Source organism: Verrucomicrobiota bacterium (assembly GCA_038744685.1).
Taxonomy (GTDB): Bacteria; Verrucomicrobiota; Verrucomicrobiia; order Opitutales; family Puniceicoccaceae; genus Puniceicoccus.
On the sequence record JBCDMB010000009.1, the window covers coordinates 1 to 57357 of the forward strand.

55 protein-coding genes and 2 tRNA genes (1 of these 57 only partly in view) are annotated in these 57357 nt (G+C 51.5%); 27 read left to right on the plus strand and 30 right to left on the minus strand.

Annotated elements, in window-relative coordinates; translation table 11 throughout:
* Positions 1–178: 178 nt before the first annotated feature.
* Positions 179–673, minus strand: a complete 495-nt coding sequence (locus AAGJ81_07035; GenBank protein MEM0965884.1) for a hypothetical protein — start codon at positions 671–673, stop codon at positions 179–181.
* Positions 674–724: 51 nt separating this feature from the next.
* On the opposite strand from AAGJ81_07035, the gene pyrE reads away from it, so the two are divergent.
* From pyrE to AAGJ81_07060, 5 genes are all read left to right on the plus strand, one after another.
* Positions 725–1294, plus strand: a complete 570-nt coding sequence (gene pyrE / locus AAGJ81_07040; protein MEM0965885.1) for an orotate phosphoribosyltransferase — start codon at positions 725–727, stop codon at positions 1292–1294.
* 107 nt (positions 1295–1401) lie between these two features.
* Positions 1402–2418: a polyprenyl synthetase family protein gene (locus tag AAGJ81_07045; GenBank protein ID MEM0965886.1), complete on the plus strand. Its 1017-nt coding sequence runs from the start codon at positions 1402–1404 to the stop codon at positions 2416–2418.
* Between the two features lie 165 nt (positions 2419–2583).
* Positions 2584–3210 (plus strand): sigma-70 family RNA polymerase sigma factor, encoded by a 627-nt coding sequence (locus tag AAGJ81_07050; GenBank protein MEM0965887.1) that lies wholly within the window; start codon positions 2584–2586, stop codon positions 3208–3210.
* 9 nt (positions 3211–3219) lie between these two features.
* Complete coding sequence (locus AAGJ81_07055) at positions 3220–3744, plus strand: hypothetical protein (protein ID MEM0965888.1); 525 nt, start codon at positions 3220–3222, stop codon at positions 3742–3744.
* Positions 3745–3758: 14 nt separating this feature from the next.
* Complete coding sequence (locus AAGJ81_07060; GenBank protein MEM0965889.1) at positions 3759–4742, plus strand: trypsin-like peptidase domain-containing protein; 984 nt, start codon at positions 3759–3761, stop codon at positions 4740–4742.
* Positions 4743–4764: 22 nt separating this feature from the next.
* On the opposite strand, the gene ade is transcribed toward AAGJ81_07060, so the two are convergent.
* From ade to AAGJ81_07080, 4 genes are all read right to left on the minus strand, one after another.
* Positions 4765–6399, minus strand: coding sequence for an adenine deaminase (gene ade / locus AAGJ81_07065; protein ID MEM0965890.1), 1635 nt, complete (start codon positions 6397–6399; stop codon positions 4765–4767).
* A gap of 9 nt (positions 6400–6408) precedes the next feature.
* On the minus strand, positions 6409–7299 hold the full coding sequence (gene ispH / locus AAGJ81_07070) for a 4-hydroxy-3-methylbut-2-enyl diphosphate reductase (protein ID MEM0965891.1): 891 nt from the start codon (positions 7297–7299) through the stop codon (positions 6409–6411).
* 102 nt (positions 7300–7401) lie between these two features.
* Entirely contained in the window at positions 7402–7551 is a 150-nt protein-coding gene (locus tag AAGJ81_07075) for a hypothetical protein (protein MEM0965892.1), read from the minus strand.
* A 1312-nt stretch (positions 7552–8863) separates the two neighbouring features.
* Positions 8864–8939 (minus strand) — tRNA-Lys (locus tag AAGJ81_07080).
* A 157-nt stretch (positions 8940–9096) separates the two neighbouring features.
* Here AAGJ81_07080 and AAGJ81_07085 point away from each other — a divergent pair.
* Entirely contained in the window at positions 9097–9876 is a 780-nt protein-coding gene (locus tag AAGJ81_07085; protein MEM0965893.1) for a hypothetical protein, read from the plus strand.
* On the opposite strand, the gene AAGJ81_07090 is transcribed toward AAGJ81_07085, so the two are convergent.
* Together AAGJ81_07090 and xylA are read right to left on the minus strand one after the other, a co-directional pair.
* Entirely contained in the window at positions 9845–11368 is a 1524-nt protein-coding gene (locus AAGJ81_07090; protein MEM0965894.1) for an FGGY-family carbohydrate kinase, read from the minus strand. The two genes, AAGJ81_07085 and AAGJ81_07090, sit on opposite strands and share 32 nt — an antisense overlap.
* Positions 11369–11427: 59 nt before the next feature.
* Positions 11428–12738 (minus strand): xylose isomerase, encoded by a 1311-nt coding sequence (gene xylA / locus AAGJ81_07095; protein ID MEM0965895.1) that lies wholly within the window; start codon positions 12736–12738, stop codon positions 11428–11430.
* 79 nt (positions 12739–12817) lie between these two features.
* Between xylA and AAGJ81_07100 the strand changes: the two genes are divergently transcribed.
* Complete coding sequence (locus AAGJ81_07100; protein MEM0965896.1) at positions 12818–13966, plus strand: substrate-binding domain-containing protein; 1149 nt, start codon at positions 12818–12820, stop codon at positions 13964–13966.
* A 10-nt stretch (positions 13967–13976) separates the two neighbouring features.
* Here the strand turns inward: AAGJ81_07100 and AAGJ81_07105 are convergent, their stop codons facing one another.
* From AAGJ81_07105 to AAGJ81_07165, 13 genes are all read right to left on the minus strand, one after another.
* The gene (locus AAGJ81_07105) at positions 13977–15629 is read right to left on the minus strand and encodes an AarF/UbiB family protein (GenBank protein ID MEM0965897.1); all 1653 of its coding nucleotides are present in this window, start codon (positions 15627–15629) and stop codon (positions 13977–13979) included.
* Between the two features lie 135 nt (positions 15630–15764).
* Positions 15765–16103 (minus strand): hypothetical protein, encoded by a 339-nt coding sequence (locus tag AAGJ81_07110; protein MEM0965898.1) that lies wholly within the window; start codon positions 16101–16103, stop codon positions 15765–15767.
* Between the two features lie 112 nt (positions 16104–16215).
* Positions 16216–17199: an undecaprenyl-diphosphate phosphatase gene (locus AAGJ81_07115; GenBank protein ID MEM0965899.1), complete on the minus strand. Its 984-nt coding sequence runs from the start codon at positions 17197–17199 to the stop codon at positions 16216–16218.
* 123 nt (positions 17200–17322) lie between these two features.
* The gene (locus tag AAGJ81_07120) at positions 17323–19344 is read right to left on the minus strand and encodes an alpha-1,4-glucan--maltose-1-phosphate maltosyltransferase (GenBank protein ID MEM0965900.1); all 2022 of its coding nucleotides are present in this window, start codon (positions 19342–19344) and stop codon (positions 17323–17325) included.
* A gap of 6 nt (positions 19345–19350) precedes the next feature.
* Complete coding sequence (gene glgA / locus AAGJ81_07125) at positions 19351–20553, minus strand: glycogen synthase (protein ID MEM0965901.1); 1203 nt, start codon at positions 20551–20553, stop codon at positions 19351–19353.
* A 15-nt stretch (positions 20554–20568) separates the two neighbouring features.
* Entirely contained in the window at positions 20569–21534 is a 966-nt protein-coding gene (locus AAGJ81_07130; GenBank protein ID MEM0965902.1) for an acetyl-CoA carboxylase carboxyltransferase subunit alpha, read from the minus strand.
* A 279-nt stretch (positions 21535–21813) separates the two neighbouring features.
* Positions 21814–23034: a DUF1015 family protein gene (locus AAGJ81_07135; GenBank protein MEM0965903.1), complete on the minus strand. Its 1221-nt coding sequence runs from the start codon at positions 23032–23034 to the stop codon at positions 21814–21816.
* A gap of 48 nt (positions 23035–23082) precedes the next feature.
* Positions 23083–23772, minus strand: a complete 690-nt coding sequence (locus AAGJ81_07140) for a YdcF family protein (GenBank protein MEM0965904.1) — start codon at positions 23770–23772, stop codon at positions 23083–23085.
* A 78-nt stretch (positions 23773–23850) separates the two neighbouring features.
* Complete coding sequence (locus AAGJ81_07145; protein MEM0965905.1) at positions 23851–25281, minus strand: FAD-linked oxidase C-terminal domain-containing protein; 1431 nt, start codon at positions 25279–25281, stop codon at positions 23851–23853.
* Positions 25282–25452: 171 nt separating this feature from the next.
* Positions 25453–26409, minus strand: a complete 957-nt coding sequence (locus AAGJ81_07150) for a DUF481 domain-containing protein (GenBank protein MEM0965906.1) — start codon at positions 26407–26409, stop codon at positions 25453–25455.
* A 123-nt stretch (positions 26410–26532) separates the two neighbouring features.
* On the minus strand, positions 26533–27621 hold the full coding sequence (locus tag AAGJ81_07155; GenBank protein MEM0965907.1) for an alkene reductase: 1089 nt from the start codon (positions 27619–27621) through the stop codon (positions 26533–26535).
* Between the two features lie 37 nt (positions 27622–27658).
* Positions 27659–28414 carry a glucose 1-dehydrogenase gene (locus tag AAGJ81_07160; protein MEM0965908.1) on the minus strand — a complete coding sequence of 252 codons (756 nt, stop codon included), beginning with the start codon at positions 28412–28414 and terminating at the stop codon, positions 27659–27661.
* A 152-nt stretch (positions 28415–28566) separates the two neighbouring features.
* Positions 28567–29184, minus strand: a complete 618-nt coding sequence (locus tag AAGJ81_07165) for a TetR/AcrR family transcriptional regulator (protein MEM0965909.1) — start codon at positions 29182–29184, stop codon at positions 28567–28569.
* Positions 29185–29287: 103 nt separating this feature from the next.
* Between AAGJ81_07165 and AAGJ81_07170 the strand changes: the two genes are divergently transcribed.
* The 6 genes from AAGJ81_07170 (at position 29288) to AAGJ81_07195 (ending at position 35564) form a co-directional block, all read left to right on the plus strand.
* Positions 29288–30517: an ABC transporter permease gene (locus AAGJ81_07170; GenBank protein ID MEM0965910.1), complete on the plus strand. Its 1230-nt coding sequence runs from the start codon at positions 29288–29290 to the stop codon at positions 30515–30517.
* Entirely contained in the window at positions 30510–31202 is a 693-nt protein-coding gene (locus AAGJ81_07175; GenBank protein MEM0965911.1) for an ABC transporter ATP-binding protein, read from the plus strand. The genes AAGJ81_07170 and AAGJ81_07175 overlap by 8 nt, the downstream gene beginning before the upstream one ends.
* A 109-nt stretch (positions 31203–31311) precedes the next feature.
* A complete protein-coding gene (locus AAGJ81_07180) occupies positions 31312–32199 on the plus strand; it encodes a hypothetical protein (protein MEM0965912.1) in 888 nt (295 codons plus the stop codon).
* 12 nt (positions 32200–32211) lie between these two features.
* Positions 32212–33513, plus strand: coding sequence for a UDP-N-acetylglucosamine 1-carboxyvinyltransferase (gene murA, locus AAGJ81_07185; protein MEM0965913.1), 1302 nt, complete (start codon positions 32212–32214; stop codon positions 33511–33513).
* A 48-nt stretch (positions 33514–33561) separates the two neighbouring features.
* Entirely contained in the window at positions 33562–34608 is a 1047-nt protein-coding gene (gene gmd, locus AAGJ81_07190; GenBank protein ID MEM0965914.1) for a GDP-mannose 4,6-dehydratase, read from the plus strand.
* A 5-nt stretch (positions 34609–34613) separates the two neighbouring features.
* Positions 34614–35564: a GDP-L-fucose synthase gene (locus AAGJ81_07195; GenBank protein MEM0965915.1), complete on the plus strand. Its 951-nt coding sequence runs from the start codon at positions 34614–34616 to the stop codon at positions 35562–35564.
* 126 nt (positions 35565–35690) lie between these two features.
* On the opposite strand, the gene AAGJ81_07200 is transcribed toward AAGJ81_07195, so the two are convergent.
* The 4 genes from AAGJ81_07200 to tgt all read right to left on the minus strand — a co-directional run bounded on the left by AAGJ81_07200 (position 35691) and on the right by tgt (position 38329).
* Positions 35691–36098, minus strand: a complete 408-nt coding sequence (locus AAGJ81_07200; protein ID MEM0965916.1) for a putative toxin-antitoxin system toxin component, PIN family — start codon at positions 36096–36098, stop codon at positions 35691–35693.
* Between the two features lie 2 nt (positions 36099–36100).
* The gene (locus tag AAGJ81_07205) at positions 36101–36355 is read right to left on the minus strand and encodes an AbrB/MazE/SpoVT family DNA-binding domain-containing protein (GenBank protein ID MEM0965917.1); all 255 of its coding nucleotides are present in this window, start codon (positions 36353–36355) and stop codon (positions 36101–36103) included.
* A gap of 114 nt (positions 36356–36469) precedes the next feature.
* Complete coding sequence (locus tag AAGJ81_07210) at positions 36470–36979, minus strand: OmpA family protein (protein MEM0965918.1); 510 nt, start codon at positions 36977–36979, stop codon at positions 36470–36472.
* A gap of 165 nt (positions 36980–37144) precedes the next feature.
* Positions 37145–38329, minus strand: a complete 1185-nt coding sequence (gene tgt / locus AAGJ81_07215; GenBank protein ID MEM0965919.1) for a tRNA guanosine(34) transglycosylase Tgt — start codon at positions 38327–38329, stop codon at positions 37145–37147.
* A gap of 198 nt (positions 38330–38527) precedes the next feature.
* Here tgt and ileS point away from each other — a divergent pair, with 198 nt between their 5' ends.
* The 6 genes from ileS to AAGJ81_07245 all read left to right on the plus strand — a co-directional run bounded on the left by ileS (position 38528) and on the right by AAGJ81_07245 (position 45874).
* Positions 38528–41314 carry an isoleucine--tRNA ligase gene (gene ileS / locus AAGJ81_07220; GenBank protein MEM0965920.1) on the plus strand — a complete coding sequence of 929 codons (2787 nt, stop codon included), beginning with the start codon at positions 38528–38530 and terminating at the stop codon, positions 41312–41314.
* A gap of 39 nt (positions 41315–41353) precedes the next feature.
* On the plus strand, positions 41354–42424 hold the full coding sequence (locus tag AAGJ81_07225) for a TraR/DksA C4-type zinc finger protein (protein ID MEM0965921.1): 1071 nt from the start codon (positions 41354–41356) through the stop codon (positions 42422–42424).
* A gap of 106 nt (positions 42425–42530) precedes the next feature.
* Positions 42531–43124, plus strand: coding sequence for a signal peptidase II (gene lspA / locus AAGJ81_07230; protein MEM0965922.1), 594 nt, complete (start codon positions 42531–42533; stop codon positions 43122–43124).
* The gene (locus tag AAGJ81_07235; GenBank protein MEM0965923.1) at positions 43087–43899 is read left to right on the plus strand and encodes an RNA methyltransferase; all 813 of its coding nucleotides are present in this window, start codon (positions 43087–43089) and stop codon (positions 43897–43899) included. The genes lspA and AAGJ81_07235 overlap by 38 nt, the downstream gene beginning before the upstream one ends.
* Positions 43900–43958: 59 nt before the next feature.
* Complete coding sequence (locus AAGJ81_07240; protein MEM0965924.1) at positions 43959–44663, plus strand: C4-type zinc ribbon domain-containing protein; 705 nt, start codon at positions 43959–43961, stop codon at positions 44661–44663.
* A 2-nt stretch (positions 44664–44665) separates the two neighbouring features.
* Positions 44666–45874, plus strand: a complete 1209-nt coding sequence (locus tag AAGJ81_07245; GenBank protein ID MEM0965925.1) for a hypothetical protein — start codon at positions 44666–44668, stop codon at positions 45872–45874.
* Positions 45875–45891: 17 nt separating this feature from the next.
* On the opposite strand, the gene AAGJ81_07250 is transcribed toward AAGJ81_07245, so the two are convergent.
* Positions 45892–46947 (minus strand): ABC transporter permease subunit, encoded by a 1056-nt coding sequence (locus AAGJ81_07250; protein MEM0965926.1) that lies wholly within the window; start codon positions 46945–46947, stop codon positions 45892–45894.
* A gap of 3 nt (positions 46948–46950) precedes the next feature.
* Positions 46951–47973 carry an ABC transporter permease subunit gene (locus AAGJ81_07255; GenBank protein MEM0965927.1) on the minus strand — a complete coding sequence of 341 codons (1023 nt, stop codon included), beginning with the start codon at positions 47971–47973 and terminating at the stop codon, positions 46951–46953.
* Positions 47974–48066: 93 nt separating this feature from the next.
* Between AAGJ81_07255 and AAGJ81_07260 the strand changes: the two genes are divergently transcribed.
* Positions 48067–48651, plus strand: coding sequence for a hypothetical protein (locus AAGJ81_07260; protein MEM0965928.1), 585 nt, complete (start codon positions 48067–48069; stop codon positions 48649–48651).
* 341 nt (positions 48652–48992) lie between these two features.
* Here the strand turns inward: AAGJ81_07260 and AAGJ81_07265 are convergent, their stop codons facing one another.
* The 3 genes from AAGJ81_07265 to pgsA all read right to left on the minus strand — a co-directional run bounded on the left by AAGJ81_07265 (position 48993) and on the right by pgsA (position 50496).
* Entirely contained in the window at positions 48993–49133 is a 141-nt protein-coding gene (locus AAGJ81_07265) for a hypothetical protein (GenBank protein ID MEM0965929.1), read from the minus strand.
* Positions 49134–49271: 138 nt separating this feature from the next.
* Positions 49272–49772 (minus strand): phosphatidylglycerophosphatase A, encoded by a 501-nt coding sequence (locus AAGJ81_07270; protein MEM0965930.1) that lies wholly within the window; start codon positions 49770–49772, stop codon positions 49272–49274.
* A 10-nt stretch (positions 49773–49782) separates the two neighbouring features.
* Positions 49783–50496 (minus strand): CDP-diacylglycerol--glycerol-3-phosphate 3-phosphatidyltransferase, encoded by a 714-nt coding sequence (gene pgsA, locus AAGJ81_07275; protein MEM0965931.1) that lies wholly within the window; start codon positions 50494–50496, stop codon positions 49783–49785.
* A 248-nt stretch (positions 50497–50744) separates the two neighbouring features.
* On the opposite strand from pgsA, the gene AAGJ81_07280 reads away from it, so the two are divergent.
* The 5 genes from AAGJ81_07280 (at position 50745) to AAGJ81_07300 (ending at position 54428) form a co-directional block, all read left to right on the plus strand.
* The gene (locus tag AAGJ81_07280; GenBank protein ID MEM0965932.1) at positions 50745–51398 is read left to right on the plus strand and encodes a PEP-CTERM sorting domain-containing protein; all 654 of its coding nucleotides are present in this window, start codon (positions 50745–50747) and stop codon (positions 51396–51398) included.
* A gap of 270 nt (positions 51399–51668) precedes the next feature.
* On the plus strand, positions 51669–52328 hold the full coding sequence (locus tag AAGJ81_07285; GenBank protein MEM0965933.1) for a PEP-CTERM sorting domain-containing protein: 660 nt from the start codon (positions 51669–51671) through the stop codon (positions 52326–52328).
* A 250-nt stretch (positions 52329–52578) separates the two neighbouring features.
* Positions 52579–53127, plus strand: a complete 549-nt coding sequence (locus AAGJ81_07290; GenBank protein ID MEM0965934.1) for a hypothetical protein — start codon at positions 52579–52581, stop codon at positions 53125–53127.
* Between the two features lie 249 nt (positions 53128–53376).
* Positions 53377–53973 (plus strand): PEP-CTERM sorting domain-containing protein, encoded by a 597-nt coding sequence (locus tag AAGJ81_07295; GenBank protein ID MEM0965935.1) that lies wholly within the window; start codon positions 53377–53379, stop codon positions 53971–53973.
* A gap of 378 nt (positions 53974–54351) precedes the next feature.
* A tRNA-Arg gene (locus tag AAGJ81_07300) sits at positions 54352–54428 on the plus strand.
* A gap of 431 nt (positions 54429–54859) precedes the next feature.
* Here AAGJ81_07300 and AAGJ81_07305 read toward each other — a convergent pair.
* Positions 54860–55495 carry a hypothetical protein gene (locus tag AAGJ81_07305; GenBank protein ID MEM0965936.1) on the minus strand — a complete coding sequence of 212 codons (636 nt, stop codon included), beginning with the start codon at positions 55493–55495 and terminating at the stop codon, positions 54860–54862.
* A 704-nt stretch (positions 55496–56199) separates the two neighbouring features.
* Between AAGJ81_07305 and AAGJ81_07310 the strand changes: the two genes are divergently transcribed.
* The gene (locus AAGJ81_07310) at positions 56200–57060 is read left to right on the plus strand and encodes an ABC transporter ATP-binding protein (protein ID MEM0965937.1); all 861 of its coding nucleotides are present in this window, start codon (positions 56200–56202) and stop codon (positions 57058–57060) included.
* Positions 57057–57357, plus strand: the start of a protein-coding gene (locus AAGJ81_07315) for an ABC transporter permease subunit (protein ID MEM0965938.1). Its footprint extends 497 nt past the window's final position; the window shows 301 of its 798 coding nt (coding positions 1–301); its start codon is at positions 57057–57059; its stop codon lies beyond the right edge, outside the window. The genes AAGJ81_07310 and AAGJ81_07315 overlap by 4 nt, the downstream gene beginning before the upstream one ends.

Consider the following 57357-nt stretch of genomic DNA (forward strand, 5'->3'; position numbering starts at 1 on the left):
AACAAACCCTCCCCATTCACCGTCCGGCTCATCACATGGTAGTAGCCCAACCCTCCCTCCACCAAACGCCTACGCCTTCGTTTCATGACGATGACTCAACGCCAAACTATCAAGCCTGTCAAATAAAATAAACCTGGTTAAAAATAGATCATTCGATAAGTTCACGATGGGAGACTGATCATTCATCGGTGAAGGATTCAAAGCGCCATTCTCCTTCGTCATCCTTGCCCAATCTGATTGAAACCCTGCGGGATTCTTCTCGCTCTCCTTGGTTCGGATGCCAAACGGTGCCTTTTGCGAGAACAGTGACTTGTGCCTCATTTTCGGTAGGGAAAACGACTGACGTAGAAGAAAAACTAAGATCAAAAATGTATCCTTGGCTGTTCGCGCCTAGAAACATACCTGCAAGTTCGTCAGGCGATCGTGCTCCATTGGCTTGCCGCACATTCGTCGTAGAGATTACAAAAGGATCTGCAAGCAGGTCCCGAAATCCCTTGACCACACCCGCTTTCTCAATGAGGCCGGCTGGTGAATCGAGCGAGATAAGCTCTTCAAGTTCATCCAACTTTTTGATGACTCGCTCTTTCTCAGACTCCTTAATAAATACGAACCAAGTACCAAATAGCACGATTCCCATCCCGAGAACCATCAACGTAGTCTTCTTGCTGCTCATTTCATTGATTGCTTGCGTGATCGGGTTTGCTCTGAAATACCGCTCGATAACATGGACCAGAGACAGCAGATTCTCCAGATATTTCGAGATAGTGGAGCTCTTCTAGAAGGACATTTTATTCTGCGATCCGGCTTGCGAAGCAGGCAGTTTTTTCAATGCGCACAGGTATGCCAATACATGGATCGTGTCACGGTTCTCGCCAGGATGTTAGTGGATAAGCTAAGTGATTATTCGTTTGATACCGTTCTCGCTCCTGCGATGGGCGGTTTGGTAATCGGTCAAGAGATCGCCAGACAGACAGATTCTCGTTTCCTCTTCGCCGAGAAAGTTAAGGATAGGTTGGAGCTCCGGAGAAATTTTGCGTTTCCCTCAAGAGGTGAAAAGGTGATGGTGGTTGAGGATGTTGTCACTCGTGGTGGACGGGCCAATGAGGCGATCAGTCTAGCGGATCAGGCCGGAGGGGAAGTCGTCGGTTTAGCCGTGCTAGTCGATAGAAGTAACGGGAATGCGAATTTTCCGGTTCCATTCGTTCCTCTCATCTCAATAGTTGCCGAAACCTTTTCACCCGAAGATCTCCCTGACGATCTTAAATCGATTCCCCCGGTTAAACCAGGCTCTTAAGCGACAATTGGCTTGCAGATTCCTAAACTAACGATGGTTGAGAAAATCTCGATTTCGCAACTGGGACTACTTGCGTTTCAGTGGCTTTGACCTAGGTTCTGGCGAGAATGACGGTCGTTGCGACAGCAAAAAACGGGAAAGTCCCTGCGGACACGTTGCGGGTTTTCGAAGCTGCTGGTCCCTTTTTAGGGGAGCTTGAACAGTTTTTTGAGGATCAGAAGGTCGAGTTCGAGCCTGAGCTCCAAGAGCTCGTTGAGTATGCAATCACCCACAGTGGGAAAAGACTCCGACCGATCGCCCTCTACCTATCGAGTGCGAACTCTGACAGGCAGATTCCCAAGCGTCTAGTGCAGGCAGCAGCCGTGGTCGAGCTTGTTCACTTAGCCACCTTGGTTCATGATGACATCCTAGATCACGCGGATCTTAGACACGAGAGTGAGACGGTCGCCCGGCGGTTTGGAGTGTCGGCAGCGGTCCTTCTTGGAGATGCCCTTTTTGCTCAAGCGCTCCAGTTGGCCAGCCGGTTCGAGACAACTGAAGTTTGCCGGTTGGTTTCGGAAGCAACCCGCAAAATTTGCGCCGGTGAGATCGAGCAGTCTCTTGATGGGCAAGAGCCGAAGGACGAGATTGAACGTTACTTCCGAATCATAGAGAGAAAAACTGCAGTTCTTTTCGAAGCCTCCTGTCGACTGGGTGCTTATCTTGGTTCCCCGGGTGCTGCGCTTGCTCCTATCGCGGGTGATTTTGGTCGGCACATGGGAATTGCCTACCAGATCTACGATGACTTAGTTGACGTCATCGGCTCTGAAGCCAACGTCGGTAAAACTCTTGGCACAGATCTGGCGAGTGGTAAGAGAACATTGCCGCTGATTCTCCTGAAAAGAAAACTCAGTCGCGAAGGCCAACATCCCGATGACCTCGCGAACGCAGAAATCGCAGATTTGATGCTACAGGAAGAGATCGTAAGCGAAGTAGAAGCTTACTTTGCCCGGGAAATGGAAAAGGCCGAATCCGCTGCGGATGTTATTCCCAGCGGCCGGAAGGGATCGAGACTCTCCGACGTTGCAACCTTTTTGAGGGGTCGATTCGACCTGCTTTTAGCCGAAGCAACGGTCCGGCTTTAGCTTTCTGAGCTGAACGTAAGTTTGCTCAGTTGAACGAGGAGGCAGGGTTTTTCTCGATTCGATCCTAGGTGGAAAATCTAGTTTATCAAAAAAGTCCGAATCCAAAGAACTCTGAGCCAATCTTTTCTGTTGCTTCTGTCAGGCGAGGGTGAGACTTTTCGAACGGTGCCAGAACAACGCGGAGATGCTGTGGGGTCTATCAGCTCGACATTGGTGGACAATTTCGATTCTGACTCTCGCCTCATTGAGAGAGTGAAAGCAGGTAATATCGCTGCGTTTGATTTGCTTGTTCATAAATACAAGAAACGAATCTTCGCGATCATTTACAATATGACCTCAAATCGCGAGGATGCGGCCGATCTCACTCAAGAGTGTTTTATCAAGGCATTTCGGTCTCTGAATCGTTTTAAGGGAAGGTCCCAGTTTTTCACCTGGCTGTATCGGATCGCGGTGAACGCTACTCTGAGCCACCTGAAACGTAACCGATATAGAAGATTCTTCAGTTTTGAGTCGCTCAACGAGGATGGGATTAGTCCTGATCTTGCCGCAGCACTTTCCTCAAAAATTCAGACAGAAAGACCACTTTTGCTGAAAGAGCTACAGGAAAAATTGAACGAAGCTCTTCAATCTTTGTCTCCCAAACATAGAACAGTTGTAGTTTTGTTTGAGATTGAAGGTTTGAGTCATGAAGAAATATCCGAGATTGTGCAGACATCTGTGGGAACGGTCCGGTCACGTTTGCACTATGCGAAGCAGCAGCTCCAATCTTCCCTCAACACCTACCTCGGATAGTGGGAGATAATGTTGGTTCCTAAAGAAGAAAAAGAAAAAGTTTCATTGGAGCATCTCCTCCGTCTAAAGAAAAAGGAGATGCCTCCGGAGCTATTTTGGAATCGATTTGACCGCGAGTTGGAGCGGAAAATCGTTCAATCGGTTGTTCGGCGCGAGTCGGTCGTTAGCCGCTACATTCACAGACATTGGAAGATTTCTGGTGTTTTTGCCTGCGCCGTCGTTGCCATGACCATTGCCTTTCAAGGCCACTATTTAGCCCACATTGAAGCACAAACCCCTGTTCTCTCGGATGAGAGTTCTTCAATTGATTCCGAAGAACTTGCCAGCAGATGGGAAGGTGGGACTGCCTCTTCGTTTCGAGACTCTGAGCAGAGTTTTGTGATTGAAATTCTCTCTAGCGGAGCGGGCGTTTCCAGCGGGGCTGGTAGGACGTGGATTGGTTCTTCGTCAGATCAGGATACCGGAGCCTACTACGTAGCGGACCAACTATCTTCCAGCGACTTGGGTTGGTCAGGAGAGCGTCTGCCGTTTTAGTCAGTCAGGCCCTCATGTGGCGTGCTCTTTTTCTTACTGCTCTGGCTGTTTGTTTATTTCAGTCGTTGAACGCATCCGATGCTCTTGGTCTAGAGCGGAGGATGGTGGCAGTTTTCCAAGAGAACCACGAAAGAGTGGTGCGGATCAAAGCGGCCTACGAAGATAAGGAAAACGGAAGTCAAGTTTCCCTCCGTGTTGGGACTGGTTTTTTCGTGAGTTCTGAAGGTCTGATACTTGCCAATACCAGCGTCACTGAAGGAGCGAGAAGGATTTGGATTGAGCGTGGCGATGCGAGTTTGATAGCTGAGGTCATTGGATCAGATGCGGAGACAAATATTGCCCTCCTTAAAGTGGTTGATCCTCCTGAGAGCGGTTTCTCTTTCATTCCGGTCGACAAACAACCTTACCCAGAGGTGGGAACTTTGCTTCTCTCGATTGGCTGTGCCCTCGAATTTGACCCCGCTCCGCGAATGGGGCTTGTTAGCGGACGGGATTCGAATTTTGGGCAGCGTGTGTTCCCTACATCCTACATCCGCACTACCATTCCGGCAAACCCCGGGGAAGGAGGTTCACCTGTGCTTGACCTAAACGGTCGATTATTGGGGATGATCGTCGCGTCGCTTCCGGAGGTTGGGGCATCCTATGTGATCCCTGCCAGCGCAATTGGAAAGGTGCGAGATGATCTGCTTTTGAGCGGCTCAGTGCAGTACGGTTGGATTGGGATGGAAGTAGAGAGTCGATCTTTGTCTGCTGATTCCGATTCACCCCTGGTGATCACCAGCGTTGTGGAAAGTGGTCCAGCTAGCGTCTCGGGCTTGGAGATTGAGGACCGGATAGTATCGATCAATGGGGAGGGAGTATCGGATATAAATACAATGAGACACCTCTTTTTCTCTTCACGTATTGGTCAATTCCTCGATTTCCGGGTGAAACGGGATGGAGAGATTCTCGATTTGGAAGTGCAAGTCTCCGAGAGGCCTTCGGTAACGGATGTTTAGGAGATGAAGTAAGCTTCAAGAGTTACTTTGACTGCCAAGGATCGATCAAGGTAAAGGAATTGACGTCGAAATGCCCTCTATCACCGATTTTAAGGGATGGAATGACAAGCAAGGACATAAAAGACAGCGTCATATATGGGGAGCCCAGTCGGCAACCGTCTTCCTTTGCTAGTGACGTCAGATGAGTGAATTCTCGTGCCGCCTCCGGAGCCTCTTTTTCAGAGATCAAGCCTGCGACTGGCAATGGAAGACAAGCGAGCGTCTCTCTTGATGCGAATGAGAGCCCACCTTTGCAGGTGATGATCGCGTTTATTGCTTTGACTAAAACATGGTCGTCAGCTCCGACAGCAACGATGTTGTGTGAATCGTGAGCTACGCTTCCAGCAATCGCTCCAGTCTTTAGACCGAAATTTCGAATCAAACCGACTGCGGGAGGGGTATTTCCGTAGCGATTGACAACAACAATTTTTAAAAGGTCTCTACTTGGATCAGACACCACAAGGCCCTCCTTTGCGGTTGGGATTACAGAATCCGATCCGGTAATTAACTGCCCGTCTTCTGCTACGATGGTCGCAAACGACTTCCCGGGAACCAAAGGCATTCGAATCGAATCTAAGGAGAGCGGACTTACTTCGAAACGGTTCACGGGTGGGAGCTGAGAAGGCGAAAGGAGCGACAGGCCATCCTCCGCAACCAATTCACCTTTGATCCATGTCCTTTTCGGACGAAAATCCTCTAATTCTTCTACTTCGATAAAATCAGCAGAGTCGCCAGGTCGAAGCAGTCCTACTCCAAGTCCGTAGTGTCTGGCTGGATTTAAGCTGGCGACTTGAATCGCTGTAATCGGGTCTATTCCGTTCCTGACCGCTCGACGAACCAATCCGTCAACATGGGAGACGATGAGATCGTCCGGGTGCTTATCATCGCTGCAGAAAAAACAGGAATCAGGTTCGTCCTTTATAATGGGCCAGAGGGCATCGAAGTTTCTAGCGGCTGAACCCTCGCGAATGGCTACTTTCATCCCAACCGAAATTCGGTCCTTTGCTTCTTCAAGGGTGACACATTCGTGATCCGTTTCTATTCCCGCAGATGCGTATGCCAGCAAATCTTTCCCCGTAACACCAGGTGCATGACCATCGATCGGAAGACATCTCTTCGATGCTTCCTTAATGATTGCCATTAAATCAGGATCCTGAGCGATCACCGCAGGAAAATTCATGACTTCGGCCAAGTAAGAAACCTCAGGCTTGTCCAAAAGACTACCGATTTCTTTGGCACCAAAGTGAGCACCAGCGGTTTCGAAAGGTGTAGCAGGAACGCAGGAAGGAGCTCCGAATGAGATTTGGACAGGTGTCTCGGCAGCTGACCTGATCATCCAGTCAACTCCTTCTATGCCACAGACGTTGGCTATTTCATGAGGATCGCTGACGGTTGCGACGGTCCCATGAACTACCGCAGCGGAGGCAAATGCAGACGGTGACAAGAGAGAGCTTTCTATATGAACGTGGGCGTCGACCAATCCAGGGGAGTAAATCGGACCGCCGTCAATGGTGGGGTCTTCAACTACAGAATCGATTTTTGCCTCTCGGATCGTAATTGTTCCTCCGAAAATCCGTTGATTTTCGACATCGACAATTCGTCCAGAGAAAGAGTCCACCAGCCAGGCTTATGCTGTAGCTACGGTGCTCTCGATTTTCCGCAATCGATCGCAGACAGAATCAATGATAAAGTCGGGAGTGGAAGCACCTGCCGTGACCCCGACCACCTGAAACTGCCTCATTTCGTCTTCATTGATTTGAGCTGCGGTTTCTATGTGAAAAGTTGGACGCTCGTGTTCCTTCGCCAATTTTGCCAGCTTTCGAGTGTTCGCGGAGTGATGGCCGCCTATGACTACAATTGCCTCAGCTCCTTCCTGCACCAGTTTCCGGAGGTCGGTCTGCCTCTCTTTGGTAGCCCCGCAAATGGTATCGTAAATCTCAGCATCTGGATACTTCTTCCGCAAAATCGAAGCCAGACGTTCAAACTCATGGACGAACATCGTCGATTGGGAAACCATTGCCACACCGCCATCGAGTTCCGGGAGAGCCTGAATGTCATCATCATTCTGAACCACGTGTGCACGCCCTCCTGCGTAGCCGACCAGCCCTACTACCTCTGGATGTTTGGGATCTCCAAAGACGATAGTGTGCTTTCCTTTTCGGGCACCCGCTTTGATTCTCCCTGCGATAATTCCTACGTCTGGGCAAGTGGCGTCCTTAAATTCCATTCCGAGATTCTTCAAATACTTGCGGCGTTCGGGAGATATCCCGTGAGCGCGAACCACAAGAACCGACTCATCTTTCTCCTTTTGAGAGAGGACCAAATCCTTTTCGCTCGTATAGTCACCGACCTCGTGGACACCCGACTTCTCGAGTCGTTCCATCATTTGGCTGTTGTGGATGAGGGGTCCATCTGTAAGCACCTTATTGCACCCCTGCGAGGCATAGCCCTCCGCAATCTTGATTGCGCGCTCGACTCCCCAGCAGAAGCCCGCACTCTTGGCCCGAATGACTTTCATCACCTACTACTAAAAACTATGCTCGGAACCGGTCAACTGTGGACGCAGACGTTTACCTTTATGAAAAGTTCTGCGAGAGTCCTCTTCACCCTTGTAGCTCTTTTATCCTCTCTCTCTGCGAAGGAATTCTCCGTTCTCGTCTTCAATGTCGAGAATCTCTTTGACATTGATGGTGTCGCGGAGTTCGAGGATTACCGGCAGGAAGCTTCTTTCGGCAAAGACCAAGTCCCTTATTCTCCTGCTCTTCTTCATGAGAAGTTGAAGTTCATCGTAGACACCTTAGTCGCTGTCGATGATGGAGCGGGCCCCGACATCGTGCTTTTCCAAGAGTTCGAGCGGGATCGGACTCCCCAGTCTTCTGTTTCGGATGATCCGCTTCGCTTTCTTGATGCGGCGAAGAATGTGACGCTTGAAGAGATGCTATCCAATCCTTCCAGAAAAGTGCTCGGGCTTCCGGCCCACGCGTTTGTCGTGAAAGCTCTATCTGAGGCCGGGCTGATCTACCCTTACGTCGCCATGGCAGAGGAAAAGAGACTGTCGGAAGATAGCCCAGCTCACATCAACGTAATCTTTAGCCGGTTTCCCATTGTCGATGTCGATACGTTCCCAACACCTGGTGCAAGAGAGGTCGTCGTCGCAGAGTTGGATGTCGGTGGAAATCCCTTTTTCGTGGTCAACAACCACTGGAAGTCAGGTGCCTCCAACGCGGATACCGAACCAACCCGAGTCGAGAATGCTAAGACTGTCCGGGCCGCATTAGACGATCTCTTGGGTGACGATCCGGCAGCCGATGTTTTGATAGGAGGAGACTTGAACACTTATTACAACCAAAGCCTTCTGTTTCCCGAAATGGAGGTTACGGGGGTGAATACCATTCTTTTGTCTCAAGGTGACGAGCGAGCCGTCGCAGAGGGCGAGAAAGACCTGTATAACCTCTGGTTTGAGCTGCCGCTACCGGAGCGGTACACGGAAGCATGGCGGGATTTCAAGGGAACCCTGATGCAGATGCTCGTAACACCGGGGCTGTATGACAATGAGGGGATACGTTATGTGGATAACTCCTTTGACCGAGTTTTACTACCCGGACGTAATATCGACGAATGGGGTCGTCCTATCCGGTTCAGTTTTGAAGGTGGCGGTCGTGGAGGGAGCGATCACCTGCCGATCCTTGCTCGGTTCGAGGTGGTTGACCGTAGCGATCCTAGATCTTTTCCTCTGACTGATCCGGGACAGGAAGATGATCAGCCGAATCGAGTAATGCTAATCGACTACAATCTTGAAAGAGGGGGCCCGGAGGCGCATTCGCCAAACATTCTAGAGGATTTGGAAGAGAGCGAAATGAGAGAGCATATCGGAAAGTTCTTCGAAGTCGATGGAGTCTGGGAGTCATGGAATCCCCCGACAGTGAGGGTAGCTGATGTTACTTTGCCGTTTTACAGTTCCCAGGATGTGGTGTGGTCCCGGATGGGAGAGGTTGAAACGGGTGATCCCGTCCGGTTTTTTGCCGAATTAGTGAAATGGGATGACGAATATCAGTGGCTCGTTCGCGACCCTTCCTGGCTAATGGTAGGCCGTCGGGGACTCGAACCCCGAACCAATTGATTAAAAGTCAACTGCTCTACCGATTGAGCTAACGACCCTCCTATTCGCAGATGATCGAAGAAAAGTAGGCTTCGGGTCAAGAGAGTCTTTTCAGTCCAAACAGAATGGTTTTTCTAGTGATGGGCCCTGGCACCAGATCCTGATTTGGTTTTGCAATGAAGGCCTCCTTGGCGCATCGTTTTCGGTAGTTGGCAGATGATCGAGCGTCGGTTTAGGGAACTTGTCCATTCATACCTTTCGGGTAGCGTCAGCCCGACTGAACTCTCTTGGGTTGTTGAGGATCTCCATCGCAGAAGGGAAAGAAGGGATCTGTTTTTGGTTTTAGTCGAAGATTTTCTCGAAGCGTCGAAGCAGTCCGACAACGAGAATCAACCCCTCAAGGGTTTACTGCTGAAAGACCTAACCCACATTGAGCAGAGGGACTTGGAGAGGGCAATGCCTAGGCAGGATCCCCTTGTTAGTTCAATGGAGCAAATTCAGGGTAGAGAACCCAAAGAAGATGATGTCGACGAAGGTGAGCTGCACACGAACCGGGTTCGTCTCGAGTCAAAACGGTCAAAACCAGCTAGTCGCCGCGTGGTCGAGGAAGAAAGATCATTTGTTTTGCCAATCATCGGGCTGCTCATCTTGCTCGTTAGTTTGATCTTCATGATCCGATTCTCTTCGTTCGAATCCAGTAGTGGTGGAAAGGATGAGGAGGCGGACTTGTCCGAAGAAATTCCAGACGCCAGTGCTTTTAGGCAGGCCACCGAGTTTCTGGAAGATGGACAATTTGTCCAAGAATCTATCGGGACGTCACTCGAAGAGGTTGGTCCAGAACCAGGTCTTACTGTCTCGAATCAGCCAATATCATTGGTAGACCTCATCGGGAATTCCGAAGGTCTGGATCTTGGTGTTGATGGAATACAAGACTCCGTTATTGGGGATCCAACGGTCGAATCTTTTACCCCAGAATCGCATCCAGATTCGCCTTAAAGGTATCCATCAAATGGTGGTAGGCTGATGAGGTTTCCTTTCGAGGTTGAGTTCGGGAGTTCTTCTGCGGCGAACAAAGTTCTTTTTGAAGAATCTTTACGTCACCGCCGCATGCTGAAGCAGCTCGAATAACGCCGCCAATGGCGACCGAGCCTGAGCTTTTGAGTCGATCAACAGGCGCCTCCATAATGTCAGCAATCGTTTGGGCAATTCCGTCGCTGGCAGAAGCACCGCCAGTCAAGAGTATAGTGTCAGGCGTCTTTCCTATCCATTCCGTCTGGATCCTCATGTTGAGAAACTGGCCCTCAAGACAGGCACGAATGAGCTCAGCTTTCGTAGGATTACTCTTGAAAGCTTCACTGCCGAAACGAACAGGTCGGGCCGCTTCGATCCGAGGTGAAATTTCCGGTCCAAAGAAGGGTAACAATCCGTTTCCGTTGTTGCCTGGCGGAGACTCTTCCAGCCCTCTGGAATCGAATGCCGACCAGTCTACACCCAACGAGTCCTTAATTTTTTCCCTCGCGAGTGAGCCGTTCCGAAAACAAACGAGACTGAGGTAGCCACCCATCGGATTACCGAAGACGTGTCCGTAGCCGATTGGATCCGTGCGGGGCTCGCTCATGGCGGCAAAGAATGTGTCACTTGTCCCTAGACTGACGACGACTTTCCCTGGTTTCTCTGCTCCCATTCCGACCAGGCTACTGGGATTGTCTCCCGTAAAAATGACTACCGAAGCCGAGTTTGAGAACCCATACTTTCGGGAAAAATACGGAGAGACTCTGCCAATAATAGAAGTCGAGCTTTTGATGGGCGGAAGCTTATCGTGTAAGTGGGTAGCTGTCGCGTTAAGAAGATCTTCGTCCCAGTCCTCTGACCTCAGTTCTACAAGGTTCATTCCAAATCCGTCTCCAGGATCAATCGGTGCATCAGTTCCAGTCAGGACGCTTGAAAAAAAAGAGCTCACCAAATGGATTCGATGGGTGGCGGTGTAGGCAGAAGGCTGCGACTTCGCAAACTTGCGGATCTGCGGCCCGCTAAATCTCTCAATTGGGACCGATCCAGATCTTCGACAAACCTCCAAATCTCCACCCAATGCCTGGGCGACCTCCTTGCATTCTTCCGACGTCGATGTGTCCATCCAAATCGGCGACAACCGTCTGGATAAAGCTGGAGTGAAAGCCTCTTTCAACGAGGTCGCAGAGTTCAGACCTTTTAGGCAATTCTCCCATTCTTGGTTGAGGTATACCGTGCCGTGTTGTTGTCCTGCACCGGAAACTCCAACTACGGAGGAGAAACGGACTCCTTTTTGCTGCATTCGTTCTAGACAGAGGTCGAGTGCCTCCAGCCACATGAGCGGGTCGGAAAAAATTTCGCCTTCCAAAGGTCCTTCCACGAAGCCTTGAGGTGCCTGATACTGAGTCAGGTCGCTCCCAAACGAAACCGATTCCTCGGCGACTACTTCACCCTCGCTGGATACCAGGAGGGCAGACACGCTTTGGGTGGACGCGTCAATTCCAAGCCATGTCGTTTCCGGAGACACGGTTACGATCCCTATCGAATTAAGTCATTGAAGAGGTTTTCCAGCATTTCCTGGCGACCGGAGTTTAGAACCGGTTCCTCGCCCGCAAGGGCAATCGCCTCCAACTCTTCAAATGAGGTCGATCTGGATGTAATTTTTTCGCCAAACCCAGAAGAAAACGATGCGTAGCGATCCTTGATGAACTCATCGAGCCGGCCGTCTGCACGGATAGCCGCAGCGATTCTCAATCCTCTTGCAAACGCATCCATTCCCCCAATGTAGGCGTAAATTAAATCGATGGGTTCGTGCGATTCTCGGCGCCTTTTGGAGTCAAAATTGAGACCACCCGTCTTAAAGCCACCCATCTTCAGCAAAACCAACATAACGTGGGTTGTTCCGTAAATGTCAGTAGGAAACTGGTCCGTGTCCCAGCCGAGTAAAGTATCTCCCCGATTCGCGTCGACGCTACCCAACATTCCTGCGTTAGAGGCAACGGTAAGCTCGTGCTCCATAGTGTGCCCCGCAAGGGTAGCATGATTGGTCTCAATGTTGAGCCTGAAGCGGTCTGTCAGCCCGTATTCCCTCAAAAAGTTCAAGCAGGCAGCGGCATCAGAATCGTATTGGTGGGTAGAGGGCTCGCGAGGCTTGGGCTCGATGTAGAAAGGTCCTGAATATCCAATTGAATTCGCATAATCGACGGCCATGTGTAAGAAAGTCGCCAGGTTATCAAGCTCGCGTTTCATATCCGTATTCAGAAGGGAGCCGTATCCTTCACGCCCCCCCCAAAACGTATAGCCGAGACCTCCCAAACGATGAGTGCACTCGATTGCCTTCTTCACCTGTGCCGCCGCATAAGCGTAAACTGCCGCGTTCGGGCTAGTAGCGGCTCCATGGGCGTAGCGGGGATGATTGAAGAGACAGGCTGTGCCCCAGAGCAGTGTTTTCCCATACTCCTTTTGCTTGGCTTCGAGTTTCTCAACAACTGCATCCAGAGCTTCGTTGCTCTTTTTGAGGTCATTGAGCTCTGGAGAAATATCCCGGTCGTGCCAGCAATAAAAATCAATGTCGATCTTCTCGAGAAATTCGAAGAACACATCGACTCGATTGAGCGCGTTTTCCACAGAATCGCTTCGGTCATCCCACGGCATTTGGGCCGTGCCGGCACCGAAAGGATCGCCGAGCTCGTTGCGCATAACGTGCCAGTAAGGGGCTGCAAACCGAAGGTGCTCCCGCATTGATTTCCCTTCGATAATCTCATCGGGGTTGTAGTATTTAAAGGCCAGTAGGTTGTCTGAATCTGGACCCTCGTACCGAATTTTTTGGGTTGGGATATATTCTTTCATTGGAGGATAGGGAACATAACAATTTTTCGGATTCTGTGTAACCGTAAAAAACGTTATAAATTTGTTTATTTCCGACAAAATGAACGCTAAGAGAAGACCAATTCAGCGAATAGCCATCGTGATTTCTGACGTTTTTGTGCGGCGCCTGGCCCCCTCTCTTTCTCCGCTCGTCCGGCAACTGTATGACTTTCGGATCGTCTCCATCCAAAGGTCTTTCGATGAGATCCGCGACATTCTGGATGGAATCAAACCGTCTGGCGTGATCACGGAATGGTTACCCGACAAGACCGAACAGATTCTGGATTTGGAATACCCGTTTGTCGTTCTCGCCACAGATAACGTCTACCCTGACGCCGTTTCTATCGACGTAGATGATATTGCAGTGGGACAAGAGGCAGCGAAGTATTTTCTAAGGTCTGGTGGGACGAGGTTTGGCTACTTGGGAAATGAACTTCCTTACTCCAAACAAAGGCTTGCTGGATTCTCCCGAGAACTACAAGTCAAGGGATTCACAGTTTCTGATTGGGTGGAACCTGACTTTTCTGGTCGCCGTTATTGGGAAGACATTCGAGAGCCAAATGGAGATTTTCTGAATTGGATTCAATCTTTGCCAAAACCAATCTCTTTTTTCGCAGCGCATGACCCATTGGGAAGATTTCTCTGCGAAGCATGCCGAAAGACAAATATCCGCGTTCCAGAAGAAATTTCTGTGGTGGGGGCCAATAATGACCCTTTGGTGGGAGAGCTAAGCTATCCTCCCCTGTCGAGTGTTCGCATTCCGTGGGGCCAAATAGGGAGAAAAGCGGGAGACGCTATGAGCGCCCTGCTGGAAGGGAAAGTCCACGAACCATCTGTCTTGGTGGCTCCTGAAGGAATAGAAGTACGACAATCAAGCGATACGGTCCAAGCTGAAGATCCTGTCATCCGGAAAACTCTTAGGTGGATGAAAATGAATCATCAGGAACCTGTAGGAATTGACGACCTTTGTAGGGACTTGCGGTTAGGACGGCGAATGGTGGAGCGAAGATTCTCAGAACATCTCGGCAGAACCCCTTTCTGGGTCCTTTCCGAGTTTAGGGTTGAGACCGCCAAGACTCTGTTACGGAAAACCGGTGAACCCATGTCGTGGGTAGCGGAGTTGTCCGGACTCAGCGATGCAGAGAGGCTTGCAGTAGTGTTCCGCAGAGTCACAGGGAAAAGACCCTCAGACTTTAGAAAGCAGTTGTAGCGGGAGGCTACTAGTGGCGTCCTCTTCGTAAGATCGAAATGACTAGGTAGAAACCAAGACATCCAGACGCAAGAAACCCGAGCAGTCCGATTGCTGGATAGCCCCAGAGCAAGGGCTGAACACCTGTGGTGATGACAAGGGAGGAGCCGACAATCAAAGCGCCCGTCACTACGCCAACAGTAAGGCGATTCAAAGCGTTTCGAAACGTGTCCTGGAGATCCTCTGTTCCGGTGTGGTTCAGGTTGATCTGAACGTCCTCTTCTTCAAACCTCCGGATTAGCCGTTGAAAGTCAGTCGGAATCTCTTCGAGACTCTTCAAGGCACGCAAGAGAGGCCAGAAGTTCTGGCGAATGATCGTCTTTGGGTTCCAGCGTTCCCTGTTTAGTTTGATCAGGTAAGGTTTAGCGCAGTCCTGAATGTTGAAGTCGGGGTCTAGGCTTTTGGCGGTCTCTTCCACGCACAGAATCGCCTTTGCTAGCAAAGCATAGTCGGGAGGCACGTCGATTCCGTTGGTTCCAAATGTATGGATAAACTCGAGACCGATCTCCCCGATTTCGGTTCCCGCTGGCCCTACTTTTTGACTGCGATTTAGAAGAAGCGTAACTGCTTGTTCGATCTTGCTCCGGTTGATTGGGCGATTGCTGGTTGAGATTCGCTCGGCAACATCAACGACCTTATCGGGGTTGCGGGCGGTAATTCCGGCAAAAAGATCTGCGAGATTATATCGCATCATCCGGGTGATTTGACCTACCTGGCCCCAATCAAGAAGGCAGATCCGATTATCAGGCGTCACCAGCATGTTTCCACTGTGTGGATCGGAATGAAAGAACCCTGCTACGACAATTTGGTGAAATACACTCTCACCACCGATCCGGGCCAACTCTTTCGCCAAATCTGTTCCTGCGGCAAGCTTGTCAGGACTCTGGCCTTCTACCCATTCCGTAATCAGGAGGCGCTTGGTCGTGAATTCTCCGAATACCGCAGGAGCGAAAACCCGCTCGGGGTTCTCATTCATCGTTTGAAAAGTCTCTGCGTTCCGGGCCTCGTTGCGAAAATCCAACTCTTCCTTCACCCTCCGATAGGCTTCATCTACCAAACTGGGTAAGTTGTATGGTCTCAAACCTTCAAACCGGTGGTGGATCTGGCGGGCGAACCATCCGATGATCTCAAAGTCTGCGTTGATCGTCTTTGCGGCGTCTGCTCTTTGCACCTTAACGCATACCCATTCTCCAGATTCTTTGAGCTTGGCGCGATAGACCTGACCGAGAGATCCGGAGGCAACAGGATTCTCTGGAAAATCCTCGAAAACATCTTCGATAGGACGATCCAGTTCTTTCAGGAGAATCGGCTGAATCCTTTTGAGAGGCTGAGGTTCAACTTCGCTTCGAAGCTTTTTGAGCTCTACGAGAAGCGCCTGTGGAAGCTTGTCTGGTCTTGTGCCAACGATCTGGCCGAATTTAACGAAGGTAGGGCCGAGCTCCTCGAGCGCGTTTCTAATTCTCTCATTCGTCGAAAGGTGCGCAACCTTGTCACGGACCAGGTTCTTCAGAAGAAAATTAGGAGTATCGAGCTGAATCAAAAGGTCTTCGAAACCCCACCGGACCAAAATCGCTATGATCTCAGGGGCGCGGACCGCGTTGGACAGAAAATGAAAAGGCTTCATCCCTCTATTGGCGTGGTCTGGTGATCAGCAAACCCGGTCGGTGGGGCACCTCAACCTCGCGCACACAGCAAAAAAGAGTGAGACCCTGGGTGATCAATGGGGATTCCCGACGTCTAGCGATCTCAAATACGATGCTTATGAGTCGCTATCGTTCGGAAACTCCTTGTGCCACTTTCCCTCGAGATCAGTCACCCGTTTTTCCAGCGCTTCAATTTGATCTTGGGTCGCAACCTGGGCGCGGTTCAGCATATCTGTAAAGAGCTTGGAGGCTTCTGATCGAGCCTGCTCAGTCTCCTTTTCTCCAGCCTCAATAATCTTTTTTGTGAGGTCTTTCGCTTCTTCCGAAGACATTTTGCCCTTTTCTACTAGCTCTTGAAGGGAACTTTCTACTTTTTCTTTGGTGACAACGGCAGCGCCGACACCTGCAAACATGGCCTTTTTAACAAGATCAATCATGGAGTGCAGGATAGGCATAAACAGTCCATCTACAATGATAAATGGACTCTTGGATTCTTAGCTGTGACTCTCTATACTATCGGGTAATCGAAGAGGAGAGGTACGTCTTTGTCGGGGCCGGATGTTAGGCCTAGAAGATGAGAAGGGTGTATACAGCAACTGCTAAGAGAATCCGATACCATGCGAAGATACCCAAACCATGTTTCTCCAGATACGAGACCAGCCATTTTACAGATAAAGCGGCAAACACGGTGGCTACCACTATTCCCACCAAGACCGGACCTGGGCTCATCGCTTCGATCATCCATGAACCTTCTTTCAGGGTTTTATAACCGGATGCAGCGGAAAGGGTAATCAGTCCCAAAAGAAAGCTGAACTCTGCCGCTTTTGCTGGAGAAAGCCCCGCAAAATATCCTCCGACAATCGTCATCATCGAGCGACTCATTCCCGGCCACATAGCAACGCATTGTAAGAGTCCGATAAGGAGCGACCGCGAAACGGATAATTCGTGCAGCTCGGGTCCATTTGTATCGATGTGTTTTTTGGCTAGACGTCTCTTGCGCCATCCTTCGACGGCAAACATCAGGAAAGCGCCAACAACGAGAGCATTCACCACGGGCAATGGGCCAAATAGATGTTCATCAATCCATTCCTCAAGCAAGAGTCCGAGAATTACCGCTGGTGCAAAAGCGACCAACAGGTTTCGCAACAGGAGTATTCCGGTCCTACTTCGCCCAAAAACTCCCGCAATTATATCTTGAATCCGTTTCCAATAAATTATGAGAACCGCAAGGATTGCACCTCCTTGAATAATGATCGTGTAGGCATTCGCAGCATCACGCAGCGTCTTGGTCTCTCGGCCTGTTGGAGTATTTACTTCCATGATTGGTTGGTCGCTGTCCAGACCAAGAAGACTGTTGGCTAGGATCAAATGACCCGTGCTGGACACCGGCAAATACTCCGTAAGGCCTTCGACTATCCCCAAAATGATCGCGTCAGTGTAGGTAATCTCGGTGGTTCGGACGGATGATGGATCTTGGGAGGATTCCGTCCCCGCTTCATAACCGTAAGAAACTGAAGAGCAAAGAAGGCTGGCAATGGTGAGAAAAGTCATTTTCCCCCACCAAAACTCACGAATGAAACGGCAGATTAATCTTCTTAGACCACCTCCTGTATTCCCGTTAGATTTCGGACTCAAAATCAGTGGGTCGATATTCGTCTCTCCCGTCAATTTTCGTTAGATCCAGTAGTCGAAATCATCCTCACGACGTTGTTTGCGGAAGATCCGGAAAATGTGTGCGGGGGTAACGTATGGGGTGAGTTTGACGAAATTCCGAACCCCATTCCATAGGTAGTTGGATCGAGGCATTTCGCCATCTCGGCCCGGGAGGAGATCTTGTACGAGGAAAGACTGGGTTTCGTTGATCCCGTATTCATTCAAAGGCAATCGGATCCAGCCGGATTGCTCATTGTAGGGGTCCAAATTGACTACCACTAGGATGATATCGAGACCGCTCGTATCAGCCTTCACAAATGCTATGAGTTGCGGATTATCTGTCTCGATAAATTTAAGATTAAAGGTTCGCTGCAAAGCAGGATGGTCTCGGCGGATATGATTTACCCGGCGGATGATTTCGCAAATGTTCCCAGGTGCAGAGAGATCCCAAGTCTTGATTTCGTATTTCTCTGAGAAGTTATACTCCTCCTTGCCCGAATAGGCTTCATGGACGCACTGCTCGTATGCCGGTCCATACATTCCGTAGTTGGAAGAGAGGGTTGCTGCGAGGATCAACCGCTGGATGAAGGCTTGCTGTCCACCGTATTGAAGAACTTCTGGTAATATGTCGGGTGTGTTTGGCCAGAAATTCGGCCAGAAAGTCCGTTGTCGCTCCAAAAGGCAAAGCTCGTTCATGTAGGATTCAAGCTCTTCCTTCGTGTTGCGCCAGGTAAAATAAGTGTAGCCATGGGTGAAGCCTGATTTACCGAGGCGGTATTTCAGTTTCGGGCGGGTGAAAGCTTCGCTCAGAAAAATTACCTCTGGGTTCTTGCCTTTTATCTCGCGAATGAGCCACCTCCAGAATTCAAATGGTTTTGTATGTGGATTATCGATACGGAAAACCTTTATTCCGCAGCCAATCCAGTGATCGAGGACAGACTTCAACTCTTTCCAGAGACTTCTCCAGTCTTCACACTCAAAATCAAAGGGTATGATGTCTTCGTACTTTTTTGGAGGATTCTCAGCGAACTGTACGGTCCCGTCCGGGCGCCACTTGAACCACTCTGGATGTTCACTGACATAGGGGTGGTCAGGCGAACACTGGAATGCGATATCGAGAGCTACCTCAAGACCCAATTCGCCTGCCTTTGCAATGAACTTCTGAAAATCGTTTAAGCTGCCAAGTGAGGGATGAATGGACTTATGACCACCTTTAGCGGAACCGATCGCCCACGGACTTCCAACATCTGACGGACCAGCATTGAGGGTATTGTTTTTGCCTTTCCTGTGCTTCTGGCCGATCGGATGGATTGGCGGGAGGTAGACGATGTTAAAGCCTAGCGAGGCAACGTGGTGGAGCATGTCCTGCGCCTCGGCAAAAGTTCCATGTTGACCGGGTTTTCTAGACGATGATCTCGGGAAAAACTCATACCAAGCGCTAAAAATTGCGAGCTTCCTCTCTACCCAGATTTCTGAAGAGTGTTGGACGGTTTCGTTCTTGCGGTCCGGGAAACGGCGGGCGATTGCTGATAGTTTTTCTCCAAGGAGAAGCGACACTTTCTCTCCCATGGGCACATCTCCATCGGTGAGAGTTTGGATCGTTTCGTTGAGCGAATTTCGTTCTTCGGCAGGAATTCGTTGCTCAAGAGACTGTAAAAGGGCAACGCCAACAGTGATCTCAACTCCTAGAGTTTGCGCTGAATCTACTTTTTTCTTAAACCCAGACAACCATGAGAAGAACGGGTCGACCCATGCGGCGATGGACAGTTCGTGAATTCCGATAGACTCCGGATAAATCGTGGCTCTCCACTGATCGTTTGGAAAAGGATCCAGCGGGGTTTCGATCCAATTTTCGTCTCCCTGCTTTCGTAATCGGGCAACTGCAAAGATCGTATCGTGTCCATCAGCAAAGACATTCGCTGAAACCACCACTGCCTCCCCAATAACGGATTTGACCGGGAATTCCCCTTGGTCGACAGAAGGTTCGATGGCCTCTATCACCGCACGGCTTGATCCGTGAGAGGGAATTTGTGAGTTGCTCATCGTTACCTACTTGAGAAGAGAGCCGTAGAGGTCGGCGGTTTCTTGGGCGATCGCTTTCCAACTAAAAGTTGATTCGGCCCGTTTCCGGCCGGCATGGGCAAACCTAACGCAGAGCTCATCATCGCTCATGATACGATTGATTGGGCGTGCGAGATCCCGGGAGTAGGAATCGGGGTCGCGAGGATTGAAGGGTGCCTCTTCCTCTTGGGCGAGAGGCACAAGATGGCCCGTTTCTCCGTGGACGACTACTTCGGGAATTCCACCTACGGCCGACGCGACAACGGGTGTTTCACACGCCATGGCTTCAAGGTTAATGATGCCAAATGGTTCGTAGATCGAGGGACAGCAGAAAAGCTTCGCATGTGAATAAATAGAGATCATCTCATCTCGCGGCAGCATTCTTTCGATCCACACAACTTGATTGCGTTCGCGAGAGGCCCGGCTCACTGCCTCTTTCATCTCCGATCCGATTTCAGGAGTGTCGGGAGCTCCAGCACAAAGCACTACTTGAATTCCCGGATCAAAATAGCGAATCGCATTGACCAAATGAATGATACCTTTCTGGCGTGTGATGCGTCCTACGAAGAGGACAAAGGGAGTGTTGGGATCGATACCATTCCTGATCAAGACTTCAGGCGAGTCGACTTTGCGGTACTCGTCTGTATCGATTCCGTTGTAGATCACACGGATCTTGGCGGGATCCACATTGAAATTGCGAAGGACGTCATCACGAGTGCCTCTGGACACCGCTATGATTGCGTCCGCCATCTCAATAGCGGTTTTCTCCACCCACATGGAAAAATCGTATCCACCTCCCAATTGTTCTCGTTTCCATGGACGAAGTGGTTCCAGAGAGTGAATGGTGACCACCAGTGGAATGCCATAGTTGAGTTTCGCAAAGATTCCACCGAGGTGGGTGTACCAAGTGTGACAGTGAACCAGATCGGCATCGATACCAGCTTCATTGAAGCCGAGGCAGCGAGTCGCTGAATCAAAAACTGCGGTCAAGTTTTCGGGGAAATTCGAATTGCCGGAAATTCCTGAAAAACCCCGCACTTTCAAACCCGGTTGTTCAGAACTTTGATCGCCGAAGCATCGGACTTCAACTTCTACTTGATTCGCAAGATGTCGGCTAAGGTAATCGACATGGACACCCGCTCCGCCATAGACATTCGGCGGGTATTCATTGGTGAGGAGAAGGGTTTTCACGAGGTTTCGGGAAGGCTAGCTTTCCGAGTATACTCCAAGCTTTCGAAAACGGTTGTAGCGGTGTTGGATTAAGTTGGCCGGCTTCATCCGAGTCAGCCGGGAAAGATGTTTTAAGAGTGCTGCACGCAGACGGTCCGCCGTTTCTTGGGGCCCAGATTGAGCACCGCCGAATGGCTCCTCGATCACCTCATCGACTACTCCATGCTCCAAAAGGGAATCACTACTTAGTCCGAGAGCCTCGGCGGCTTCGGGAGCAAATTTCCGGTCCTTCCAAAGAATAGCCGCACAGCCTTCGGGAGAGATCACCGAATAGTAGGCATTTTCGAGAATCAGAACCGAATCTGCCAGAGCTACCCCGAGAGCACCTCCCGATCCTCCCTCACCAATCACCACCGCTATGATCGGAACCTCAAAAAGACTCATTTCCCTAATGTTGACTGCGATCGCTTCGGCGACGTGACGCTCTTCGGCACCGATTCCCGGAAACGCCCCAGGGGTGTCTATTAGTGAGATGATCGGCATCCCGAACTTATCGGCCATTCGCATCAGGCGCAGTGCCTTCCTGTATCCTTCGGGGTGAGGACACCCGAAGTTTCGTCGCAAATTGCCTTTTGTATCGCGGCCCTTTTGTTGGCCGATGACCATGACCGGTCTTCCATTAAAGAATGCGGGGCCACCGACAAATGCAGGGTCGTCTTTGAAGAGCCGGTCGCCATGGATCTCCTCGAATCCTTTGAGAAGAAACCCGATATAATCCAACGACGTAGGGCGCTTCGGATGCCGGGCTAATTGAACCTTCTGCCAGACTGTCAGGCCCGAGTAGACTTCGCGCTTTGTTCGCTCAATTTTCCGTTCGATTGCCGAGATTTCCTCCGAAACATCCATGTTGCTCTGCTCGGATGTTTCCTGCAGTTGCCGGAGCTGCGCCTCTAGATCCCGTAATGGCTTTTCAAACTCCAGGGTAAACTCAGAACCTTCCATTAGTCAGAGAAAAGCAATCGGTTAAAGAAGTGTCAATGAGACTAAAATTCATAGAGTTACCGGGTTGGATGGATCTTGGATGTGTCTTGATCGGATGTATGTGACCACTGGTTTTCTTGGGAAATCAGCCTCTTTTTCCCATCCTGCCATAACAATCAAATCTTCCTGAATTCGGCCTAAAATGTGGGGAATTCCAGACGTTCTTCATGACTCTGCGTCAAGTTAGGAACACTATGGGCTGAGTTCGGGGTGGCTGACTCGGTTTCTCGCTCTTGTACTCTATTTAAACGTGTGGATCGCGAAGCCTGAACGAAGCTTTGGTTCAAACCAGGTGCTCTTCGGTGGCATGATTTCGTCTACATCCGCGATCTCCATGAGCTGCTCGATAAGGACTGGGTAGAGGCTAAACGCGATTGCGGCACTGCCTTGATCGACTTTATCTTCGAGAAATTTCGTTCCGCGGATTCCTCCGACAAAATCAATCCTTTCATCGGTCCGGGGATCATTGATTCCGAGAATCGGGTTGAGAATTTTATCCTGGAGCAGGCTAACATCCAGTGACGAAACTACACTCGCTCCATCCTCAGGCTCCAAACGAATACCATGCCACATTCCAGAAAGAAAAAACCGGATTTCGCGCGGCTCGGGTGGAACTCCATCAACGCCGCTACGAACCGGTGCGATACTTGCGATTTGCTGTAGAACCTCCTCCTCAGAAAGACCATTTAAATCCGTGACCAGCCGGTTGTAAGCGAGGATCTTCAGTTCAGACGCTGGAAAGAGAACCGTTAGAAACCAGTTGTAATCCTCTTCTCCAGTATGATGAGGGTTTTCCTCTTTTGCTTCACTCGCGACCCTCGCTGCGCTGGCGGCTCGATGGTGGCCATCTGCAACGTAAAAACTGGGCACGCTTTTGAACGCCTCGACAAACTCGGTTCCCGACGGGATTCTCCAGATGGTGTGGCTAATACCGTCAGGAGCTACCAGGTCATAAATCGGCTTCTCAGTTCTGTGAGCGTCGACAAGCGAATGAATTCTAGAATCATCCTTGAAGGTTAAGAACACGGGCCCGGCATTCGCCCCCATCTCTTTCGTGAGCCGAGTGCGATCGTTCTCCTTCACTGGCCTCGTGCGTTCATGCCGTTTGATTTTTCCTGCAACATACTCGTCAACGTGGCTCAATGCCATGATTCCGGTCTGTTCGTGATCCCCCATTTTCTGGCGATAGAGATACAGGCATGGTTCAGTTTCCCGTATGAGAGCCCCTCTGTTTTGAAGACCTTCGAAATTTTCAACCGCCTTGTTATACACTTCGTCCGCATAGGGATCCTGATTGTCCGGAAAACCGATCTCCGCCCTGACTACATGGAGCATACTGTTGGGCTTACCCTCGGCTAGTTGACGTGCTTCTTCCGTAGAAACAACATCGTAGGGAAGTGATACGACTTCTTCAACGAACTCTGAGGATGGCCGTAAACCTTGAAACGAACGGATGCGCATAAGGTGAGGCTTCTAGCGAGGGAACGTATTCGTTGACGAGGAGTTTTTTTAGTTTGCGATACGAATCCAAATTCGCCCGTAGACTTCGTGGAAAAGCTTTTGCCAATTCCCCCAGGCTTCCGCACTCGGAAGAAAGTCGAGGAAGCCAACCGCTGAATCGTCGACTAGAAAGTCGCAAGGAACGGGTATTGGATCGAGCCCCTCTTTTTTGAATAGCTCAACGGCTCTAGGTAGATGCAAAGCGGACGTTACGAGGTAAATCGTAGCGGGTCCGATTTGTTCAAATGTTCGTCGCGCTTCCTCGGCGGTCGATGTGGGGTCGCTAAATGTGATAATCCGGGATGGGTCAACTCCGAGATCGATAGCAAGAGAAGCCATATCTGTTGACGAAGGGGGTCTTGCCCCAATCTGACCGCCCGTGAAAATGAGAGGGACTGAAGGCATCTGGCGAGCGAGTTGAATTCCCTCTACGCATCTTGCGATCGCTGTAGACCCTAGGCTTTGGGAGGAGGAGCCACCCTCGATATACCGTGTTCCAGCCCCGAGAACGACTATGGGTGCGGATGTTTGTTTTGCCGGGATCGGGCTGGCAGACCCCGATTCCGCGTATCGAAGAAACGGTTTCTGAAATGCGGGGATTGAAAGTAGAAAGAGAAGTGCGAGGCTTCCCAGCAACAGCATAAAGGCTGTCCTCTTTGCTTTTTGGAATAGTAGTAAAACAGCTCCTAGCAGGGCCACCAGCAGGAGAAAGGTTGGTGGGTAAAGGAACGAAGAGATGAGTTTTCGAAGCCAGAATAAAAACACGAGGGCGCTACGTTAGCGTCGATCCCAGGGAAACCGATAGTTTTCTTTTTCTTGGTTCCAAACCTCGTAGGGCTCGAAGATCTTTCCTGGATTAAGGATGTTATTCGGGTCGAGTGCGTTCTTTATTTTTTTCATCGCGCTGATTTCTGCCTCGCTCAATTGCAGGCGAAGAAAAGGAGACTTTGCGAGTCCTACGCCGTGTTCGCCACTGATAGCACCACCGAGTTCAATTACCTCTTCCATGAGCTCGCCCAGACCTTGCCGTGCCCTCTCGGATTCGGCTGAGTCCTCGCGGTGATGCATAATGTTGACGTGTAGGTTTCCATCACCTGCATGCCCAAAAACAGCTACGCTGATCCTATGTTCGTCCCGGATCTTTTGAACCGCATCGATTAGGTCGACTTGTCGATGGAGGGGAACTACGACGTCTTCATTGAGCTTGCTATCGCCCAATTCAAACATTGCCCCAGAACAGGCTCTCCGGATCTCCCAAAGTTCCTCGGCAGATTCCTCATTCGGAGCAGGTCGAAATGCCTCGGCGTGCTTTTGTGCCCATTTCAAAAGTTGGTCGCTTGACCGATCGACCTCCTCGCTGCTCCCGTCTATCTGGATCAGGAGAAGGCTCCTCCCCGGCATGCCCTCAAAAATAGGTCTTTGAAATGAGGCCTCCGCGCCAGTGACGCTGGGTATGTCAAGAAACTCGACAATCGATGGTTCGATTCCACTATTGCAAAGGCTCTGAACCGCCTCTAGAGAGAGCCGCTCGGTTGGGAATGCGGCAATCAGACTCCAGCTAGCCTCGGGTGCGCGGATGAGGCGAAGAGTGGCCTTGGTTACTACTCCGAGGGTTCCTTCGCTTCCGACCCAGAGGTCACGAAGATTGTATCCGGTCGCAAATTTGCGGACATTCCGCCCAAAAGTGACTGCTTCCCCCGTTGGAAGAAAGCCTTCTAGGGCCACTACATAATCCCTCGTCACACCGTATTTCACACACCTCATGCCACCTGCGTTACAGGCTATGTTTCCGCCGACGGTGCAGTATTTAAGTGAAGAGGGATCTGGAGGATAAAATAGCCCCTCTTCGAGGGCCTTCGCTTGCAAGTCTTGCACGATCACACCCGGCTCGGCATGAGCAAATCGGTTGGTTGGGTCTATCGAAAGGTTTCTCAGGTGATCGAGAAGAATCACCCATCCACCGCAGGCTGGGCTTGCAGAGCCGGTAAGCGAACTGCCTGATCCACGGACAGTGATAGGAATGTGATGGTGGTTGGCGAGCCGCAGAATGGTTTGAACCTGATCTGGGTGATCGACCTGGATGTCAGCGTCGTGATCGAACGCGAGACGCATACCATCGAAAGAATTTCGGTAGAGAGACTCCTCATCCGTTCGAACTCGCTCGCCGAGAGCAGAACGTAGATCCTCAAGTGCTGTCTCAGTAGTCATGAGGCAAAGCTACGAACTGCGGAAGGAATCACCACCGCAAAGCGGAAAAATCCCAAAGGATGGAACAGTTTGGCCTTTGAGGGCAGCTGAACGGTTTCGTTGAATTGTTGGCCAAACGTTAGCTTGTCGTCTGTGGGCTTGTTGAGGGGGAGGAGTTCTCTTCTACCTGGCCTAAAACGGTACTGCCAGTGCTACAATCAGTGACTGCTCCCGCCTGATTCCGCCTTCGCCTACGGTAGAATCGTAAGAGTTACGATAAATAACCTTTGGCTCGGCAAAAGGAGTCAGACGTACGGATGCCGAAACCTCGAAGAGTAGGCTGTAGGAACTCGAGTCCGTAGGGTCAAACGAGTAATCGAAGAGCTGGTCAAAGCGGACCAAGTCATTGAATTGGTAGAATGAGTCTTGCTGAAAAGTAAGAAGAGGATCCCAAGTTCCTTCAGAAGACGTTGTATCGAGATAACGGGCACCGGGGCCAAACGCGAGGTCGAGGTCCCAATCCTCCTCGCTAAAGACTCTCCATCCGAAAAGCCCATTGATATCGTTTTGCAGGTCGATCGCCTTCACCCGGTCAACGAGGAACTTGTTGGAGGCCCGTAAAAAATAAGGCTCACGGATATCATAATCATAGGCGGCGTTTAGTCCATATCGGTCTTTGGGCCTACTCACATTTCCATCTTCATCTTTCTTCCGCGTGTAGACATAGAAAGTTTCGGCATTTACCGTATGTTTGCCAGATTCGTATTTTCCTTTGAGCCTGAGATCGACTCCGCTTTGCACGTCAGAAGACTCGGAGTAGTCATAGCCGATAATGATCTCGCCATGGAAACCTTCAGGAAAAATGGCACTAGTGATTTCCTTCCAAAAGTGTTCTGAAACTGTTTCCTCGGGTGCTGGAGGCTCAGGCTCGGGCTCTTTTTCGAGGTCCTTCGCCGTCTCTGCTACGGCGGTTCCAGGAATATCAATGATCCCGAAGATTGGGGATTCCAGTTTAATGCCCGCCGCCGATTCCTCGAGAATTTTGCCGGAAAGCCGATCACCGTTTTTCAGCGTAACTACGTCTGCGTGAAGGAGAGGCACCCTCAGGGTGAGAAGGAGGAGGACTAAGAAAACTTGAGCTTTCATCATTAGGAATCGAACGTGATTTCCCAATCCCCCGTGAGACGCAAGTATGAACTAATCCATCTGCATTGATGTGAATGACTTGTTCAAGGAGTTCATTCGAAGTTCTGCTGTTTCTTGAGAGTCGGTTTAGCTTGCCTGCGCAAAATCTGTATAGCCCTCCGCCCCACCAGTGCCATACCAGACCTGCACCGGTGCATCTTCTGCTAAGGAAAGACCAGACGCGAACCGTTCCACCAAGTCCGGATTGCTAATGTAGGGCCGGCCAAAAGCGATGAGGTCTGCATCACCCGAGGCGATTGCAGTCTCAGCCGTCTCTGCAGTGTATCCGCAATTCCCGATGATTGGACCCGTGAAGACATTGCGAAACTCCTTGAGAGTCATTGGATCTCCGAGCTCGTGAAAACCAAAGGCAAGACCGTCCATTACATGGAGGTAGGCAAGTCCGTACTCGTTGAGTCTTGAGGCCACGTAGGTGAACTGTTCCCGAAAGTCGGGGGAGCCCATGTCATCGAAAGCACCATTGGGTGCGAGACGAACGCCTACCCGGTTCGCCGGAAAAACCTCGAGCACCGCATCAACAATTTCGCGAAGAAAGCGATAACGTTTTTCGATGCTCCCACCGTATTCGTCAGTCCGGTGATTGGTCTTCGATTGAAGGAATTGGTCGATCAGATAGCCATTTGCTGCATGCACTTCAATCCCATCAAACCCAGCAGCCTTGGCTCGCTCCGCCGCGGCTTTGAATAGGCCGACGATGCCAGGAATCTCGCCTGTTTCGAGAGTGCGGGGAACCTCGTAGTTCTGCTTTCCGTTCGGAGTGTGGATTTGATCACCTTCCAGCCGAACCGCGGAGGGGGCGACAGGCTGCTTCCCATCGTTGATTGAGCTATGAGTGGCTCGCCCAGGGTGCCAGATCTGGAGGAAGATCGTTCCCCCTTTTTCGTGAACCGCATCGACGATTCTGCGCCAGCCCTTGATATGCTTACCTTCAAACGCCCCGGGCATCCCCATCCAGGAGATTCCGTCAGCGGCGACGGCGGTTGCTTCGGCGATTACGAGTCCGGCGCTCGCTCTCTGTCCGTAGTACTCGGCCATGAGCTCGTTTGGTGTCCCGTCTGAATCGGCTCGGGTCCGGGTCATCGGTGCAAGGACCACTCGGTTTCGCAGAGAGAGGTCTCCGATTGTTGTGGGCGTGAGAAGTGCTTTTGTGGTCACGGTTCTTTTTGGTTGTAGGTTGGCTCTGTCTTGATCGTCACTGAGCGGTCCAGCCGCCGTCAATTTTCAGGGATTCTCCAGTGATGAAACTGGCGTTGTCTGATGCGAGAAAGACAACCGCATCGGCGATTTCTTTTACTTGTCCCATGCGACCTAGAGGGTGAAGCGCCTTTAGATAATCGCGTTGTTCCCCTTCTTCTCCGGCAAAGCGATCCACCATTGGAGTTTCGATAGCGCCGGGTGAGACTGCGTTGACTCGAATTCCCTGCCCTGCGTATTCAAGTGCCACGGATTTTGTCAGGCCTTCGACGGCGTGTTTAGAGGCAATATAGATACTAACTTGTGCCATACCAATGTGCCCGGCGATGCTGGATGTATTGATGATTGAGCCGCCTCCATTTTTCAGCATGGCGGGGATCTCATGTTTCATTGAATTGAGGACGCCCCACACATTGATGTCGAACGTGTGGCGATAGGCGGCTTCATCTGCGTCTTCAAGAGGGCCAGCCCATTCGACACCGGCGTTGTTAAAAGCGATATCCAGACGTCCGTATTGATCGAGTGTAGTTTCGACTAGGGCTCTGACGTGTTCGTCATCGGTGATGTTGCCTTGGACGAAGATCCCGTCGCCACCTGCCTTTTTCACCAAATCGATGGTTTCGAGGCCTTCAGTTTCCCGGCGACCGGATACGACCACCTTGGCTCCAGCCTTGGAGAGAGAGATGGCGGCTTCGCGGCCAATGCCGCTGGTGCCACCCGTCACGAGTGCGATTTTGTTTTCTAGTGTTATCATTGTAGGTTTTTTCTGGTGCGGCAATTAGCGCCGCGGTTTATCGGTTTGTTGATTGTTTCGTTGAAACACTTGTTCTTCCGGGTTGAAAAGCGCAGTTCTAAAAGGTTAGATCCATAGTAGTTAACTATTTAGTAAAAAATACCAGAAATGTTTTAGACATTTACCGGAGAAGACAAACTCTCCAGCTTGAGGATTCGTGCGGCAGCGGTCGGGAGATCTCTGAGGATATCGACGTCATTTTTCATCCGTGCCTGGGTAAGCATGCCCTCGTACAGGTTGAAGAGAATACGGGCCGCCTCACTGATATCCATTTCGGGGATTGCGCCTTCCGCCTTTGCGTCCCGTAAAGCGGTTTCGAAGTAACGAGTGTAGCGAGCGAGAAGGCTGTTCACTTTTTCGATCAGCTCCGGTTCCACAGTAGAAATCTCTGCACCGATATTGAAAAAAGGGCATCCAAGGACCCGTCCTTCCTCTTCGGCAACCGCCATAGTCTTGTTATAAGCCACCTCCATTTGAGCAGCGAGGCGTTCTAGCGGGGGGCGGGACGAAGAGAACATTTCATCCAAGCTTGGTCGGAGGTTGTTCCAAATGTGGTCCATCGCGGCGATAGCTAGGGCGAGCTTCGATTCGAAAAAATAGTAGAAGCTCCCCTTTTTGACCTCTGCCTTCTCACAGATCTGATCGATGGTGAGCGAGCCGTAGCTGCGCGACCACATCAAGTCGACCATGGCATCGAGAAGTTGATTTTTGGCGTTACTGGTTCGTCCCATGATTGGAGTGGATAGATGACTATTTAGTTAAGTAAAGCAAAAACTACATTTTTTTTGAAGAATCTCACTTGGTTTGTCGTGTGAGCGACTCTAGCGTTTTGCGGTGGCTTGGTATCTCTACGCTGCTTTGAAGCAGATTTTTCCTTCGCGGAGGCTTTTGTCTTTCGCGGCGCTGATCTCGATCATCGGGGTCGCGCTCGGGGTAGCTGTCCTCCTCATCGTGCAGAGCGTCATGAACGGGTTTGTTAACGATATCCGAAGTAGCCTGGAGAAAACGAATGGAGATATCCGGATTCATTCCACCGGTTTAATCGGAAACTGGCGTGAGGTAGTAGCGGAGCTGGAGGAGAAAGAAGAGGTGGCCTCTGCAGCACCTTTTGCGGAAGGGGTAGTAATGATCCAAGCCATCAATCGACCTTTGTTTCCTTATGTTTGGGGTTTGGAGATGGAAAAGGGTCCGAGCGTATTACCGGTCGAAGAATTTCTGATGGAAGGAGCATTGGAAGACCTGGATGACCGATCTGTGTTTCTGAGCTCTGGAGTGGCCTGGCAGTTGGGGGCATCCGTCGGATCGGAGGTGGATGTTTATACCCCGTTGATGCTGGATCGGATGAAGGATGATGAGATCATCCTTCCCATCGGATTGAGGGTGGCCGGAGTTTTCGAAACGGGCTGGAATGAAGTGGACGGGAATACCATTCTAGTGACGCTGCGAACGATGCAGGAACTGTATGGGCTCGGCGAGAGCGTCCACGGAATCACATTGGAGCTAGCAGAGGGGACTGATTCTCAGCCTTTCGCAGCTACTTTGAATGCAGAGATGGCCGATCACTTGTTTGCGCGGACATGGATGGATATGAATGAGGACTTCCTCTTTGTTCTGCGCCTCGAGAAGACGATGTTGTTCTTCATCATGATTTTTATCGTCCTTGTGGCGTCGTTTTCCATCGCGGTTTCCCTCATGATGTCGGTCATCCGTAAGACTAGGGAGATAGGTCTCTTATCGGCGATGGGTGCCACGCGTTTTCAGATTGGTGTGTGCTTCTGTTTGCAGGGGTTCTTGATTGGGACGGTCGGAACGGTTCTTGGCGTGTTGGGGGCTCTGGGCTGTCTCCGGTATCGGGAATGGATCTTAGCGACGTTTGCGGAAATGACAGGCAGGGGTCAGGCGCTCATCGATGCCTATGGTTTTTCTTACATACCGGTCCATTACATTGTTTCGGACTTTGTCATCGTGACGGTTTTCTCGATGGCGGTATCTACGCTAGCCGGTTTGATCCCGGCCTGGCGTGCGTCACGTCTTCAACCCGCAGATGCGTTGCGTAGTGAGTGAGAATGGTCCAGTCCTGGAGGCCCGTGGCCTAAAGAAATCTTTTCAGCTTCCGGGTTCGCGGCTGAAGGTGCTGCGTGGGTTTGATTTTGCGTTAGATGCAGGAGTTTCTGCCAGTATCAGAGGAGAATCCGGGTCGGGAAAGTCGACACTTCTGAATCTGTTCGCGGGTTTGGAAAGAGCAGATGAAGGCGAAATCCTTTGGGATGGTGTTTCCATTCGGTCTTTGGATGCGCGTCGGCTTGCGAGAGTGCGAGCGCTTCGAATGGGATTGGTCTTCCAGGCTTACCACCTGGTAGGAGAAATGACGGCCCTGGAGAATGTCCTTTTGGCAGCAAGAATTTCCGGAAAGTTGGATGGTGAACTAAAGGAAAGGGGGAGAGCACTCCTGGACCGTGTTGGATTGGGCGGTAGAGAGCGTCAGTTGCCTAGTCAAATGTCGGGTGGAGAACGTCAGAGAGTGGCTGTCGCAAGGGCGATTTTGAATTCTCCACGAGTTCTCTTTGCTGACGAACCCACGGGCAATCTGGATGAAAAAACGGGTAAGGAGACAATGGAGCTTCTTTTTGCTCTAGTGAGCGAGGAGCGAGTGTCTCTAGTGCTGGTAACTCATAACCCTGCGTTCGCTGAGGCCTGCGATCAGCAATGGCTTTTGAGTGAGGGAATTCTGCGTCCGCGGGGGAGATGATCTTACGGATCGACGAGAGTCTGGCTGCGGAGAGCGCACTTATGTCGTTGCTCGTGCCGTCTACGATTTTTCTTGAGACTGAGAGGGTGTCTCAATCACGATTCTCGGTATGCCTGACTTTGAAAATGCCCCATCTCCGAGGCCACAACCCGATGGTGAGTTGTATCGGCCGGGGAATGGACCGAAGTTCGAAGAAAAACTGCCTGAGAGAACGCCTGCTTCCGACGGAGTCCGCAGAAAACAGAAGCGGACGGTTCGAAAGAGGAAGCAAGCTTCGGAACCGTTGAAGGAAGAGTCTTTTCTTGGGATGGTCAGCGATTTTGTGCGCTTCTTGTTCGGGAGCTCGGGAAGTCGGTCTTCGGCAAATAATAAGAATGGTGCTAATCCTTCGGGTAGATCCTCTTCGCTGCGGGAGAATGGCGGTAGTCGGAGAAAGTCTGGACGAGGGCCAAAGCGATCCAGTAGTCGGCAGGATCAGCAAGTGGGAAAGGTTCAAAAACGGGAGGCCCATGGAGAGGTTAATCGTCCTCGGCGTAGGCGAAAGAGAAAGAAATTAAACGGTGAATCCCAGGGGCGTGGTTCGCGCCAGAATCTTCATCCCGCCGTGGATGAGACTAAAGAGTATCCACCTGTATCTACGCCTGACGTAGCTGCCCGTTACAATCGTCCTTCGACGAAAACCAGCGGTCAATCCGACGGTTCGGGTAGAACCCGAACAAACGCAGTAAAACGAAAGTCTTCCGGAAGGGACGAAAGTGGGTCTGCAGAAAGATCTCGTTCGAGTGAAAAAAGAACCCGCAACCGCCGAACGAAACAGAAAGACAAATCTCCTGTAAAGACTCCTCAACCGGTGATCGAAGTCATGTCGGAAGTCGAATCCCTGACTGCTAACTCCTCTGAGAGGTATTCCAAGGGCTCGGTAAGAGATATGCGGAATGCCCGCAAGCAGCGGCGACCCAGCGATTTCGATAAAGAACAGCCTGACAGAGTTTCCTGACTTTCCGGAGTCATGGACGTAATTCGGATCGAAGGCGGCCGGGCTCTCCAAGGAGAGGTTCGGGTAGGCGGTGCGAAAAATTCCGTTCTTCCGGTTTTTGCAGCTTGTTTGCTGACGGATCAGGAGTGCGTGATCCGCAACGTTCCTGATCTAAGCGACGTGCATTTTATGGCGCGCATTCTGGAAGAAGTAGGGGCGCGCGTATCGAACGAAGGAGGAGGTGTTTGGCGAATCCAATCCACGGATGTCTCGCCTAGCGCACCCTACGAGTTGGTTCGAAAGATGAGAGCGTCGATCTGTCTTCTAGGGGCTATGGTGGGAAGACTCGGAACAGCAAGAGTCTCGATGCCTGGCGGGTGTGTGATAGGCCCGAGGCCGATCGATTTACACATCAAGGGGCTTAGGAAATTGGGATGCACGGTTGAGGTTAACGGGGGCTACCTGGAGGTGGATGGACGGGAGCGCGCGGGCGGTAGTGTCTTTCTGGGGGGGCGCTATGGTAGCACGGTTCTTGGGACGGCGAATGTTCTCATGGCCGCGGTGACGGCTTCAGGCGAAACGAGAATAGAGTGTGCCGCTTGTGAACCTGAAGTCGTAGATTTATGCAAGTTTCTCACTCAGATGGGAGCGAAGATTGAAGGAATTGGCGGACCTACCCTCACTGTCGAAGGAGTACCTTCTCTTTCGGGCGCCGATTTTACGGTAATTAGTGACCGCATAGAGACGGGGACGTTCTTAATAGCGGGTGGTTTGTTGAATGCTGACCTCAAGGTTTGTGGATCTCCACCGTCGATGTTAGGCGCTTTTGTCGATAAGATGGAAGAGATCGGGGTGGAGTTTTCATTCTCGGATGGTGTTTGGAGCGTTGAGCGAACTCAGACTCTTCGGCCGGTTGACTTGATTACTCTTCCCCATCCCGGATTTCCAACGGATCTCCAGGCGCAGCTTTGCACGCTACTTTCGGTCACGGAGGGAATCAGTGTTTTGACAGAACGGGTGTATCCCAACCGTTTTATGCATGTCCCTGAGCTTCAACGGATGGGGGCCCACCTCTCAATTGAAGGAGCTTCCTGTATCATCAAGGGAGTGAGTCGGCTGTCTGGAGCACCGGTCATGGCTTCAGACTTGCGGGCGAGTGCGGCACTGGTTCTGGCAGGACTTGTCGCCAAAGGGGAGACTTGGATCCAGCGGGTCTACCACCTCGACCGGGGTTATGACCGAATGGACGAGAAACTCCGTTCGGTCGGAGCGAAGATTGAGCGATTGTCCGCTAACGAAATGCCGAAACAACTGATTGGGGACGAGAGAAGGTAGCAAATTTCCTCGCCATCGAAATCATGAATTGGATAGAGGGTAGAGTTTATGGCGAAAAAAAAGGCACTTTTAACAGGTATAACCGGGCAGGACGGATCCTATCTTGCAGAGCTTCTGCTCGAGAAAGGATACGAGGTTCACGGAATGATCCGCCGGTCGAGTTCTTTCAACACGGGCCGCATCGACCATCTTTTCAATGACCCAGAGATCAATGGAAAAAGCCTTTTTCTTCATCATGGCGATTTAACCGACTCCAGTAATCTGAATCGTTTGCTCGAGAAGGTGCAGCCGGATGAGATTTACAATCTAGGGGCTCAGAGCCATGTAAAGGTATCCTTTGAAGTTCCGGAATACACTGCAGAGGTTGATGCTATTGGAACCCTCCGTTTTCTCGACGGCATCAAGGAAACCGGGCTGAAGACGAGGTTCTATCAAGCCTCCACCAGCGAATTGTATGGAAAAGTGCAGGGAGTTCCGCAGACGGAAAAAACGCCGTTTTATCCTCGGTCCCCCTATGGCGTAGCGAAGCTCTATGGGTTTTGGATCATCGTGAATTATCGGGAGTCGTATGGGATCCACGCTTCCAATGGAATTCTTTTTAACCACGAGTCACCTCGGCGGGGGGAGACTTTCGTCACGCGCAAGATTACTAGGGCCGCCGCCCGCATTGCTCATGGGCTTCAAGAGACCCTACGACTCGGAAACCTCGATGCGAAGAGGGACTGGGGCTACGCACCAGAGTATGTCGAGGGGATGTGGCGAATCCTTCAACAGGATGAGCCGGATGATTTCGTCCTTGCGACAAATGAGACACATACGGTCCGCGAATTTGTTGAGGAGTCGTTCTCCGAATTGGGCATCGCCATTGAGTGGAAAGGCACCGGAGCCGAAGAAGTTGGATACGATCAGCAATCCGGAGAGAAAAGGGTCTCAATTGATCCCGCCTATTTTCGTCCGGCTGAGGTCGACCTACTGATTGGAGACCCTGCGAAAGCAAGGGAAAAGCTCGGGTGGGAACCAACGACCAAGTTTGCTGAACTCGCTCGCATGATGGCTCGAGCCGATTTTGAAAAGGTGGCCAAAAGGGGTTACTGATCGGCATGGTGAATCGGGACTCAAAGATTTTTGTAGCTGGCCATCGTGGGATGGTCGGTAGTGCCGTTCTGAGGAGGCTCAAAGCGGAAGGATTTTCGAATATCCGGACCGCAACCCGCGGAGAGCTCGACCTTTGTCGGCAGAGTGAGACCGAGGATTTTCTTCAGGAGATTCGGCCCGAGTTGGTCATTAATGCGGCCGCAAGAGTCGGAGGCATTCATGCAAACGACACCTACCCAGCCGAGTTTCTCCAAGAGAACCTCGCGATGGGTTTAAACCTGGTGCATGGATCCTACAGTGCAGGAGTCGGGCGACTATTGAATCTTGGAAGCACTTGCATCTACCCGCGAGAGGCTCCCCAGCCGATGCAGGAGGAGGCTCTGCTGACTTCACCTCTGGAGAAAACAAATGAGGGTTACGCGCTGGCAAAGATCGCGGTTCTTAAGCTTTGCGAGTTTTATCGGAAGCAATACGGAGTCCTTTTCCATTCGGCCATGCCGACTAACCTCTACGGACCCGGTGACAACTATCACCCGAAAAACTCCCATGTGCTCCCGGGTTTGATCCGCCGTTTCCATGAAGCGAAGGAAGCAGGAGACTCATCGGTAACGGTCTGGGGAACAGGAAAGCCGCTTCGCGAGCTTCTTCATGTCGACGATCTAGCTTCAGCGGTTCTGCACCTGATCTCCTTGGAGAATCCACCCAACTGGGTGAATGTCGGAACGGGCGTGGACTGCTCGATCCGGGAACTCGCCGAAAAGGTGGCCGCGGTGGTAGGCTTCGGAGGAGAGCTGCGTTTCGATCCATCCAAGCCAGATGGCACGCCGAGGAAGTTGACAGATATTACTCGAATCCGGGAAACGGGATGGGCTCCAGAAATTTCTCTGGATGAAGGGATCGCTTCTACCTACGCCTTGTTTCTCGAAGGACTTGAGGCCAAGACCATCCGCCTGTGAGGTTTGGTCTGGATCGGTGCGATAGCGAACTTTTAACCTTCAACTTCCAACGTTAAACCCAGAATAATGTCCCTTTCAAATTTGGACGTTTAGCGTTCAAAGTTGAATGTTCGCTATCCCTTTTCTTCAGAACTTATCTCGCCGCAGGAAGTTTGCCGGACTGAGGATCGGGATACCTCGAAACTCTTTTAGCGGTTGGAGGTGCTCTTTGTCTCCGCTCAAGAGCACGTCTGCCTTGGCAGCGAGCGCGCATTCGAGAACCATTTCATCGAAAGGATCTGGAGTGGCTCCCGTGGCACGCTCGACCGGAAAAACCATGGGAGCACTCGCTCGCAACAAATCGACCCACGGTATGGGTTCCCTTTCCGGGTATTGTAAACAAAGCTCTTCGTAGGTTTCTTCATACTCAGCAAGCAAGTGTGGAGTAATTGCACACTCAATCTGCCGTTCTGCCCACAATTGCAGACAGTTAAGGGGTGCTCCCCGCCAGAAGCAGGCACTGACGACCACATTGGTGTCGAACACCACACGCATCACTACGATGCACGACTTCGCACCCGCTGGATCGCCCGGTCGACGGCATCCTGATCTTCCTCTGAAATCTCCGACGACTTTTGCGCCTTTCGAAGCAGGCGCCGGACGGTAGTAGGATCGAGTGGTTCCGGTTTACGCAAGACCACAAATCCAGAGGCTAAGCCAACCTCCAGCTCATCACCTTCGGAAATGTTCGCTTCTTCCCGCAACGCCTTTGGAAGCACGATTTGTCCTTTACTCGAAACCTTTGTGACCATTAGGTAAGATATATCTTACTTCCTGATTTCAGTCAATTCGATAGTGATCGTTTAGGATTCAAAGTTAAACGTTCGCCATCTTTCAGGGACCGATGGGCGCCCTCTCTCCTGAGGCTAATTCGCTCGAACGATCACCAATTCGGCTCTCCGATCGAGTGCGCGTCCGTCTGCTCCTGCGTCGGGAACAGCTTCCAGATCACCCTTGGAAAGGATTTCGATGCGAGTCGGTTCAATTCCTAGGCTCACGAGGTAGTCTTTGACACTGGTGGCCCGCCGATCACCGAGTGCCAGGTTGTATTCCGTGGTGCCTTTCCAATCACAGTATCCCTCGATCAGGAGATAATCTCCAGGTGCTGCCCGCATAGAATCGGCAACTCCATCGAGAGCAGAACGGTCCACCGGGCGGACGAAGCTCTGGTCAAAGTCAAAATAGATCGTAGGGAAAACCCCTCGCACCTGATTGCCGTTCAGGATATCAAAATTGGGATCTCTTTCGACTAAACCCTCATTGAAAAGATCTTCATTGTATCCTCCTGGATCGACTAGTGGAAAAGGGTTTTCATTTGGAACGAAGTCGTCTTCGGGGCGAGTAGGGGACCCGACAACGGTGGCGCTTGGATCCATCTCGGGCTTCGGGGAGCAGGCGGAAAGCAAGATGAGGAGCGAAACTCCCCACAAAAGTCGATGATCAAAACGCATAGCGAAGATGGTTGGAGAAAAATTCCACAGCGTAAAGCTTTTCTGCTCAATGAGAGTGCATTTTTCGCAAGGCAGATTTCAACGATCGGCTTATTGGTGCGTCGTCCATCGCTTCATCTCTGACTTGAACCTCCCCTCCCGAATTGAACGCCTGATCTCCCCCGCCATCCATGACATAAAGGCAATGTTGTGGATAGCGAGGAGTTGTCCGCCCAGGGATTCACCGGCTTTGAGCAAATGATGGATGTAGGCCCGGGAGAAATTGCGTGAGGCAGAGGGAGGGAGCCGTTCGTCGAGTGGTCTTAAATCCTCCCGGAATCGGGAGTTCTTGAGATTCAGGTGTTCGCGGCCCTCATTCTCCCAGGGGACGCATAGGGCTCCTCCATGACGAGCGAGACGGGTGGGGTGGACGCAGTCGAAGGTGTCGATCCCGAGGGCGGCTCCTTCCCAAAGATCGGTCAGCCCTCCAATGCCCAGCAGGTGGGTTGGCCGATCGTCTCGAAGATGCTTTCGCGCCCAGCCTGCCACTTCGACCATTTGGCTTTTGTCTGATCCGAGAGAGCCACCGATCGCCTGGCCAAAAAATGGTTGATGGGCAACGAATTCTGCACTTTCCCGGCGGAGGTCTTCATACACGCCGCCCTGAACAATTCCGTAGAGCGCCTGTGTTTCATCGTTATTTCGGTCAAATTCCGCACGACTGCGGACAGCCCAGCGGTGGCTCATTTCCATTGAGCGAGAAGTGTACTCCCGATCGACGTGAAATGGGGTGCATTCGTCGAGAACGAGAATGAAATCGGCTCCCAGTTGTCTCTGTGTTTGAATGGAACTTTCGGGAGTGAGCAAAATCTCCCTCCCGTCCACGTAGGAACGAAAACGGGCCCCTTCTTCAGAAATTTTTACCCCAGGACCTTCAGCACCGATTTTTCGACGCCCTTTGATTTCATCGGCGATCCATCCGTGCCCAATGCTGAAGATCTGGAAACCTCCCGAATCCGTGAGCATGGGACCGTTCCATCCTGTCATCTGGTGAAGACCCCCGTGGCGAGCGACCAGTTCGGGTCCGGGCTGGAGGAGGAGATGATAAGTGTTTGATAAAATGATGTCGGCCCCTGCCTCGCGAACCTGATCGATGGGAACCCCTTTGATGGCTGCTTTGGTCGCACAGAAGATAAAGTTAGGTGTTTCGATCGCGCCGTGTGGGGTCACCAGTTGGCCTACCCTTGCAGCCGTGGTTCTGTCGTTAGAAACGATCTTAAACGAAAAACGGTCCATTTCCCCATCAGGGTAAGGGGAGACAACATGGAGGGAAAAGTCTTCATCTGAAAAAATGACCGAGCGGGAAGGATCCTTAGTGACCATCCCAAAAGATCCCAGAGGGTCGGTTTCGGTGCATCCAACCTTTACGGTGTTCGCTTGACTGCCCGTCTGAAAGCTCCAAACTCTCGCGCTTTTCGCCAAAACCTGCGACCCGTGAATTCCTTAAAAGAGACGCTAAACCTGCCCCAGACCGACTTTCCTATGAGAGCGGGTTTGGTTCAGCGCGAGCCGGAGCGGGTCACTCATTGGCAAAAGGTCGATCTCTATGGGTCGATGCAGAAAAAAAACGCCGACGCACTCGACGAGTTTTTGCTTCATGACGGTCCGCCATTCACCAATGGCGATGTTCACATAGGAACGGCTTTAAACAAGGTCCTGAAGGACGGAATTGTTCGATTTCAATCCATGAAGGGCAGGCGGGCCCCCTACATTCCTGGATGGGACTGCCACGGTCTGCCAATCGAACACAAAGTGGCCCGCTCTATGAAGGAGGCTGGGCGCGAGCTGGGTCCTACCGAAATGCGGGAGGCTTGCGCAGAGTTTAGCCGGGAATTCATCGAAAAACAGAGGGGACAGTTTATCCGGCTCGGTGTTCAGGCGGATTGGGCAAACGAGTACCGCACGATGAATCCGGTTTACGAGGCAGGTATCCTGAGGACTTTTTCCGAATTTGTTCGGAAGGATTTGGTCTACAGAAGCAAAAAACCTGTCTACTGGTCGATTCCTTGCCGAACTGCTCTCGCGGAGGCAGAGATCGAATATAAGGATCATGTAAGTCCCGCGATCTACGTCTCTTTTCCGATCACTGACAGTGAATCCGTAGTCATCTGGACCACTACGCCGTGGACTCTTCCGGCAAACCTAGCGATTGCCGTGCATCCTCGTCTCTCCTACGCCCGGGTCCGAGTGGGCGAGAAGAGTTTCTGGATAGCGGAATCGCTGGTAAGTGAAGTGGCGAATGCCTGCGGATGGAAGGACTACTCAGTGGAGGAATCCGTTGAGGGGGCAAAGCTCGCGGGCCGCGAAGCTCGCCATCCGTTCATTGACCGTCCATCGCCGATGGTTTCGGCAGAGTATGTGACAGCCACTACCGGCACGGGCTGTGTGCACCTCGCCCCGGGACATGGAATCGACGACTATGTCGTTGGTCTGCAAAATAGCCTCGAGGTCTACTCACCGTTGGACGATAGCGGAAGGTATTTGGATGATGGAAGAGTCCCTCTGGAGCTTGTCGGGAAATCCGTTTTGGAACGGAATGGCCGGTCAGAGGCGAATGACGGCGTGCTGAAGATTCTCTCCGAAAAAAAGGTTCTCCTTGCAAACGAGCCGCACGAGCATTCCTACCCCCACTGTTGGCGATCGAAGACTCCAGTGGTGTTCCGGGCGATGGACCAATGGTTTGTCGCTCTGGATCGGGATGGACTTCGGTCAAAGGCTCTTGATGCTATTGGAAGTGTCCAATGGGAACCCGCGTGGGGAGAAAATCGGATCCGCGGAGCGGTCGAGTCCCGGCCCGACTGGTGTATCAGCAGGCAGCGCACCTGGGGAGTTCCAATTCCTGCCTTCTTCGATGACCAGGGAACTCCTTTTATTGACGCAGAGGTCATTGGGAGCATCGCAAAGCGGGTAGAATCCGAAGGTTGCAATTTTTGGTTCGAAGAGAGTGCTGAGGAAATCCTTGCGTCGATGGATCTTCCGGAAGGCTGGGATCCTGCCGACCTACGACCCGGTCGCGACACTCTCGACGTGTGGATCGATTCCGGTTGCAGCCATCGGGCGGTGCTCAAGGAAAGGAATATGTCTTGGCCTGCTGATCTTTACATTGAAGGAAGCGATCAACATCGTGGCTGGTTCCAGTCCTCGCTCTGGACAAGCATGATTGCAGATGGGTCTCCCCCATACCGGAAAATCCTTACGCATGGCTTTGTGGTTGGACAGGATGGACGCAAAATCTCGAAAAGTGATGGCAAGCCCCAGACGGCGGACAGTTTTGTCAATGAATTCGGTGCGGACATCGTTCGCTTGTGGATCAGCAGTGAAGATTACCGAAACGATATTCCTGTGTCTGGGGAGATCTTGAAAAACGTCTCCCAAACCTACCGAAACATTCGGAACACTCTTCGATTCCAAATTGGAAACCTCTTTGACTTCAACCCAGAGCTAGACTGGGTGGGTGAAGAGTCATTGGACCCGTTGGACCGATGGGCACTGGCGAGACTTTCTGCTTTGGTCCAGACCGTAGAGAGAGCGTACGAGGAGTTTGCCTTTCACCGTGTGTATCAGGAGATCAGCCGCTTCTGCGCCCAGACTTTATCAGCGACTTACCACGATATTCTCAAGGATCGGCTCTACACTTTGGCTCCCTCGAATCCATTGCGAAGGTCGTCTCAGACCGTATTGTTCAGGATTTGCGATGCGCTTTGTCGTATTTTAAACCCAGTTCTTTCCTTCACCGCGGATGAGGCCTATTCTTTCCTGCATGACCGGTCGGAGTATGGTGGAGATCCGGTGCAGCTTGCGGGTTGGCCAGAGATTTCCCTTGCTCGAGAAAGCGATTCCTCTGCAGCGGATGTGGAGAAAGTTCTCCGTTTCAAGTCAACGTATGTAAACGACGCTTTGGAGGAAAAGCGTAAGGCGAAAGAGATCGCCTCAAGCTTGGATGCCAAAGTAGTTATTTCGGGAGACGAAAATTCGGAGGATTTTCGTCTTCTTCGAGAGTTCGAGAAATTTCTTCCGGAGCTGTTTATTGTTTCTGCCGTGGAATTGTTGCCGAACGAAGGCGTGCTATCGGTGGAGGCGTCCCATGCCGATGGGGTCAAGTGTCCACGAACCTGGAGGTGGGTTCCCCGTTTGGTGGCTACCGAACAGTGGGGAGAGGTATCCGAGCGTTGTGCGGAAGCATTGGAAGAAATTCTCCGCGAAAATCCATCCACAGTTTGAACAATACGCCGTTTTGATTTGCTGAAATCCCTTTGATCCATGCCTACGAAAAAGAAAACTGTTACGAAGAAAGTCTCTGCAAAGAAGGTAGCGAAGAAAGTTGCGAAAAAGGCAGCTGCGAAAAGGGCTACCAAATCGACTAAAAAGACGGTCGCTAAAAGAGGCGTGACGAAGAAAGCCGTCTCGAAGAAAACTGTGCCGAAGAAGAGTGTCGGTAAGAAATCTGCCACGAAGAAGATCGCAGTGAAAAGTGCGAAGAAGAAGGCTGTTGCTAGAAAAAAGGTAGCCAAGGAGAAAGAAAAGGCAGAGGAATCGGAATCGACAGTAGGAGTCGAAGAGGTTACCCGTCGGGTGACAGAGGCCCTGAAACGCCGGGGTCCGAAGACGGGTGAGGAGGAGGCTCGAAAAGGTCAGCCGGTGGTTTTCAATTTGGAGGATCTCAGGAGCTATCTCAAGAACCGTAAGTCCGCTCCTCCCGACGTGGACGAGAAACCCAAGAAGAAAGCTGCCGAGAAACCGGTAAAGGCAGCTGTGAAGGAGGTGCAGTCTCCGACCCGGGCCAAACAGTCCTTTGGAGCTGCTTCTGTGGCAGACCTTTTAGGATTCGATCCTATGGCGACGACGAGTGCTCCGGAGCCAAGTCAGAGCTCTGAGGAGGGTGTTCCCAAAAAATTCATTTCTTACTTCCGGGCTCTCGTAAAGTTGCATGACGAAGTCGCAGAAGGCTTGAATCGTCATTCTGAAGAGACCCTAAACCGCTCAAATAAAGAGGACTCCGGTGACCTCTCCAGTTACGGACAGCACATGGCGGATGCCGGAACTGATAGTTTTGACCGGGATTTTGCTCTCAGTATGGTGTCGAGTGAGCAGGAGGCCCTCTACGAAATTGACGAAGCAATCCGCCGTATTCGGGAGGGCGCTTATGGGGTCTGCGAGATTACGGGTAAAGCCATCAGTCGTGACCGGTTGAAGGCGGTCCCGTTCACCCGCTACTCTGTAGAAGGACAGATTGAGGTCGAAAGAGGGCGTGTCCGAAAGGTTCAAAAAGCCGGAATTCAAGGATTTGACGGGGAAGACTCGCCTGTTGTAGCCGATGACGACGACGAATAACGGCTTTGAACCAGTTGCATTGTGAGTCGGATCAGTAGCACGGAGTTCTGGTCGGATTTGGCGATTCGACTCGGGATTTGTCGAAGACTCTCCGGCGCTGCTATCGATGTTGGCTAACCTGCGAGCCTACCGCCTGTTTTGGGTTCTGGCTGGTGCGGTGCTGGTGTTTGACCAGGCGACCAAAGCTTGGATCGATGCCATCCTGCCTTTCCCGACTTATTTCCCGAATGGAGGGCCGGGAGGGGAGTCCCCCATCGTAATTATCCCCGGTTTTTTCCAGTTGGTCCACATTGGGAACGAGGGGGCTGCTTGGGGGCTCTTGAGTGGTTATCGGTCTGTCTTGATCCTTGTGGCTATCGGAGCTCTGGTGGCTATTTACTGTTTTCGACGATCACTAGAGCTCACCCTTCCGGTCATGCAGGTCGCTTTCGGGCTGATCGTTGGAGGTATTGTGGGTAACCTGTTGGATCGCATCATCTACCATCACGTCGTCGATTTTTTGGACGTCCATTTACCGGGAATCGCTTTTCTCGGCATACCCCCGTATCGGTGGCCAGCCTTCAATGTAGCGGATAGCGCGATCTGTTGCGGAGTGATTTTTTACCTTATCCTTTCGTTTTTCCCACCCAAGGGAAGTCAGGCCTATTTGGAGAAACAGACAAATGCGAAACGTTCTGGATCCGATCGAGAGTCCAGCTAATCCGAGAGTACGCGACTGGGCGAAACTGCGTTCGGGCCGGCGGAGAAGGCAAGCGGGGAGATTCCTGATCGACGGAGGGTATGAATTGGATCAGGCCATTACAGGGAAGATATTCATTGAGGAGGTCCTCCTTTCTTCATCGCTCGAAGAAGGACCCTTGAGTGAATGGCAGGAGAAATTGAACGAGAATCAGGTTGAGTGGCGTCGAGTTTCTGAGGCGGTTCTAGAGAAAGTGTCCGTCAGAGAGAATCCCGACGGAATCATTGCAGTTGCCCGCACACCGGATCGCGCTTTTTCAATACCAGTTGACCCCGGTGGTCCGCTAATTGTCGCGAATCGTATCGAAAAGCCTGGAAATCTTGGTGCGTTGATCCGGACTTGCTATGCGGTGGGTGCGGCGGGCGTTGTGCTGTGTGACCCGGCTGTCGACTTTGAGAGCCCGCAGGTTATCCGAGCGTCCCGGGGTCTGGTTTTCCGTCTGCCCGGCTGGACTTCAACGGCGAGCGAGTTGATCAATTTGTTAGGTCAAAGTACTTTGACGGTTTTTGCCGCCGACAAAAATTCTGAGCAAATTTTTTGGGAGGCGAATTGGCCGAGCGATCCGGTGATCGTTCTTGGGGAAGAGCATTTCGGGCTCTCAAACGAGTGGGACCACGAATGGATAACCGGGCTTCGAATACCGATGGAGAAAGGAATTGATTCTCTTAACGTGTCCGTATCGGGGGCGCTCCTACTCTATGAATGGAAACGTCAGCAAAGGGCAGAAAGAACATAGGGTCGCAAGATCCGAAAGTTCTCGACGGACTGTCAGTGCTATCCAAGGATCAACCGAAGATGCCGAGCAATGAAATGACCGCTCTTCTAGCGCTGCAGGCTAAGGACCTCGATTTGCGCAAGGCTCTTTTGTCTCTCCAGTCTTTCCCCGAAGAACGAATAAGGGTCGAGAGTGAGATCCGTTCGGTCGAATCCGAAGTCGATGAGTTGCGATCGAAGATTAAGGAGTTCGAAGTTTCGGGTGAGCGGATGGAAGCAGATACAGAGGCTGCTGACGAAAAAATCAGGAAACTGAAAAACCAGCAGCTGGAGGTGAAGAAAAATGAAGAGTATGAAGCGTTGAATCACGAGATTCAGAACCTCGAGAATCAGATTGATGAAATCGAGGAGGCAGAAATCCGTCTTCTGGATCAAATTGAAGAGGAAAAGGTTGTTCTCACCGGGAAAGAGGCCGAATCCGCGAAGGTGGTGGGTCGCCTTCAGCAAACGCTCACTAAAATTGACGAGGACGAGCAGCATTTCCGCGGAAAATTGGACGGAATGAAGAGCGAGGTGGAAGAGCGTAGGGCTCTCGTAGAGACGGACCTTCTGATGATTTACGATTCGCTCTGGAAACAGATCAAGCGGCCCCCGGTCGTTGTTCCGCTCGAGGATCAAAAGTGCGGTGGTTGTCACTTGCGTGTGAGCAATGAGGTGTATGCTGCTGTTCAGGATTTCAAGGTCGTTCGTTGTGACCAATGCGATCGACTCCTCTATCTCGAGTAGAGATGCGGACTCTTGGTTTCGCGGAAGCGTTCCTTGCGGATTTTCACACCAAGCTGGACGGCGGCTTGGTGACTGTCGCTGCGGCACGCCTAAATGACGTCCCCAACGTCGACCAGTTGAATCGAGCCCTTCAGAAGATGCTTTCGCGCCACCTTCTACTGCGTTGTGAGATCGTGCGTGACCATCAAGGCAGGCTTTGTTTTTCCGAGAGGACTGATTGGGAAGCGCCAACGGTAATCGAAAAAGCGATCCATCCTGCATTGTGGTTTGAGGAGTTGCTCGATACCCCTCTGCAAGCAGATCGGCCACCCTTTGAGTTTTTTCTGACCCGCGAAGGGGAGAAGCCACATGTATTTTTGAAGGTCCATCATGCGATTGCAGATGGAACGGCTCTTCGTAGTCTTCTCAACGAAGTCCTCGAAGGGAGTTGTGGGAACGGGAGCAGTGAGGGGGAACAGGCACTAACACCGAGCGTGGAGGAAATGATGGCTTCAACGGCGAAGAACTTTTCTGCGGCTTTGCCTCCGCCCGAAGGAATGGAGCCATGGCGATTTCATCGTCGGGTGGCCCTCCCCAAACGTCGTAGTCGGGTGTTTCTGAGGGAGATTGGTTGTGCGTTACTCCTTACTCAGGCTCATAACAGGGGGGTAAAGCTGAACAGCATACTCATGGAAGCAGTCGCGAGGGTATCCAGCGATTTGCCGAACTTTCCTGAGAAAAATGCACTCATCCTACCAGTTAGCGTTCGCCGGCGTGTGAAACCGCGCGTCCCTGACGAGACGATGGGTTGTTACATCGGCAATGCTTTAGTGTATTTCGGATGTGGAGGTGACGCGGAAGCGACATCGGATGCGGCAGTGCTGGAACGGCAATTGAGTGTGTCCCTAACTTCAGCGATTACCGGGCCACCCGATTTTGCTCCTGAAGTGCTGAGTCAGGCGGTGGGTTCTTTCTTGGATCCGGAACGAGACAGCTTTGAATATTCATTGGGCCTCTCCAATCTCGGACCTGACCCCCAAGCATCTTCTTCCGTGGATGGATTTTGGTTTGCGGCCTCGGTACGTCCGGGTCACTTAGGAATTTTGATTACCGCCAGCACGGTGGGAGATCGGCTTTGCCTCACCTTTCATCACGCTGAACCTCTAGTTCCTCCTTCAGCTGTAGAGCGGTTCGCAGATGGGGTGGTCGCTTACCTCCAGAAAGAGGTTTAATACCGAATTTGGCATAACTAACGGTAGAACGAGAATTTCTTGGGATCGAAGGCCTCTCGAATAGCTTCTCCGACAAAGGTGACTAGGACTAAGACCGCTACCATTCCAAAGAAGGTGGAGCTAACGATCCATGGGGCGTCGAGTCGCTGAGTTCCCTGTTGTAGTAACTCACCCCAGCTCGCCGTTGGCGGTGGAATTCCGAATCCAAGGAAGTCGAGGGCCGTCAGGGATGTAATACCAGAGACAATCGTGAAGGGAATAAAAGTGACCACTATCGAAAGAGTGTTTGGAAGAAGATGACGGCGGATAATTTGCAGCGGGCTGGTTCCAATCAATCGGGCAGCAGCTACATAATCTCTGGTTTTCTCCTTAAAGGTGGCTGTCCTCATATACTGGGCCATCCCAACCCAGTTGAAAATAACCATCACGAACAAAAGGGCGCCGATGCGAAAGTTGGCTCCTACCGCTGCCGGAATGGTAGAGGCGAGGATAATGACGATATAAAGGAAGGGAATATTTGACCAAATCTCCATGAGTCGTTGCCCCAGAAGATCCACCCATGAACCGAAATAGCCCATCGCACATCCGAGAAAAATAGCCAGCAGGTAGGTAAAGGCCATGAGCGCAAGTGAGAAGCCGAGTGCGATCCGAAACCCATAAACCAAACGGGCGAGAATATCTCTGCCCAGTGGATCGGTGCCTAAGTAGTGCTCCAACTGAAAAGAGGGAGGATAGGGCGGAAAGGATCCATCTTGGTAGACCGATTCATTCGGACCATACGGCACGAGCGGCATAAGGACCCAGTTGGGGTTACCAGGCTCCGCAAATTTCTTCTTTAGCTCGCGGTAGTTAGCCTCATAGAGATAGGATTCGCCAAACGTTTGGCCCGTAAATTCAGCACCATAAGTAGGAAAATACAGTTTTCCCTCATAGGAAACGATGAGAGCTCGATTGTTGATCCAAAGCTCTGCAACCGCGGAGAGAAAAATGATACCTAAGAGGAGGAGAAACGACCAATAACCCCGCTTGATGCTTCGGAATCGCTGGAGTCTTTTGCGGGTAATTGGATTCATCTGCTAATCAAATCGGATCCGGGGATCTACCGCGGCAACGAGCATATCCGACAAAATGTTTCCAATAAGTAGAAGAATGGAAGAGATTAGGAGTATTCCCATAACGACTGGGTAATCCCTCTCGATTAGAGACGTGTAGCCAAGCAGGCCCATTCCCTCGATTGAAAAAATCTTTTCGATCAGGAAGGAACCGGCGACAAAGATCGAAATCGCATTCCCAAAGTTGGTCGCGATCGGGATAAGGGAGTTGCGAAGCGCGTGCCGGAAAACCCCTTTTCCGAACGGAAGACCCTTTTCGGTGGCTGTCCGCATGTAGTCTGCCGCAAGGTTGTCAAAAAGGCTGTTTTTCATGAGAAGGGTCAGAAAGGCGAAACTACCGACCATGTAACAGGCCAACGGGAGAACCGAGTGCTTCGCTAAATCACCAACTTGGCCCCAGAAGGAAAGGTCTGGAAAGTCTGCACTCACAAAACCTCCGGTTGGAAACCACTCTAAGTCAAAACCGAAATAGACCAGGAGGATCGCACCGAGCGCGTATCCCGGTACAGCATAACCCCCAAAGACGACCACTGAGGTTACGTTGTCGAGTTTCGAGCGATGCTTGATTGTCTTTAGAATTCCGAGAGGGATACAGACTGCGTAGGTGAGGACGAAGGTAATCAGACCGTAGTAAACAGAGATGGGCACCCTCTCGAAGATCATTTCTGTGACAGGTGTCTGATAGCGATACGAGTCTCCCAAATCGCCTCGAAGCACCCGGCCCAGCCATTCGAAATAGGCAAGCAGCCATGGCCGGTCGAAACCGTAGTAGGCCTCGATTTGTTCGAGCTGCCCCGGAGTCAAGCCAACGCCGGAGGAGGAAGTTGTGAGCCCCGTGCCACTGCCTCCGTCGGCCATCTGGCCTTGCATGATTGCCTGCTCGACGGGACCCCCAGGAAGAAAACGGGTAATCGCAAAAACAACGAGAGTGACACCGATCAGGGTCGGAATCACGAGGAGAAGCCGCTTGAGGAAGTATGTCTTCAAGGTTTTTCGGTAGCTGATAGGCGTTTTTGGAGAAAATCAAAGAAGAAAATCGGCGTTGACAGGCAATCGTGATCGGGAGACAGTAAGGGAGCCATGAAACACTTCTTTTCTTCTTCGATTGTCTGCTCTGCTCTTCTACTTGGTGCGTCTCAATCCCAGGCGCAGGATTCGGAAGGCGAGGATTTTACTCCTATGGTTTTGGTCGGGGCCATCTCCGCATCCGTCATGTTGGTGGATGTTGAGTTTGCGAATCTCCCTTCAGGCAAGGTCCTAAGGGCTGGACCAGACGGGGTTGAGGTTCTCGACCCAGCGGACGTTCCTGAAACCAGCCCATCTGTTCCCCGGATCACCGTGGGAGCTGTTGATACTCTGCCCGCCGCTCAAAAGCAGGCATTGGCCCGTCGGCTAGAGAGGGTGTTGGATCAGATCATGATTGCTTACGACGACGGTGTAGTTTCCGCTGATGATGTCATCGAGATCGTGAAGTTCCTTTTGGCTGTGGATCTACCCTTTGATGAGCGGTTCCGGGGACAGCTGGTCAGACGATTTGGGCCACTTGTTGATACGATAGAGCCCGACGATGGAGAAACGCAGGTAGTTGACCCGATCCTTCTCGAACCTGACGAAGAGCCTCAGGTCACTGATCCGATCGATCTCACACCTTACTTTGCTCCTTGAGATTGGCTTGAATAATCAGATCACTCTTGGAACTATTTTCCTTCAAACGCCCGTGGCAGCACGGGCGTTTTTCTTGGTTTTGCGAGGGATTCCTCCTGAACTAATGTGATGTCAGTGGAGTTCGTTTCTAAAAAGATCTTTGAGTGGCCAGTTCGCGGTTTCAGCCATAGGGTCTCTGGAGGGTGAGCGTCTTGCGGACTGTTCAATTATCTGGATTGCCAAGCGTTGCGGACACCGACCCGTCACGATCTTAGCCGAGTCGAGACGGCTTCCCTCCATGGTTGGGGTTGTTAATCTGTAGGCTCTTATACAGAACTCGGTATGATTGTTCCCCGAATCCTCTATCGGGCTAACAGCATCAGGAAGGGCAAAAGGATGAGGATTGCCATGACAATGTAGAGAATCCAAATCGCACGGTCAGCTTTCCGTTTAACTTCGGGTGGAACGTCGTCCTGCGGCGCTTCATTGTTCTTCTCAGTCATGCAGTTTAGGAGGATAGGTGACTATCACTTGGGGTCGAGCGGAAAGGTGAGCATGCCAGGTTGGCCGCGTTGCGGGTGAACACGTTATTCTCTGGAAAGCCATGTTTGAGACACAGTTGCTCTAGCGAATTGGAGACTTCACGCGAAAAAATGGTAGATCAACTGAAGGACAATGTTAGCAGCTAAAGCAGCTGCAATATCATCGACAACAACACCCCATCCTCCGGGAAGATTCTGGAGTTTTTTGATCCCGAACGGCTTTGCGATGTCGAAGAGACGGAACAGTAGAAAGCCCGCGACTATCCATGGCCAGGTAGCTTCTCCTGGTTGAAAAGGTATCGCAAAAAAGCAGACGGGCACCGCGATGCATTCATCAAGGACTACGCATCCGGGATCTCTTTGGCCAAGTCGGATCTCAGCTTCTCCGCAGAGAGGCACGGCCAGAAAAAAGAGCACGGCGCAGAGAACCAGATAGGGAACGGGGGGGAGATAGGCAAACAGTAGGGTAAAGACCAGCACACCGACAGCAGAACCCCAAGTGCCGGGCGCTTTAAAACGGCCAATAGGGCCGAAGGTCGTTGCGCCGACAACAAACCACCGAGGGAGCAGGCTCCAGAAGATCTTTCGCTCCTGCGTCACAAGCTCGCCCTTACTTGCCCGCTGGTGCCATCAGACCCCGGTAATTCCAGAGATATACGGCTCCTGAAACCACGGTTAGCGCTGTTGCGAGAATGAAACAAATAACTCCCGCTGAATGTACAAAATTTGCCACTGCCGATTCTCCTCCGCTGAAGTCCATAGAGACTGCTCGGGCAAGAAGCAAAAGAGCGATCGAGACTATTTGAAATACCGTTTTGTATTTTCCCAGTCTTTCGGCTGCGAGAACGATCCCACGGGCTGCAGCAACCAATCGTAGTCCGGTGATCCAGAGCTCTCGGGTGATTATTAAGAGAACAAGAAAAAGGGTCCACGGTGGCAAGAGATCAATCGAGACGAGAACGACTAGCATCCCGACCATCAGAATCTTGTCCGCGAGGGAATCCATGAGTTTACCAAAGTCGGAGATCTCGTTCATTTTCCGGGCTAGCCACCCGTCTGCCCAATCCGTGATCGCTGCCACCAAGAACAGGACAAAGGCAAAGGTCGGTCCCGGGGTCGGGAGAAAGAGGCAGACTGCGATGAGGAACAAAAAGGGGATCCGTGACAGCGTCAGTAGGTTGGGTAGACTCATCGAGGTGGGACTATGGCCACGGTCATTGGGAATGCAATCTGGTTTCGATTCGGGTGCGATTTCAATCGATGTCAGGTCTAGTCCCAAAGGATATGGAGGGCGCTTGTCCTCAAGCGCCGGGCGGCGGATCATGGACCCTCGCATTCCAGTGAGAGTTTCCGCGGGATTTTGCCTGTCTGCATTGCTTCCAGGCTAACCCGAGATATCAGCTGGCCACTGCTACCCTACGAGCAAAGGCCAGAACGGACGACAGCCCTTGTTCGAAACGGGAGTTTGTGAAGAACACAATACTTTGGAATAGGATGCTAAATTTTTGCTAATTAGTCTTCTCTTTTCATCTATCGTAGACTGGTTTGCTCGCGTGGGATTTCCTCGGCTTCATGTCAGTATTAGGTCGACTTCGAAACACTCTCACGAGAACCACCCTTACTGGGATCGTAGCTAGTCTTTCAGTGTCCCCTGTTATGGGGGTTATGACGGTTCACTTCGTGGAAGAGTCGGGTGGCCTGCGCGTGAGTTTTTCCGGTTCGCTCGACCTCACAGGTGCCGGGGTTTTTTCGGACGGAATACTTCGAAACACGACTGGGATTTTCACTGCGCAAGGAGTGACTTTGCCGGGGGCTTTTGACTACGACCACGAAGGGCCTTCGATCGGTTCCTCGACATTCCTTACTCCGGATGATGGCCTTGGGACACAGATTTTACCTACCCCAGACAGTAACGTTCTCGGGTTTTACGACGGAGGTCTCTGGTGGTCAGCTGTACATGTGACCGGCGGAACGGAGTTAGAACCGACGGAGCTCACAGCGGATCCCTTCCGTGACACCGTGTTTTTCGGCGGTAAAAGCCTTACCGATATCGGGGCTCAGCCTGGGGACATCGCGGAAGGGACGGTACTCTGGACGGCCAACGTTACTGGCGATACCTTTGTGTTCTCGCGGACCGTTCCGGTTCCTGAACCGTCCTCATTTGCCCTACTCTTTGGCCTTGCTACCTCTCTTGCTCTGCTGAGAAGGCGGTCGAGGCGAGGGTAAGGTTCTTGAGATGTCCTGAGGGAAATTTGTAAGCGATAGCCCCTATTCTTCCGATTCTTGTTTGTATTGTAGGGGGATGTAGTATTAAAACGGGGTTGTTGAGGGGAGGGATCGCCATCCTGAAGCCGTCTCAAACTCTGTGCTCTCAATCTAATCGGGGAGTTCGTTAGGAGCCCAGGAGTTCTAGATAGAATGATAAATTTTTGCTAACCTGTCCCCTCTTTTTATCTATCGTAGACAGGTTCTCCCGCGTGTGATTAGCTCAGCTTCATGTCAGCTTTAGTTGGACTTCGAAATACTCTCACGAGAACCACCCTTACTGGGATCGTAGCTTGTCTTTCAGTGTCCCCTGTTATGGGGGTTATGACTGTTCACTTCGTGGAAGAGTCGGGTGGCCTGCGCGTGAGTTTTTCCGGTTCGCTCGACCTTGCGAACACTGGGATTTCTTGGGATGGTAATCTTTGGAACTCCTTTGGGGAATTTACCCCTGATGTTGTGATCCTGCCAGGGGTTGATGACTATAGGGCAATAGGTCCTTCAGTAGGGTCCTCTTCATTTCTTGGTCCTTCTGCTCCTTCGCCTTCCTCTGGGGTTTTTCCTATGTTGGATGATGACCATCTGGGTTTCGCTGAAGGGGGTCTCTGGTGGTCGGAGGTTCATGTGACAGAAGGATCCGTCTTGGCCCCAACAGAGCTCACGGCCGATCCTTTCCGTGATACGATGTTTTTCGACGGTCTGACCCTCGCTGACGTAGATGCCGAGCCAGGGGATATCGCCGAGGGGACAACCCTTTGGACCGCTACGAATGGCTCTAACGATACCTTTATCTTTTCGAGGGCGGTTCCGGTTCCTGAACCGTCCTCCTTTGCCCTACTCTTTGGCATGGCTGCGTCCCTTGCCCTGCTGAGAAGGCGGTCGAGGCGAGGGTAAGGTTTTGCAGAGTCGATTACGCGTAGGATTATGATTCGGAGGTCAAATGGTCTTAAACTGGCATTCTAGGTGGTCCCTCCTGCATAAGTTACGAGCTTATCCCGTAGACTAGGCCACGTGGCCTAAATTGGACTCGAGGAGAGTGGAGAGACAAAAGAATGATTTGATTTGACTAATGCTGGTTGTTGATCGGGAGGCAGCGATGTTAATGTTTAGAATTAAGATGATTTTCAAAGCGTGAGTTCTTTTCTTGGCTACTGGCCTCTTCTCAACGATCCCGGCGGGTGCGATGATCAGTATCACCTACAACAATGTAACTGGGGATTATATGGTTGCGGGTAGCGATGATGGGCCGGGTGACGGGGGTGCTCCCCGAGTGGATTACGTTTGGGAATTCGACGGGCCAAATTTTTTGTTTAATTCTATGGCATCGTTGACTTCTGCATTAGATAATGATGGTCCATTTGCCGGAACAGCTGGGGGTCAAACGGTCACCAATTTCGTTTCGCAAAATGGTGTGAGCTCGGATCCGGTCAGTGTCCTTTTTAGGGCTCTTGTGGCCGGCGATCCTGTTGCCGGGGGTGTTTTGAGTTTCGATGGTTCGAGCGGCACGGTAGCTCCGAGTCGATGGTTTTCGGGACTCGGAGTGTTTGTGGGAGATCCTACTCCGACTGGTGCAGATCCAACGACTTCTACCCTTACCTTTGCTATTGTCCCCGAACCTAGTTCCTTAGAGGTTTTGGTCTGTCTTCTCGCGTTTGGACTCACTTTGAATCGCCGCCGTCGCTCGGCGACGTAAGGCGCGGTTCGGTACATCCGTGACAGAGGGTGGGAAACCATTCGTAAACGCGGAGGGATCGAAAATTGAAGCGGTTCAATGAAATAGGAGAGGCTAATTTTCACCAAGAAGGACACGAAGAACTAAGAAAGAGAGGAAGTCCGTGCATCTGCCGTGTGGAATTCTTCGTTTTCTCCGTGCTTTCGATAAGTGTTTTTTTGATGGATCATCGGCAGAGAACTTGCTAGTCTCTCTCCCGTTGTGAGAAAGATGTGGAAAATCTACAAAGTATCAGCGGTGTTTGTAACGGCGGCTTTTTTGGGTTCGGCTCCGGTGTCGGCGATGATCAATATCACCTACAACAACGTGACTGGGGACTACACCGTTGGGGGTAGCGACAATGGACCGGGTGACGGAATTACTACTAGGGTGGATTACCGGTGGGTGTTTGATAATCCATTTCCTAGTGAGACAACATTGTTTGTTTCGTTGGGATTATTGTCTCTCGGTCTGACTGCAGACGGGGCTTTTGCGGGCACGGCTGGCACCGGCTCACCGGCAATCGTCTCGTTTGTTCCTGATATGGGTTTTGGCGGGGATCCGCTTACTGTTGATTTCCGAGCAATTGTTTCCAGTGATCCTGGTTCTGGAGGGCCTCTGATCTTTGACGGTTCGAGCGGCACGGTCGCATCCGGTTTATGGACGGCGGGGTTAGGCGATTTCGTGGGTCAACCCACTACGGTAGCCAATCCTACCACTTCCCCTCTCACATTTACGATTGTTCCCGAGCCTAGTTCCTTCGGGGTTTTGGTCGGTCTTCTTGCCGTTGGGTTGACTCTGACGCGCCGTCGCCGGTTGATGCGTTGAGCATTTCGGGAGGTCGTTGGGAAAAACGAATTTCTGAAACGCAGGCGTCGTCCGTCCTTTTCGATGCCAGTTTACTGGTTTGCTGCTTTCTCCTGCGATACTAGATTCGGCATTGGTGATCGTCCCAAAGAAAAATGGAGGGCGTTTGTTCTCAAGCGCCGCGCGTCTGGTAACGGAACTCGCAGGCCAGAATGAGCCTTCTCAAGGAATTGGATCATCGGCAAGACTACGAAGCTAACGCGACGGATCACGGACATCGAGGACGATATCCCTCCAAAAAGATTGCTTCAGATAAAGTGCATCTTTCTGCCTAGGGTATTCGACGGAAGTCTTGACAGATCGGGGCCTTCTTCGGTTTTCTCAAAAGTTTCCTAGGAAGCGTGGCTAGCTCAATTGGATAGAGCACCTGACTACGGATCAGGAGGTTGGGGGTTCGACTCCCTCGCCGCGTGCCAGTTTGCACTTTGTAGGTTCTACCGCTGGCAGGCGGTAGGCCGAGGACGGGGGAAAGTAGAATTCCTGAGTGGCCCAGATTCCCAATCACAGGGAGGCAGATTACCATGATCTAAACGTCACTGTTCAGAAGAGAAAAGGAACTCGACCTCACCACTTTCGAGCGGAGCGACACGCAACCGAATGGGCGCAGCAAAGAGCACAAAAGGCACGAAGAAGGGAATGAAAGAAGAATCCATCCAGACGCAGACCGGTGGCTCTGGGTGCCCTGCGCCTCTGTGTGAGAGTTGCGTTTTGCATCTGCCTCTCAGTGAACCCATTTGCCAGCACTCGGAACGAGGCGGAGCAGGTCAACCCGTTACCGATCCCAAGAAATTCTAGTAACCAACGGGACCAGGAACCCCACTGGCGGGTTGTCTGTCCTTTACGAACGTTATCGTACGGATCGTCTGCGCCGGAGTCCGACAGCAGCCAGACCGAAAAGACCCGCAGCGAATGCGAAAGAACCCGCCTCGGGAATTACGGTGACGGTAAAAGGGGCAGTGGTGGTGCCGCTTGTCCCATTCTGGGCGTTACCGACGAAAGTGCCCAAGCCAAGAGTCCAAAGACTCGCACTTGCAGTGCCAGATTGATCTGTTAGGCTCAGAGGACCACCGGTTACCGGTGCTGACGCACTTAGATCAAACCGAAGGCCGAGGATTGATCCAGAGGTTTCAGTCCCTGATGACAGTTCGTCGATGGTGACCCCCGCTGCAGTCCCTTGAAATAGGTTTACCTCAGAATCGAGGGAGAGTAAAAAACTACGAATAGAAAGAAGATCAACAAATGGGAGGCCGAAATCCCAACCATACTGCATTTGAAAGACGCTGACCCGTCTGATCCCTGGACCCTGTTCGGTGGGAGCCGTTTCCAAAAGCTGAAAATCCCCCGTGACGTTATTGTAAGTCAGATTGATGTTCCCACTGGATGGAGAAACCCAAAATAGGGTCGCTAAGGCAATCAGCGAAGTGCCTACAAGACTATGACGAGAGCTAACCACTTCAAGAATAGCGGTAATTAACCTGGTCATCTTTATCAAGCATAATTGTCCCATTTCTTTACTCAAAATGGACGGGTTTAGAGTATTAGAGAGCTTTGGAGGACACGTCCGAAACCAGAAAGCCGTAGCGGTCCAGTTTTGATCCCGGTCCCACCGAAACCAATAAGGCTTTTCAGGTCCGATATTTGTCAACTTGGCCGGGACTCCGATTCGGAGTGATTACCGAAAGATTTTTGCATGGATTCTCAGGATTGTGGAATCCCAGTCTTAATCTTAATCGGCTCTGTCAGTATTCGATTTCGATTTCGATTCTCTCATCCGCGTGTATCCATGTTCATCCATGCCACGAACTTTTGCATGGATTGACATGGATATTTCAGGATCTCGATCGTAATCCTAATCGTGCTCATAATCTTAATCGGCTTTGTTAGGGAGTGGTCCTTCAAAAGGAGTGATCGAGGAAGCCGATCTTTCCGTTTCTAAAACCAGAGTTGGAAAGCAGATTGTGCATCTTCGATTAGGATTATGATTACGAGTACGATTAAGAGAAAAATGGAGAAGCAATCATCGTCTTCATCGATGTTCATTCATGCGAACCTCTACTGCGTGGATTGACAGGAATGTTCCATATGAGGGGAGGGGAAAAGATTTCCTCTCTGATCGGGTGAAATGGTCTCACTCTTTATCGATTTCTGCTTTTCCTGAGTTCCTGAGGGATGATAGCGTTTTTACCAATGGAAAGTGCGATTACCTTGAAAAAGCTCCGGAAGGTGTTTCGCAGCGGGGCGGTTCGAATTTCTTCGGTGACCGCCCTCGAGGGATTGGATTTGGAGGTACGACAAGGGGAGGTCTTTGGCCTTCTTGGGCCGAATGGTTCGGGCAAAAGCACGACGATCAAGATTTGTCTCGACCTGGTGCGGCCGACTTCAGGGGAGTGCCTGGTCTTCGGTGGGAAGACTTCGGTTCCTGAGTCGCGGAAGCGGATTGGATATGTTCCGGAAGCTCCTTTCTTCTACGGCTACCTATCAGGGGAGAATTTGGTGAAATCGATGGGCCGGTTTTCTGGGCTGTTAGGGGCCGACTTGGACAAGCGGACCGAAAAGGTGATCGAGACGGTTGGCCTGCAAGGTGCAGAGAAGCGACCGATCCGCACCTACTCGAAGGGGATGCTGCAGCGTTTGGGCCTGGCGCAGGCGTTGGTTCATGATCCTGATTTGATCATTCTGGATGAGCCAACGGCTGGGGTAGATCCAATCGGGGCGAGGCAAATTACCGATATGATCCGTTTGCTGAAATCGGAGGGTAAGACGGTGCTCTTGTGTTCTCACCTTCTCAGTCAGGTGGAGACGGTCTGCGATCGCGTGGCCATCCTTCATCGTGGGAAAATGCTCGCTGAGGGGACGATGGAGTCCCTCCTTCAGGACAGCCGCGAAAAGCCCTCTCTGGTTTACCGCAATTCTAACGATCTTGCTCGCGCTCGCAGCCTAGCGGAGGAGGAGGGCTTGTCCGTGGAAGAGGGGAGAGAGTCAGCACGATCTTTGGAAGAGGTGTTTGTGAATTTGGTCCGGGAGGGCGATCGGGAGGGCGGTTCATGAAGGGGCTTAAATCTCTTTGGCTGATCGCGCGGCATACTTGGACCGAGGTGGTGCTATCTCGGGTGTTTACCATCTTCGGTCTATTGGCGGCTGGGCTGATCGGTGCGTCGCTTTTTCTGACCGATTTCCATTTTGGATCCGCGGAGATTCGCTTTATCAACGATCTTGGGCAGGGGGCGATTTCGTTGTTCGGGTCGATTTTGGTCGTTACCCTCGGGGCCCAGCTCTTTTTTCGCGAGATCGAGCAGCGCACGGTTCTGCCGATTCTGGCGAGGCCTGTGACGCGGTCCCAGTTTT

Excerpts from the sequence above, each read along its gene's own strand:
- AAGJ81_07035 (MEM0965884.1), bottom strand. The coding sequence starts at position 673 with ATGAGCAGCAAGAAGACTACGTTGATGGTTCTCGGGATGGGAATCGTG.
- pyrE (MEM0965885.1), top strand. The coding sequence starts at position 725 with ATGGACCAGAGACAGCAGATTCTCCAGATATTTCGAGATAGTGGAGCT.
- AAGJ81_07045 (MEM0965886.1), top strand. The coding sequence starts at position 1,402 with ATGACGGTCGTTGCGACAGCAAAAAACGGGAAAGTCCCTGCGGACACG.
- AAGJ81_07055 (MEM0965888.1), top strand. The coding sequence starts at position 3,220 with ATGTTGGTTCCTAAAGAAGAAAAAGAAAAAGTTTCATTGGAGCATCTC.
- AAGJ81_07060 (MEM0965889.1), top strand. The coding sequence starts at position 3,759 with ATGTGGCGTGCTCTTTTTCTTACTGCTCTGGCTGTTTGTTTATTTCAG.
- ispH (MEM0965891.1), bottom strand. The coding sequence starts at position 7,299 with ATGAAAGTCATTCGGGCCAAGAGTGCGGGCTTCTGCTGGGGAGTCGAG.
- AAGJ81_07075 (MEM0965892.1), bottom strand. The coding sequence starts at position 7,551 with ATGAAGAAGAGCAGGAGAATAAGGGACTTGGTCTTTGCCGAAAGAAGC.
- AAGJ81_07085 (MEM0965893.1), top strand. The coding sequence starts at position 9,097 with ATGATCGAGCGTCGGTTTAGGGAACTTGTCCATTCATACCTTTCGGGT.
- xylA (MEM0965895.1), bottom strand. The coding sequence starts at position 12,738 with ATGAAAGAATATATCCCAACCCAAAAAATTCGGTACGAGGGTCCAGAT.
- AAGJ81_07100 (MEM0965896.1), top strand. The coding sequence starts at position 12,818 with ATGAACGCTAAGAGAAGACCAATTCAGCGAATAGCCATCGTGATTTCT.
- AAGJ81_07105 (MEM0965897.1), bottom strand. The coding sequence starts at position 15,629 with ATGAAGCCTTTTCATTTTCTGTCCAACGCGGTCCGCGCCCCTGAGATC.
- AAGJ81_07110 (MEM0965898.1), bottom strand. The coding sequence starts at position 16,103 with ATGCCTATCCTGCACTCCATGATTGATCTTGTTAAAAAGGCCATGTTT.
- AAGJ81_07115 (MEM0965899.1), bottom strand. The coding sequence starts at position 17,199 with ATGACTTTTCTCACCATTGCCAGCCTTCTTTGCTCTTCAGTTTCTTAC.
- AAGJ81_07120 (MEM0965900.1), bottom strand. The coding sequence starts at position 19,344 with ATGAGCAACTCACAAATTCCCTCTCACGGATCAAGCCGTGCGGTGATA.
- AAGJ81_07130 (MEM0965902.1), bottom strand. The coding sequence starts at position 21,534 with ATGGAAGGTTCTGAGTTTACCCTGGAGTTTGAAAAGCCATTACGGGAT.
- AAGJ81_07135 (MEM0965903.1), bottom strand. The coding sequence starts at position 23,034 with ATGCGCATCCGTTCGTTTCAAGGTTTACGGCCATCCTCAGAGTTCGTT.
- AAGJ81_07145 (MEM0965905.1), bottom strand. The coding sequence starts at position 25,281 with ATGACTACTGAGACAGCACTTGAGGATCTACGTTCTGCTCTCGGCGAG.
- AAGJ81_07150 (MEM0965906.1), bottom strand. The coding sequence starts at position 26,409 with ATGATGAAAGCTCAAGTTTTCTTAGTCCTCCTCCTTCTCACCCTGAGG.
- AAGJ81_07160 (MEM0965908.1), bottom strand. The coding sequence starts at position 28,414 with ATGATAACACTAGAAAACAAAATCGCACTCGTGACGGGTGGCACCAGC.
- AAGJ81_07165 (MEM0965909.1), bottom strand. The coding sequence starts at position 29,184 with ATGGGACGAACCAGTAACGCCAAAAATCAACTTCTCGATGCCATGGTC.
- AAGJ81_07180 (MEM0965912.1), top strand. The coding sequence starts at position 31,312 with ATGCCTGACTTTGAAAATGCCCCATCTCCGAGGCCACAACCCGATGGT.
- murA (MEM0965913.1), top strand. The coding sequence starts at position 32,212 with ATGGACGTAATTCGGATCGAAGGCGGCCGGGCTCTCCAAGGAGAGGTT.
- gmd (MEM0965914.1), top strand. The coding sequence starts at position 33,562 with ATGGCGAAAAAAAAGGCACTTTTAACAGGTATAACCGGGCAGGACGGA.
- AAGJ81_07195 (MEM0965915.1), top strand. The coding sequence starts at position 34,614 with ATGGTGAATCGGGACTCAAAGATTTTTGTAGCTGGCCATCGTGGGATG.
- AAGJ81_07200 (MEM0965916.1), bottom strand. The coding sequence starts at position 36,098 with ATGCGTGTGGTGTTCGACACCAATGTGGTCGTCAGTGCCTGCTTCTGG.
- AAGJ81_07205 (MEM0965917.1), bottom strand. The coding sequence starts at position 36,355 with ATGGTCACAAAGGTTTCGAGTAAAGGACAAATCGTGCTTCCAAAGGCG.
- AAGJ81_07210 (MEM0965918.1), bottom strand. The coding sequence starts at position 36,979 with ATGGATCCAAGCGCCACCGTTGTCGGGTCCCCTACTCGCCCCGAAGAC.
- tgt (MEM0965919.1), bottom strand. The coding sequence starts at position 38,329 with ATGGACCGTTTTTCGTTTAAGATCGTTTCTAACGACAGAACCACGGCT.
- AAGJ81_07225 (MEM0965921.1), top strand. The coding sequence starts at position 41,354 with ATGCCTACGAAAAAGAAAACTGTTACGAAGAAAGTCTCTGCAAAGAAG.
- lspA (MEM0965922.1), top strand. The coding sequence starts at position 42,531 with ATGTTGGCTAACCTGCGAGCCTACCGCCTGTTTTGGGTTCTGGCTGGT.
- AAGJ81_07235 (MEM0965923.1), top strand. The coding sequence starts at position 43,087 with ATGCGAAACGTTCTGGATCCGATCGAGAGTCCAGCTAATCCGAGAGTA.
- AAGJ81_07240 (MEM0965924.1), top strand. The coding sequence starts at position 43,959 with ATGCCGAGCAATGAAATGACCGCTCTTCTAGCGCTGCAGGCTAAGGAC.
- AAGJ81_07245 (MEM0965925.1), top strand. The coding sequence starts at position 44,666 with ATGCGGACTCTTGGTTTCGCGGAAGCGTTCCTTGCGGATTTTCACACC.
- AAGJ81_07250 (MEM0965926.1), bottom strand. The coding sequence starts at position 46,947 with ATGAATCCAATTACCCGCAAAAGACTCCAGCGATTCCGAAGCATCAAG.
- AAGJ81_07260 (MEM0965928.1), top strand. The coding sequence starts at position 48,067 with ATGAAACACTTCTTTTCTTCTTCGATTGTCTGCTCTGCTCTTCTACTT.
- AAGJ81_07265 (MEM0965929.1), bottom strand. The coding sequence starts at position 49,133 with ATGACTGAGAAGAACAATGAAGCGCCGCAGGACGACGTTCCACCCGAA.
- pgsA (MEM0965931.1), bottom strand. The coding sequence starts at position 50,496 with ATGATCCGCCGCCCGGCGCTTGAGGACAAGCGCCCTCCATATCCTTTG.
- AAGJ81_07280 (MEM0965932.1), top strand. The coding sequence starts at position 50,745 with ATGTCAGTATTAGGTCGACTTCGAAACACTCTCACGAGAACCACCCTT.
- AAGJ81_07285 (MEM0965933.1), top strand. The coding sequence starts at position 51,669 with ATGTCAGCTTTAGTTGGACTTCGAAATACTCTCACGAGAACCACCCTT.
- AAGJ81_07295 (MEM0965935.1), top strand. The coding sequence starts at position 53,377 with ATGTGGAAAATCTACAAAGTATCAGCGGTGTTTGTAACGGCGGCTTTT.
- AAGJ81_07305 (MEM0965936.1), bottom strand. The coding sequence starts at position 55,495 with ATGACCAGGTTAATTACCGCTATTCTTGAAGTGGTTAGCTCTCGTCAT.
- AAGJ81_07310 (MEM0965937.1), top strand. The coding sequence starts at position 56,200 with ATGGAAAGTGCGATTACCTTGAAAAAGCTCCGGAAGGTGTTTCGCAGC.